Origin of the sequence: Neisseria sp. P0014.S009, assembly GCF_051958155.1 — a bacterium.
Classification (GTDB): domain Bacteria; phylum Pseudomonadota; class Gammaproteobacteria; order Burkholderiales; family Neisseriaceae; genus Neisseria; species Neisseria flavescens_C.
This window is the reverse complement of the sequence record NZ_JBQCVS010000009.1, coordinates 1-55,989: the sequence shown is the minus strand read 5'-3', so window position 1 is coordinate 55,989 and position 55,989 is coordinate 1. Positions and strand designations below refer to the sequence as shown.

The window sequence follows — 55,989 nt, the reverse complement described above, 5'->3', positions numbered from 1 at the left end:
TCAATACGGAGGCGGTTGCCGCCCAGCAGGGGCACCACAGTATCGGCAATACCCAACGCTATGATGCGCGTATGGAGGCGGTCAATTTTTCACTGAATCATGATGACGGCGTCAGCGATAAAAACCTGCAGGAAGCGGATGTGATTTTGATGGGCGTGTCCCGTTCGGGCAAAACGCCGACCTGTCTCTATCTGGCCCTGCAATACGGTATCCGTGCCGCAAACTATCCATTGATTCCCGATGATTTGGAATCGACCGATTTGCCGCGTATGGTCAAGCCTTATAAAGACAAGCTGTTCGGCTTGACCATTCAGCCTGAGCGTCTGCAGGCTATCCGTCATGAACGCCGTCCTAACTCGACCTATGCCAAAATCGATACTTGCCGCAGCGAGATTGCTGATGCGCAAAATATGTTCAAACGCCACGGAGTACCGTTTACCAATACAACGGATAAATCAGTGGAAGAACTCGCCGTTCATATCTTGCAGGCTTGCAAGCTGAAACGCCGTTTCTAAATTAAATGATAAAAGGCCGTCTGAAACTTCAGACGGCCTTTTTTTTATTTTGTATATTTAAGTCTTAGGCAGGGTAACACCGGTTTGTCCCATGTATTTGCCGTTACGGTCTTTGTATGAAGTTTCGCAGACTTCATCACTTTCAAAGAACAAGACTTGAGCCACGCCTTCGCCTGCATAAATTTTGGCAGGTAAGGGGGTGGTGTTGGAAAACTCAAGGGTAACGTAGCCTTCCCACTCAGGCTCGAACGGGGTAACGTTGACGATGATGCCGCAGCGTGCGTAGGTGGATTTGCCTAAGCAGACGGTCAGGACGTTGCGCGGGATGCGGAAATATTCGACTGTGCGCGCCAGTGCAAAGGAGTTGGGCGGAATGATGCAGCAGTCATCTTCGACTGTAACGAAGTTTTTCGGGTCGAAGTTTTTCGGGTCGACGATGGTGCTGTTGATATTGGTGAAGATTTTAAATTCATTGGCACAGCGGATGTCGTAGCCGTAGCTGGATGTGCCGTAGGAAATGATGCGTTGGCCGTTGGCCTCTTTGATTTGGTTGGGCTCGAACGGCTCAATCATGCCGTGTTCTTCGGCCATGCGGCGTATCCATTTGTCGGATTTAATGCTCATGGTGGTTGTCCTGGGGTAAGGGTTGTTTGGAAATTCTTTAAAATCAATACAACAGCCTTTAGGCAGGCTTGTTCATTGATGTTTCAGACGGCCTAAAAGCTGGATAAGGCCGTCTGAAAGGCTGTTTATTTGGTTTTGGAAGCAGATTTTTTAGGCAGTTTGACTTCTTTAATCATACCGTCTTCGCATTTCATGATGAAGACTGGTGTGCCGTTTTGAGAGGCGGTAAAGTTTCCGTGCGCCCTACCTTTTTTGAACACGCCCTCCAGCGTCATATTGCGTAATTTGGCGCTGTTGGAGGAGAAAGGTTCGATAAAGGTTTCACTGTTGCTGGAAACGGTATATACGCCTTTGCCGTCAAATTTGCCGTCTTTAAAGGCTCCGACATAGCTGCGGCCGTCTTGGCATTTCCATGTGCCTTTGCCGGATGGTTTGCCGTCTTTGCCGACATCGCCATCGTAAACGCAACCTTTTTCCTGATAAGGATTGATGGTTTCGGCAATGGCAGGCGTACCCAGCATGAAGGCGACGGGAAGTAGGGCGAGGTATTTCATCATTTATTCCTTTTTGCAGGCAGTTTCAGACGGCCTGATATTGGGATTCAAAAGTCAGCAGGGTTTCAGCAATACGGCGTGGCAATATGGCTAAAGCGTGTTCGCGTATAGACGTAGGGATACCATGGTAGGCTTCGGCAATACTGCCGGTAATGGCCGCCAAGGTATCGCTGTCTCCGCCCAGGGAAACTGCCAGTCGGATGGCGTGTTCAAAATCATCGCTTTCAAGAAAGGCGGTAATCGCTTGAGGTACGGTTTCCTGGCAGCTTTCGTTGAAATGATAATGCGAGCGGATTTGATCGCAACTTTGGCTCAAGTCGTAGCCGAATTGCCGTGTAATGTTTTCTTTGATTTGCGCTTTGCCTATACCGGTACGCGCCCAAAAGATGGTGGCAGCTACAGCTTGCGCGCCTTTAATGCCTTCCGGGTGGTTGTGCGTTACGATAGCGGATTGTTCGGCAAAATGTAGGGTTTCTTCCAATGTGGCAAATGCCCAACCAACGGCAGAAACACGCATGGCCGAGCCGTTGCCCCAGCTATTATAAGGTTCTGGATCTTTCCATTCTATCCATTGTGAGAAGCGGCCGCCATATGAGCCTTTAGGGCAGGGATATGCCCTGCACCAGCTTTGTAAGATTAAGGCTAAATCATCGTTGCAGCCTTGTAAAACCCAATCGGCGATGGCAACAGTGCAAATCGTGTCATCGGTAAAGTCGCTGTCGGGGCTGAAAATGTCAAAATCGGTGTGGCGGTAGTTGTCAAACTCGAATCGTGATCCGGCAATATCGCCAATGACTGCACCCAACATCATGACATCCTTTCTGATACTTCTATTTATATTTCAGACGGCCTTTGATATTTCCCAATCAAAAGGCCGTCTGAAAAATTACTCTTGCCAGCCGCCCAAATAAGAAACCAGTTCTTCTAACATGGTGCTGATGGCTTCGGTCATCAGGATTTGCGAGGCAAAGGCGAGGCTGGCGGCATCGTCGCCGTTGCTTTCGGCTTCTTCTTGCAAAACGTCCAGATACTGGATGCGTTTGAGCGTAAAGTCTTGGGTGAGGATGAACGCGATTTGTTCGCGCCATACCAAGCCCAGCTGGGTAACGGTTTTGCCATTTTTGACGTGTTGTACCACTTCATCGGTGGTCAGGTCTTGTTTGGAAACTTTGACGACCGGAACAACATCGCCTACGCCTTTGAGTTCGCAGTCGCTGTCTAATTCAAAACCGCCTTCGCAATGGCCTTGCAGCAGCCAGCTGGTCATCAGGGAGGAGGGCGATTGTTTGGTGTTGGGCAGGGCTGCTTCCAAACCGCCCAAGGCTTCGCGCAGTTTGGTCAGGATATTTTCCGCTTTGGCAGATGCGGCATTGTTGACCAAAAGATACCCGTGGCGCGTGTCGAAAATCGCCTGTGTGCGGCTGCTGCGCGTAAAGGCACGGGGCAGCAGGTCGTCAGTAATCTGTTCTTTCAGCTCTTGTTTTTCCTTACGGCCGACATTGCGCGCTTCGTTGTTTTGGATTTCCAAAACCTTTTCATCCAAAATATCGCGGATCACGCCGGCAGGCAGGACTTTTTCTTCTTTTTTCAGGGCAACGCGCCAAGTGTAATCGGCAGGGAAAACCAGCTCTGGCGAAAAGGAAACCGGCGTGGAAAAGCCTTCGCTAAACCAGTCCAAACCCTGACAATGGGCAAATTCGGATTGCGCCAATTTGTCGGCAAGGACTTCCAATTCGGGCAACTTGTCTTTGTTGAGCGGATAAAAACTGATTTGCTTAAACCACATGGCGAGTTTTCCTTTTTATTAAAACCGGCATTATACAGGGAAAATAACATACGGAAATCGGCAGCATCTTTAAAAATGCAGTAAAGGCGTTGACAGAAGAAAAGGCTTTCTGTATAGTTCGCGCTTCGGTTACGCGCCCATCGTCTAGAGGCCTAGGACACTGCCCTTTCACGGCGGCAACCGGGGTTCGAATCCCCGTGGGCGTGCCAAAATTCTTAAAAAACGCTCCTGCTTTTGCAGGGGCGTTTTTTGTTTTCAGACGGCCTGTCGCTGTGAAAATATCTTTAAATTGGTTTACAATAATGCCATTCTGAATCTTAACGAGAGAAAACAATGTTAGACATCCAATTGCTCCGCAGCAATACCGCCGCGGTTGCCGAACGTTTGGCCGCACGCGGTTACGAGTTTGATACCGCGCGTTTCAACGCTTTGGAAGAACAACGCAAAGCCGTTCAAGTGAAAACAGAAGAGTTGCAGGCTTCGCGCAACAGTATTTCTAAACAAATCGGTGCGTTGAAAGGCCAAGGCAAACACGAAGAGGCTCAAGCTGCAATGGATCAGGTTGCCCAAATCAAAGCGGATTTGGAGCAGACTGCCGCTGATTTGGATGCCGTTCAGAAAGAATTGGATGCTTGGTTGCTAAGTATTCCGAACCTGCCGCACGAAAGTGTGCCTGTCGGTAAAGACGAAACTGAAAACGTTGAGGTCCGCAAAGTCGGTACGCCGCGAGAATTTGACTTTGAAATCAAAGACCATGTTGATTTGGGCGAGCCTTTGGGCTTGGATTTCGAAGGCGGTGCGAAACTTTCCGGCGCGCGCTTTACCGTCATGAAAGGTCAAATCGCCCGCCTGCACCGCGCACTGGCACAATTCATGCTCGATACGCACACGCTGAAACACGGCTATACCGAACATTACACGCCTTACATTGTGGATGACCTGACCCTGCAAGGTACGGGTCAACTGCCTAAATTTGCAGAAGATTTGTTCCACGTTACCCGCGGCGGTGATGAGAGTAAGAAAACGCAATATCTGATTCCGACCGCCGAAGTAACGCTGACGAATACTGTTGCCGACAGTATCGTGGCCAGCAGCAATTTGCCGTTAAAATTGACTGCGCATTCCCCATGTTTCCGCTCCGAAGCGGGCGCATACGGTAAAGACGTGCGCGGTTTGATTCGCCAACACCAATTCGACAAAGTGGAAATGGTGCAAATCGTTCATCCGGAAAAATCATACGAAGCGCTGGAAGAAATGGTCGGCCACGCTGAAAATATTTTGAAAGCATTGGAACTGCCATACCGCGTGATCACTTTGTGTACCGGCGACATGGGTTTCGGCGCAACTAAAACCTACGACTTGGAAGTTTGGGTTCCGGCGCAAAATACTTATCGTGAGATTTCCAGCTGCTCCAACTGCGAAGATTTCCAAGCTCGCCGCATGAAAGCGCGTTTCAAAGATGAAAACGGTAAAAACCGTTTGGTGCATACTTTGAACGGCTCAGGCTTGGCAGTCGGCCGTACTTTGGTGGCGGTATTGGAAAACCATCAAAATGCTGACGGCAGCATTAATGTTCCTGCCGCGTTGCAACCGTATATGGGCGGCGTGACCAAATTGGAAGTAAAATAATCGCTGTTTAAAAGAAAAAGGCCGTCTGAAACTTGGGTTCAGACGGCCTTTTATATGGTTTAGCAATTATTTGTTGTGTTGACGGAAATATTCCCATTCTTCAACGACTTTACCGTCGGGCAAGTGGCACACGCCGTATTCATTGCCGTCTTTGTCTTTTTTGATTTCGGATTTTCCGCCTTGTTTGACGCAGAATTCAGAAGCTGGATTGGCCACGCCGACCTTAGGAGATTCTTGTTTTTCAGAAGCGGAGCAGGCGGCCAAAGCAGTTGCGGCAGCGAGGCTGAGGATAAGGGGTTTGATCATGGCGCGTCTTTCATTTGAAGGATAAAAACAAGCGGATTATAAGGGATGCTTACGTTTAATGGCGTTAACCAGATTAAAGGCCGTCTGAAAAGTTTTCAGACGGCCTTTAGTTTAGGAAGTCATACCGGATTATTTGGCTGCTTCGGTTTTTTCGCCTTCTTTAGCAAAGTATTTGGCGTAAATTTTGTCGTATTCGCCACTTTCGCGTACTTTTTTCAGCGCATCGTTCAACATTTTGATGGTTGCTTCGTCGCCTTTGCGTGCAGCGATACCGTAGTTTTCGATGGTGAAGTCAGGCAGGGAGATGAAATCCAAGCCTTTAGTCGGGTTGTTTTTCACATAGTTTGCAATGACCGCGCTGTCGCTGACGACGGAGTCCAAACCGCCGTTTTCCAATTCTTTGATAATCAGGGGAACGCTTTCAAAGCGGGCGATTTTCGGATTGTCGTTGCCCAAGAGTTTGGAAACGGAGAAGTCGCCGGTGTAGCCGGTTACCACGCCGACTTTGGCCATGTTTTTCAGGTCTTCGGAAGAAGCTACTTTTTTGCCTTTTGGAACGAGGACAACTTGGGTGATTTCAAAGTATGGATCGCTGAAGAGCATGCTTTGTTTGCGGTCGTCAGTGATGGTTACGCCGGACATAACGATGTCCACATCGCCGTTGTTCAGAGAAGGGAAGAGGCTTTCCCATGGCTGGTGTTTGAATTCGACTTTGAAGTTGCCGGCTTTGGCCATGGCATTCATCAAATCTACGTCAAAACCTTCTACTTTGCCGGCAGAATCCAAAGATTCAAATGGGGCAAACTCGGCGTTGGAGCCGACACGGTACACTTTATCGGCAGGAGCAGAGGCATTGTTGCTTTGACCGCCGCAGGCAGTCAGGGCAAGGGCGGAACAAGCGAGGGCAGTGGCCAGCCATTTTTTCATGTTCATGATATGTGCTTTCTTAATAAAATGTTAACGGATAAAATCTTAGTTTAGCATAATTTTGTGAACAAACTAGCCGAAATCAGTGGTCTTTTTCTCGGAAAAATGCGTAGGTTACGTCATGGAAGAGGTCGGTGTGCGGGCTGTCTTCGTAGCTCAATTCCGCCAACGCGTCTTCAAAGGCAAGTTGGATGGATTCTACGGCATCGTTGGCCATGTCGGAGGGCAGGGAGCGGATGAGGCCTTTGAGGGCGGTGGCGAGGACGTGGTTTTGCATACGCAAAGCGTCGTTGGCCTCTTCCAGATATTCGAGGCGTTGTTCGATGCTGCTCATGATGTATCCTTGAGGGTATATTAAATAAAATAGTGATTATATAGTGAATTAATATTAAAATGTGACGCTTGCGCCGGCTTGCCGGATATGTCCAACCATCGGCCGCAGTTCAAGTGTTTTTTGTTTGAATGCGGTTCACAATAAAAATGAAAAAACGAGATTATTATGGAAAACAACCGTCTTGACCCCTCAGCCCTCGAGGAAGAAGACCTGAATTGGGAAAAACGCCTGGAAAGATTGCGTCAGGCACGACAATTTAATACTGCGCCGACTCATGCGCCATTGGTCAAAAAATCGGACGAAGCTGTCGATGCTGCGTCCAAACCCGCGTCTAAAAAAGAATATAAACTGGATGCTGACAATCGTGAAAAAGTATTGGAAGAATATTTGTACCGTTGGCAGTTGGAACACAATACTGCCCTTGCAGACGATGGCGAAGCAGTGGAAACCGATGCGATGGTGGTTTTGCAGGACAACTGGTTGAGCGCGCAATCGGCATTGCAGGCTGCGGCTTCAGAGCGTCACATTGAATCGACCCGAACCGTCAGACTGAATCCGAAATCGGGTGCCGTAGATTTTGATGCGCCTGAAGTGGAAGAAACTGAAAAAACGGAAAATGATGATGCGGAAGCGGCTGAAGAGGCGGTTTCAGACGGCCTTGAACAAGAACCGGCCATTAATGTCCATATCAATGTATTGAACCCGCAAGCGATTGGCCGTCGGGAAGTATTCTGCGTTTCTGAAAAAGATTTGACCGAGCGTCTGATTAAGCGTTTACGTCCCCATGTGGCCGATGCGGTCAACGGCATGATTCGGATTGCCGTGCAAAAACAAATGGCCTTGTTCACTTACCAGTTGCAGCAAATGCTGAATGAGCAGGCGCCGGGCTTGGTGGAGGATGTATTGGAACACAACGTCAAACGTATCTTGGACGATATGAAGACTGAAATGAAATACCGCCGTTGAGTATCCGGGCCGTCTGAAAAGTTTCAGACGGCCTTTGGCGTAAAATTCCCTTAAAATTTTACGAAGCGTGTATAATAGCGGCTCACGTTTTCGTGATAAATATCCTTTCTAAATAGTTGATATGCCCGATGCAGAATCGGGCATTTTTTTTGAGATTGTTATGAATAAAAATAAAATCATTGTATTGCTGATTGCTTTGGTTGCCGTATTTGCCTATAACAAAATGCAAAACAAGCAGCCGGTACAATCGCAGAATCAGCAGAAAATAGAAGCCGTTCAAAAACAAAATAATGCGGGTAAAAAGAATGCCGATACAGTTCAGCAGCAAATCGGTTCGGACAAGGAATCAGCCGAAGCGGTTTTGAAACAGGCGTTTGAAAATGAGCAAAGCGATATTCAGGTTGAGGGCGAGGGCACGGTATGGAAAACCCTGCCGGATGACAACAAAGGCACGCGCCACCAACGTTTTATCTTGAAGCTCTCCAGCGGTCAGACGCTTTTGGTGGCACACAATATCGACCTTGCCGATAAGATTAAGGGTTTGAAAAAAGGCGATAAAGTAGCGTTTTACGGCGAATACGAATGGTCGGAGCAGGGCGGCGTTATCCATTGGACGCACCATGACCCATCAGGCCGGCATACTGACGGCTGGTTGAAACATGACGGCCGCCTTTATCAGTAAAAACGGTTTTCCTGTTTTTTTCAGACGGCCTGAAACACGGCCTTCGGCTTGAAAGATGGTAGAAATCGGCGCAAAATGTTAACAAGTTAAACAGACGGAAAATATTGTTCCGTCCATTGGAATACACAGTAGATTGGAGAATAAATGAACAAAAAACTTCATCCGCAAACGCTGGCCATCCGGGGCGGCAAAGAGCAGACCGAATATCGCGAACACAATCAGGCGCTGTTTTTGACCAGCAGCTTCATGTGGGAAAGCGCGCAACATGCGGCAGATTTGTTTTCCAAAAAAATTAAAGGCTTTACTTATACCCGTACAGCCAATCCGACTACTGCCGCTTTTGAAAAACGCATTGCCGCATTGGAAGGCGCAGAGCGCGCGGTAGCCACTTCGACCGGTATGTCTGCAATTCAGGCGGCATTTTTTACCTTCTTGCAAGCCGGTGATCATGTTATTTCCAGCCGCAGCCTGTTTGGTACAACTGTCGGTTTCATCAATAACATCGTTACCAAGTTCGGCATCGAAGTCAGCCATGTATCGCCAACCGATGTAAATGAGTGGAAAGCCGCGGTTAAAGACAATACCAAATTGCTGTTTTTAGAAACTCCGTCCAACCCATTGGGCGAAGTTGCCGACTTGGAAGCATTGGCCGAACTGGCGCACAGCATCGGCGCGCTTTTGGTGGTGGACAACAGCCTGTTGTCGCCCGTCGGTTCGCAGCCTTTGAAACACGGTGCGGATATTTCCGTGTCTTCCGCAACCAAAGCCATCGACGGCCACGGCCGCGTGATGGGCGGCGTATTGGCCGGTTCGGAAGAGCTGATGACGCAAGTTGCCATATATTGCAACTCTTGCGGTTTGGCAATGTCTCCGTTTAACGCATGGCAGTTGTTGAGCGGTGTAGAAACCTTGTCGCTGCGTATGGAAAAACAGTTTGACAATGCGTTAAAAATCGCCCAATGGCTGCAACAACAGCCGCAAGTCCAAGCCGTGTACTACACCGGTTTGCCCGACCATCCGCAGGCAGAGCTTATCCGCAAACAGCAAAATGGCGGCGGTATCGTCGTGGGTTTTGAAGTTGCAGACCAAGAAACGGCATGGAAAATCGTGGACGGCGTGGCGCTTTTCTCCCGTACTGCCAACCTCGGCGACGTGCGCTCGACCATCACCCATCCGTGGACAACGACCCACGGCCGTATGCAGCCTGAAGAAAAACTCGCCGCCAATATCCGCCCGGGCTTGATCCGCCTCTCTGTCGGTTTGGAACACATCGACGATTTGATTGATGATTTGCAACAAGCATTGAACAAATAATCTAAAAACAAATTTCAGACGGCCTTAAATTTTAATAGGCCGTCTGAAAGCAATTAAACACACATCTTAAGAATAAAAGGAAAAAATAATGTCTGAAGCAGAATTCGCCTCGTGGGCAATGAAAATCCTCCTCACCGGCCTGATTATCTTTTTGGGCTTTATCGTTTGGAACTTGGGTAAAGAATCCAAAGCCGGCAAATTCGGCATTGCCATGCTCTTCTTGGTTTTGGGCTTGGGTGTGTTTGGATTCGTATTTAAAGAGTTGCTGATTAGCTTTTTGGTATTGCCGAAGTAAGCAGAAAGTTTGTAGATAGAACAAGGCCGTCTGAAAAAATGTTCAGACGGCCTTTTGATTTGATGTTTTAAATGACGCCCAATTCTTGCAAGCCACACAATACGCCGTCTTCATCGACACTTGGGCAGACGAATTGTGCGGCCGCTTTGGCTGCTTCTTCGCCATTGCCCATGGCAACGCCAAAGCCGACGGTTGACAGCATTTCCAAGTCGTTGAAGCTGTCGCCGAATGCCATTACTTTGCTCATATCAATGCCCAATTTTTCCACTACGTGGGCGATGCCCCGTGCTTTTGAACCTTCTTTGCGCAGCAGGTCCACGGCATATTCATGCCAGCGGACGGATTTGAAGCCTTGTTGCTGGGTTAGTGGGTGCAGGATTTTTTCTTCTTCCTTATCCACAAAGACCAACATTTGATAAACAGGCTGTTTACGAAAATATTCTTTGTCCGTCAGGAAGTTGGGCAGGATATGCGATAAGCCTTCGATAACGCGCGGCGAATGGGAGGAAACGGCAATTTCTTGGTTGTTGACGAATGCGTAGTCTATTTTGTGTTGTTCAAGCAGGTTGATGGCGGTTTCTATGTCGGCAATGTCCAACGGGTAGCTTTGCAGGGGTTTGCCGCGAAAGGAAATATATTGGCCGTTGATGGTAACGAGCATGTCGATACCGCATTCTTGAATCAAGGTTTTGATTTTAGTGGGAAAGGCGACTTCCGGACGGCCGGTGGCAATGGCAGTCAAAATGCCTTTGGCTTTCAATGCGCGCATGGCTTGGGCAACCGAAGGGCGCAGGGTATCCGTGTATTTGCGGTAGAGGGTGTCGTCGATGTCAAAGAAGATGATTTCAGGATTGTTCATGGTTTACTCATTGGGCTGGGCATACACAGCTTTCATTGAAAATTGTGTGAACAGCTTGTGTATAAATTGGTTTAGTATTTGATTGCTATTGTAAAAATAAGTTCTGATTAAAAATTAGGCAGTTTTTTATTTTGAGAATAAAGCGGAAAGTTATTCACAATAGGCCGTCTGAAAATTTGGTTTTCAGACGGCCTTGTTTTAAGCAATCAAACGGATATTTTCCTTGTCTTGCCTGAATTTGTTTTTAATCACGAGAGGCAGGCTGCTGTCGAAATACCAGCTGCCGTCAGGCAAAGCCAACGCGCCGCCGGCGCAGAGCAGGGTAATGCTGTTTCCGGTCAAGGGGTCGGTTTCGGTAATTTCAATTTCGTGCGCTTTGCCCCAATCGGTTACGGGGAGTAGGGCGGCAAGCTCGGTAATGCGTTGGTTTTGATGTTTGATGCCGTTTGGCTGGCGGCAGTCGCCGTTGCATTTTCCGACGGCCTCGACAGGGCAGGGTTCGCCTTTTGCGTAGCTGGTCGGCAAAATATTGAGCGAGTCCGGGCAGAGCCTGTGTTCTTGCGACCATTGGGTCAAAGCGCGTTTGGCTGCTTTTTTGTGGGCAAACAAACCGTAAGGGCGCCAGTTTCTGGTGCCGCTGTTTAACAAGACAATGCGTGCTTGAAGGCTGCCGTGTTCGTCAGCAATAAAGCGGACGGTAGAAAACGATGTGGACTTTTCAGACGGCATCAGTTGGTATTCCTGCATGGTCTGGGCTTTGAGCCATAATGTATGGAGCTGCCCGACTGCCGGAATAAAACGGATGGAGGCCGCGGCTTTGATGTACGGCGGCAGTTTCTTGCTGTGCAGCAGGGTGGCGGTTTCACTGTATGCGCGTTCATGTGCTTCAATGGCTTGGGCTTTGCCGAAATGATCAAACCAAACCAATACGCCGTAACTGTCGGGTAGGGCATAGAGTTGCTGGGCAAGCGAATCAGGCAGCCAAGTGGGCAACATTTTCGGATTCATCAATACACGGACGTGTTCGTCCCATTGTTGATGATTTTTTTCTGCCAGACTTAATTCGAGATAATCACACAATGCGGCAACATCGGTCATGGCGCGGTGGCGGTTGGCCGTCTGAATGCCAGTGCGTTCGATAATGCTGTCGAGGCTGTGTTTGTAAAACTCAGGATACAGGCGGCGCGACAGTTGAACCGTACAGAGCGAGGGTGCGGCAAAGTCAGTATGGATACGGGCAAACTCGTGGCGCAGGAAGGTATAGTCAAAGCGGCTGTTGTGCGCAACAACTACAGCCCCTTGCAATAGCGGCAGCAAATCGCCTGCAATATCGGCAAAGACAGGCGCGTTTTTCACCGTTTCATCATGAATTCCGGTCAGTCTGGCAACAAATTCGGGAATGCTGCGGCAAGGATTGACCAATTGCTCGTAATGTGTGGCGCGTCCTTGCTCAAAACGAACAAGGGCGACTTCCGTTATCCTGTCTTGATAGAAATTTCCACCGGTCGTCTCCAAATCCACCACGACCACAGGCCGTCCCAAATGGGAAAATGCTTCGGATAAGAGCGGCCAGCGTGTGAAATCTGACATTTTATTCTCTGTAAATTCAATAGCAAATGCGCATTTTACACGCTGTCTGCAAGTTTTCCAAATAAAACGCTTGACAGTAAACAGCCCTCTCTTTATAATTCAAATCTTTCTTGATGCACCCGTAGCTCAGTTGGATAGAGTATCTGGCTACGAACCAGAGGGTCGGGCGTTCGAATCGCTCCGGGTGCGCCACAAGATTTATCCGCGCCCATCGTCTAGCGGTTAGGACATCGCCCTTTCACGGCGGTAACCGGGGTTCGATTCCCCGTGGGCGTGCCAGTTTATAAAAAAGCGCAATCTGTTTCAGATTGCGCTTTTTTGCATTTATCGGTTTTGAAATGATTTGAACCTCTCTTTTTATCTGCTAATGCAGGTTGGCGTTTGTCATAATCTACTAAAAGCATTTATTATTACGCATCTAATAATCATAATTTAAGGGAAACGTTCATGGCGTGGCGGTTTGTGTTGCCTGCTTGGGTGGTTGGGGTAGTGCTTTCGTTTGCGTTGCCGTTTGTGCTGCCATGGTGGGTTTGGTTGTCTGTAATCATTGGCACGCTTGCGTTGTGTCGAAAATTTGCTGTGGCTTGGTTGGTGCTGGCTGTTTGTATGGGCATGGCGTTTGGGGTGTGGCGGACAGGGCTGGTGTTGGCCGGTCAATGGCCTGTAGGGGAGGTGACGGCTAAAGTTTTGACGGTTGAAGTGGCGGATATGCCGCGTGATGATGGTCGGCGCGTGCAGTTTGCGGCAAGGGCTTGGGATGAGCGTGGGCAGGCTTTTGATTTGATGTTGTCGGATTATCAGCGGCGCGATTGGGCGGTGGGCAGCAGGTGGTCTGTATCGGCGCGGGTAAGGCCGGTGATCGGTGAAGTGAATGTGCGCGGTTTGAACCGTGAAACATGGGCTTTGGCCAATGGTATCGACGGCATGGGTACTTTGGGGCGCGACAGGAAACTTGTGCGGCAAGGCGGCGGTTTCGGTTTGGCTAATATGCGTGATACGGTAAGCAAAAGTTGGCAGAGAACGGCGAATAAGTATCCTGAGTTTTCAGACGGCATAGGGCTGATGCGTGCTTTGAGTATTGGCGAGCAATCGGCGTTACGGCCGCCTTTGTGGCAGACATTCCGCCCTTTGGGGCTGACACACTTGGTCAGTATTTCGGGCTTGCATGTGACGATGGTGGCGGTTTTGTTTGCCTGGCTGATTAAGCGAATTTTCCGTTATTTGCCGTGGATTCCGGCGAAACCGCGTGTATGGATATTGGCTGGTGGTGTTGCAGGGGCTTTGTTTTATGCGCTTTTGGCCGGTTTTTCCGTACCGACGCAACGCAGTGTGTTGATGTTGGCTGCGTTTGCGTGGGCATGGTGGCGCGGCAGTGGCGGCTCAGGCTGGACGGCATGGTGGCAGGCTTTGGCCGTTGTTTTGTTGTTGGACCCGTTGGCTGTATTGGGCGTGGGAACTTGGTTGTCTTTCGGCTTGGTTGCTGCTTTGATTTGGGCTTCATCAGGCCGTCTGAAAGAGTTGGGTTGGTGTTTGGCTGTACGGGGGCAATGGGCGGCGACTGTATTGTCGGTGGTATTGCTGGGCTATTTGTTTGCTTCGTTACCTTTGCTCAGTCCGTTGGTTAATGCGCTGGCTATTCCTTGGTTTTCTTGGGTGTTGACGCCGTTGGCTTTGCTGGGTTCGGTTTTTCCGTTTGAACTTGTTCAGTTGGTAGCGGTATTTTTGGCGGAATATACTTTGCGTGGTTTGGTATGGCTGGCTACGGTATCGCCTGAATTTGCCGTCGCAGCGGCGCCCGTGCCTTTGCTGGTGTTGGCGATGATGGCGGCTTTGCTGTTATTGCTGCCTAAAGGCATAGGCTTGAAACCTTGGGCATGTCTGGTTTTATTGGGTTTTGTGTTTTACCGTCCTGCCAAGTTGGAGGAGGGGGTGGCAAGAGTTACGGTGATGGATGCAGGGCAAGGTTTGTCGGTGTTGGTGCAAACGCGTAACCGCAATCTTTTGTTTGATACAGGAACGGAGCAAGTGGCGCAAACAGGTATTGTGCCGAGTTTGAATGCTATGGGTGTGCGCCGTTTGGACAGCCTGATTTTGTCGCACCATGATATTGATCATGACGGTGGTTTTCAAAGTGTAGCGGCTGTCGGTACCGATAAATTGCTTGCCGGACAACCTGAGTTTTATCCGAATGCGGAGTTTTGCCAAGAAGACAAATGGCAATGGGACGGCGTAGATTTCGAGTTGCTCAGGCCGTCTGAAAATGCGGGCAAGGAAGATAACGACCAAAGCTGCGTATTGCGTGTTGTGGCAAACGGCAAAGCCTTGTTGATAACCGGCGATTTGGGCGTGAAGGGCGAGGCCGGTTTGATTGAGAAATACGGCAATGCGCTGTATAGTCAAGTGTTGGTATTGGGACATCACGGCAGCAGCACGGCTTCGTCAGGCAGCTTTCTGCATACGGTTTCGCCACAATATGCCGTGGCATCCAGCGGCTATGCCAATGCCTACAAACATCCGACCGTTGCCGTACAAAATCGTGTCCGCGCGCATGGTATTACTTTGTTGAGAACGGATTTGTCAGGCGCGTTGGTGTTTGCTTTGGGACAGGGCGATATATTTCAAGGCCGTCTGAAAAAGGATAAGTTTTATTGGCAGAAGAAACCGTTTGAGTAAAAAGGCTAAAAGGCCGTCTGAAAGACTTTTTCAGACGGCCTTAATATTTTTTATTGATGGGCATTATCCAAATTTTGTGTGAATCCAATTGTGGATAGTTTGGTTTGATATTTGATAATAAAGAATAAATTAATTGTGATGAAAAAATAGGCAGTTTAAAGATAGGGTAATAATTACAAAGTCATTTTATAACTGTTGTTAATTTGATAAGCATTTTGAATCTGTTCGGCTGAATAAATTCACTTGTTTTTAGCTTGCTTATATAATCTAAACGCATTATTGCACATTCAAATTAAATTTAACAAAGGGAAAAGAAATGACTGAAACTCAAAACCAACCTAATAACGAAGAGTCCGTAGTTATTATCGGTACGCGTCGTGATGATGTGCTGTATGGCAGCTTGGGACACAATATTTTTTACGGCGGTTTAGGAAACGATACCTTTATTGTGAACAACAGGAATGACCAAATCGTTGAAAGGTACGGCGAGGGTACGGATACGGTTTATACCCATACGACTTATACGTTGCCGAATTATGTTGAAAACCTGACGATGACCGGCCACGATAATATTTTTGGTTTCGGCAACAATTCCGACAACGTCCTTATCGGCAACAGCGGCAACAACCGTTTGAGCGCCGGACGTGGCAAGGATGTGCTTTACGGCGGGGCGGGTAATGACTTGCTGCTGGCAGGCGGTGATGACGATAAACTTTATGGTGGCGACGGCAACGATATTTTGCGTGGCGATCATGGCAACGATTATTTGGAAGGAAACGAAGGCGACGATGTTTTAGACGGCGGAATCGGTGCAGATATCATGCGCGGCGGCAATGGCAACGACACATATTATGTAGACAGTCAAAACGATGTCGTTATCGAAGAAGCCAATGGCGGCATCGATACGGTCTACACAGGTATGACTTATCGTTTGCCGACTCATGTCGAAAACCTGACCTTGACCGGCAGCGGCAATTATTTCGGCTTCGGCAACCATTCCGATAACGTCTTAATCGGCAACATCGGCAACAACCGTTTGATCGGAGGCCGAGGTAATGATGTGCTTCGCGGAGAGGCAGGCTATGACTTGCTGTTGGCGGGCGATGGCGACGACAAACTTTACGGTGGTACCGGCAACGATATTTTACGCGGCGATGCCGGTAATGATTATTTAGATGGCGGCGAAGGAAATGATACGCTTGAAGGCGGTAGCGGAGACGATACTTATGTATTCCGCCGTGGCAGTGGCCATGATGTCATTTCAGACAATCTGGGTCATAACAGCATTCATTTTGAAGGTTTGAGTATGAAGGATATCAGTCTTACTACTCGTCCAAGCGCTAGTAATCCTGCCCTTAAAGATTGGGTATTTACGATTCGTGAAACAGGCGAAACGTTGACCCTTAAAGAGCAACACAAGACCTATTCATCTGTATCTAAGTATAAATTCGCGGATAAGGAAATGGATGTTGCTGAAATCTTCAAATATCCCGAGCACGATGCCAGCGAAGACAGCGTAACCATGCGTGTGCTTTATAAAGATGGTCACGCCGTCACACATGCCGCCGTACAAGGGCAGCATCTTCAGACGGCCTCTTTGCAGTATTGGGAGAATATTGCCATTCAAAAAAGAGCCAATGATATTGTCCGACCCAGTGCTAAACAGGCGCAGCATTCTATCTTTACCAAAGACAGTGATGGCGACGGTTTGGTTGATGCCATTGACCGCCATCCGCAGGAGTGGAATGTTTCCGAGCGTGATTTGCGGATGTTCTCTTCATTGGCGTATCACTCTCCATCTGAACTGCATACTTTATTTAAAGGCGATTATTGGTGGAATACGCAATATGCTTCTATTGCTGAGAAGATTAACAGTAAATATTTTAGCAATCAGGCCAATGTATCTGAGCTGGTTGGGAAATGGCAATTGCTTAAGGCAGGTAGTCCGGGAGGCGGTTTGGATTATGCGATTTTCGGCAATTCGAACAAGAAGGGCGGTTGGGAAAATGTCGTGGTAGCGTTTAGAGGTACGCAGGCTACCAGCATTAAAGATGTTTTGGCTGATTTGAACATTATGACTGGTAATTTGCCGGCTCAAACCAAATATCTGAATGACATTGCCCGTTATATTGATACGCTTCATGCCAAAAATGTGTATTCGACCGGACATTCGTTGGGCGGCTATCTTGCAGAATACTTTGCCGCACATACCATGCAACAGCGTAATGATTGGGCAAGTGATTTCAAACGCAGCAGTCTGTTTAATCCGGCTGTTTTGAATGTGGACAAGGCCTCGCCTGAAGCCTTAAAACAAGCACGGGATATGGCCGATAAAATGGCGGAAACACAGATTGCAGACGACTCCGATACAACACAGGCACGCCATCTGTATGAAACCAATTCGTATGTAATCAAAGGCGAATGGGTTGGAGATGGTTTTTCTGGTAAAACAGGTGCGGGTATTGGTGCGTTAATCGGTGGGCTTTTTGGGGGACCATTTGGCGCTGCTCTAGGTGCAGCTGCTGGAGCTGCTGCGTCCCAAGTTCATAAAGGATTAGGCAGATACCCGAATGCCAAGGTTTTGGATTTTAAAAGCGATGATGTATGGGGCAAACACAATATGACCAGCTTTTATGAGTCTGATACCAAACTTGAACAATACTTCTCCCAAGGTAAACGTATTGACAAGCATTACGACAATCCTTATTTGAAGGATTCTGACCAAGACGGTTTTTCAGACGGCATTGAAAAGAAATGGGGTAGCAGCAGTAATGATGCCCAAGAAACGCCATACGCAACCGGTACCTCTGCCATTTATACGGATGACCGACCTATGCTGGCGGTGGTTCAAACTGAGGATGCGGCCGGTAACGTCCTGTCACTCAAAGGCGTGGAAATGACGGCACACCAGCAGGGCGATAAGATGGCATATGCGGCAAATGGTAACGAAATCGACTTAGGTAAAAACGGCTTTGATTGGTCTGTCAGTATCAGTGGAGACAACAAAGGCGTAGCGGCCTTGCATGGCAGCGCGGCTGACGATGTCTTGAAAGGCAGCGATGGCAATGATTATCTGGCAGGCGGGCTGGGTAGCGATACCATTGTTACCGGCGAGGGTAGAGATACGGTGGCATTTACTGCATGGGATGTCCGCGAGGGCAAACTGGATCACTTGCTGGATTTCAATCCGGTCAAAGACAAGTTGGATTTGAGCGCCATGCGTCCGCTGCTCAATGAGAAAGAAAGCCAGGTCGGCTGGGCGGATTTGTTTGTCCGCGATGTGGATACATTCAGCCCCGACCGCTCGTATCTTGTGTTCAACAGCGCTCAAAAAACCTTGGCGTATCGGGGCGCAGGAGCTGAAAGCAGCACAGAGTTTGCACGTTTCTATAACGAAGATGCTGAGCAGCTGACAGCCACCAATATTATCGGCTGATGGTTGTTTTAAAGTTTAAGGCCGTCTGAACCTGATATTTCATGTTCAGACGGCCTTAAACTTATATAATATCCGACCCATCTGTTTAAAAAGGCAATCTCCATGAATACCATACGCACCAAAATTTGCGGTATTACCCGATCTGAAGATGCGCTGGCCGCGGCCGAATTGGGCGCAGATGCCATCGGGTTGGTGTTTTACGCCAAGAGTAAACGGGCAGTGAGTATTGAGCAGGCGCAGGCGGTTGTGAAAAACCTGCCGCCGTTTGTATCGGTGGTGGCCTTGTTTGTGAATGAAAACGAGCAAACCATCCGCGAGATTTTGCGTCAGGTGCCGATAGATGTGATTCAGTTTCACGGCGATGAAGACGATGATTTTTGCCGTTGGTTTGACCGCCCGTATTTGAAGGCCGTGCGTGTACAGTCCGCTGCCGATATTCAGACGGCCTGTGCCAAATTTCCGAATGCTCGTGCCTTGTTGTTTGATGCCTATCATCCGACCGAATACGGCGGTACGGGACAAAGTTTCGACTGGAGCATGTTGCACGGCAATATCGGCAAACCGTGGATACTTGCCGGTGGATTGACTGCGGAAAACGTTGCCGAAGCGGTAAAAATCAGCGGCGCTGCAGCGGTGGATGTGTCCGGTGGCGTGGAAATCTCCGGCGGAATTAAGAGCAGGGAGAAAATGGCGGCGTTTATTCAGGCAGTAAAGGCCGTCTGAAATTTTGTTTGAATTCAAAGAAACCGGAATACATATATGCAAGAGCCAATCGTTGAATCCCATCCCTTCGCAGCCTTGTTGCCGCCGCAGGCAACGGTCATGATGATGGGGACGTTTCCGCCTAAAGAAGAAAAACACGCGATGCAGTTTCATTATCCGAATTTTCAAAACGATATGTGGCGCGTGTACGGGCTGGTGTTTTTCGGCGATGCGGCGCATTTTCAAAAGCAGGGCGAAAAGGCGTTTGATGCCGATAAAATCAAAGCGTTTTTAAGTGAGAAGGGCATTGCATCCTGTCCGACCGTGTTGAAGGCAATACGCGAACATGGCAATGCTTCGGATAAGTTTTTAAAAGTGATAGAAACCGTCGATTTGGCGGCAGTATTGGCGCAAATGCCCGAGTGCCGCCATCTTTGCACCACCGGCGGTAAGGCAACCGAAGTTTTGTTAGAGATTCAAGGCAGCGGCATGAAAATGCCGAAGACCGGCGAAACAGTGCCGTTTCCCTATGCGGGGCGTGAGTTGACCCTGACGCGCCTGCCTTCGACTTCGCGCGCCTATCCTTTGAGTTTGGCGAAAAAAGCGGCAGCGTATCGGGCTTTTTTTGAAACGGCTGGATTGACTGTTTTTCAGGAGTAGGGCGATGGACCGTTATGAAATCTCTTTAATGACGTTTATGGCGTTGTGGTGGCTTTTTAATGTCGTCTCAGTGTGGCTGAAGGCCAAAAAATGGCAGATCAAGATATTATTGGGCGGAACGCTTTTGTATGTGATACAAATATCTGCAGTCATTATGTCTGTTAACGGCCTTAATTGGATATTTTTGAACACAAGTACCATAAATACCGATTCGTTGATCATTGCTTTGCTTGCGCTTAACTTTCTGGGTTGTTGGTTGCTGGCACTGTGGCTGGGAATGTTGGCACTAAAAATATGCCTGAGAAACAAAAACGAAGAAAAATATATTGCGCCGCCGTTGGGTGCGGCATTGCTTGCAACATCGAGCAGTACGCTGTTGTTCCTATTTTGTCTGCTGATATTATTATTCAATTAGTTGCCGACAAGATGAATGGAAAACGGCTATAATTGCTGACAATTTTTACTTTCAGACGACCCTTTACTGAATCAGGCCGTCTGAAACCAGAAAACGAACAAGGAAAAATTCCATGAAAAACTATCACGCTCCCGACGAGAAAGGCTTTTTCGGCGAACACGGCGGTCTGTATGTTTCCGAAACCCTGATTCCAGCTTTGCAAGAATTGGCAGAAGCCTATAAAGCGGCGAAAGAAGATCCTTCATTTTGGGAAGAGTTCCGCCATGATTTGAAACACTATGTCGGCCGTCCCAGCCCTGTTTACCATGCCGCGCGATTGTCCGAGCATTTGGGCGGCGCACAAATCTGGCTGAAGCGTGAAGATTTGAACCACACCGGCGCGCACAAAGTCAACAACACCATCGGTCAGGCATTGCTCGCCCGCCGCATGGGCAAAAAACGCGTGATTGCCGAGACCGGCGCGGGTCAGCACGGCGTGGCTTCTGCCACCGTTGCCGCACGCTTCGGCATGACTTGCGACGTGTATATGGGTGCGGACGATATCCAACGTCAAATGCCCAACGTGTTCCGTATGAAGCTGCTTGGCGCGAATGTCGTCGGCGTCGACAGTGGCAGCCGCACTTTGAAAGACGCGATGAACGAAGCCATGCGCGAATGGGTTGCCCGCGTGGACGATACGTTCTACATCATCGGTACTGCCGCAGGCCCTGCGCCGTATCCGGAAATGGTACGCGATTTCCAATGCGTGATCGGCAATGAAGCCAAAGAACAAATGTTGGAAGCCATCGGCCGCCAACCTGATGTTGCCGTTGCCTGCGTGGGCGGCGGCTCGAACGCCATCGGTTTGTTCCATCCCTATATCGAAGAAGAAAACGTGCGCTTGGTCGGCGTAGAAGCCGGCGGTTTGGGTGTGGATACGCCCGATCACGCCGCACCGATTACCAGCAAAGCCCCTATCGGCGTATTGCACGGTTTCCGCAGCTATTTGATGCAGGATGAAAACGGTCAAATCTTGGGTACGCACTCCGTTTCCGCAGGCTTGGACTACCCAGGCATCGGCCCGGAACACAGCCATTTGAACGACATCAACCGCGTGGAATATACCGTTGCCAAAGACGACGAAGCACTTGAAGCCTTTGATTTGCTTTGCCGTTTTGAGGGCATTATTCCTGCGCTGGAATCCAGCCATGCCGTTGCTTGGGCGGTGAAAAACGCGCCGAAAATGGGCAAAGACCAAGTGATTTTGGTCAACCTCTCCGGTCGAGGCGATAAAGACATTAATACCGTGGCAAAACTCAAAGGCATTGAGTTGTAAGTCTTATTGATTGAGCAGCAAAGGCCGTCTGAAAAAGCTGGATTTCAGTCTTTCAGACGGCCTTTGTTTCCGTAATGATTAGCGTAGTATTTTATCCGCGCAAACTCTATTAAGTATCGGCGGCTAAGGAAATTTATCCTTCCAAACCGAGCTTGTACGCTTTCTAAACCGATTATTCAAGTTATCCATCACCATGAAACATTTAGCAATCCATCTAAAACTATTGGGCATGGCGGCGTTTTGGGGCGCATCTTGGCCGATGGGGCGGATGCTGGGACAGGCGCTGCCGCCTTTAACGGGCGGTATGCTGCGCTTTTTGATGGCGGCAATCTTGCTTTTGGGCTGGCTGTTTGCACGGTATCGGTTGCGTACTTTGGCGGTTTTGTCGCGCAAACAATGGCTTGGGTTGGCACTGGCGGCGGCATTCGGCGTATTTGGTTTTACTGTGTTGTCTATGCTGGGTTTGCAGCGGCTTCCTGCTTCAAGGGCGACGGTGTTGGTCACGTTCAATCCTGTGCTGACGATGTTTTTTGCAGCTTTGCTGTTTGGCGAGAAGCTCAACGGCAAGATTGTGTCGGGTATGTTGTTGGCAGTGGCAGGCTCGATATGGGCGGTTACGCATGGCGAGATTGCGGCATTTTTATCGGGCGGCGGCATAGGGTGGGGCGAAGTGCTGGTGTTTTTCAGCCTTTGCTGCTTGGTTACTTATACGATGATAGGCAGGGCGGTGTTGCAGGGGATTGATGCGCTGACGGTCACTGTAGCCACCGCTTGGCTGGGTGCAATGATGTTGCTGCCGCCTGCGTTGATTTCAGACGGCCTGCCGTTTGGTATGCTTGCCGAAATGGACGGCAGGGGTTGGTTTGCTTTGATTGGCCTGTCTGTCGGGGCAACGGTCTTTAGCTATGCGTGGTATTTTGAAGGCGTGAAGACTTTGGGCGCGGGCAGTGCTGCGGCGTACATCACTTTGGTGCCGGTATTCGGTATTCTGTGTTCCGCTTGGTTTTTGGGCGAGGCATTGCATATTTCCTTGGTTGCCGGCTGTTTGGCGGCGGTGGGCGGATTGGCGTTGATGCAGTACGGAAGACGTGCCGTCTGAAAAAGTAAATATGTTATATAATAATGAAACTGATTAAACCATTGTTTTCAACATGTCTGAACATTCCTCCCTGCTCGATTTCGACCGCGACCATCTACTCCATCCCTATACTTCCATGACCGACCCGTTGCCTGTTTATCCGGTGCGCCGTGCGGAGGGCGTGCACATCGAATTGGCGGACGGCACGCGGCTGATTGACGGGATGTCGTCTTGGTGGTGTGCGATACACGGCTACAATCATCCCGTTTTGAATCAGGCAGTTGAGGCGCAGATTAAGCAAATGTCGCATGTGATGTTCGGCGGTTTGACGCACGAGCCGGCGGTGGAGCTGGGCAAGTTGTTGGTCGGGATTTTGCCGCAGGGACTAGACCGTATTTTTTATGCGGACTCGGGGTCGGTTTCGGTGGAAGTCGCGCTGAAAATGGCGGTGCAATACCAGCAGGCACGGGGTTTGACGGCGAAACAGAATATTGCGACGGTGCGGCGCGGGTATCACGGCGATACTTGGAACGCGATGTCCGTCTGCGATCCGGAAACGGGAATGCACCATATTTTCGGCAGCGCTCTGCCGCAGCGTTATTTTGTCGATAATCCGAAAAGCCGTTTCGACGATGAATGGGACGAGGCGGATTTGCAGCCTGTCCGCGTCTTGTTTGAAGCGCATCATGCGGATATTGCCGCCTTTATTTTGGAACCGGTCGTGCAGGGCGCGGGCGGCATGTATTTTTATCATCCGCAGTATCTTCGCGGATTGCGCGATTTGTGCGACGAATTTGATATCGTGTTGATTTTTGACGAAATTGCCACCGGATTCGGGCGCACGGGTAAGATGTTTGCCTGCGAACACGCGGAGGTCGTGCCGGATATTATGTGTATCGGCAAAGGTTTGAGCGGCGGCTATATGACGCTGGCGGCGGCAATCACTTCGCAAAAAGTCACCGAAACGATTTCGCACGGCGAAGCGGGCGTATTTATGCACGGCCCGACATTTATGGCGAACCCGCTGGCGTGTGCCGTAGCCTGCGCTTCGGTCAAACTGCTTTTGTCCCAAGATTGGCAGGCAAATATCCGCCGCATCGAAAGCATCTTAAAAGGCCGTCTGAAAGCTGCGTGGGACATTCGCGGCGTGAAAGACGTGCGCGTTTTGGGTGCTATCGGGGTGATCGAGCTGGAAAAAGGTGTGGATATGGCGCGTTTTCAAGCAGATTGCGTGGCGCAGGGCATTTGGGTGCGTCCATTCGGCAGGCTGGTGTACCTCATGCCGCCTTACGTCATTTCAGACGACCTCTTGACCGAACTTGCCGACAAAACCGTACAAATTTTGAAGGAACACAGCAAATGAAAGGCGTTTACTTCGTCAGCGGCATTGATACGGACATCGGCAAAACCGTCGCCACCGGCGTGTTGGCAAAACAATTATTGCAGCAGGGCAGAAGCGTGATCACGCAAAAGCCCGTGCAAACCGGTTGCCAAAACATCGCCGAGGACATCGCCGTCCACCGCAAAATCATGGGCATACCCATGCAGGAAGCCGACAAACAAGGGCTGACCATGCCCGAAATCTTCAGCTATCCCGCCTCGCCCCACCTTGCCGCCCGTCTGGACGGCAGGGCTTTGGACTTGGACAAAATCCGCACTGCCACGCAAGAATTGGCGGCGCAATATGAAATCGTGTTGGTCGAAGGCGCGGGCGGATTGATGGTTCCGCTGACGGAAGATTTGTTGACTATTGATTATATTCAGCAACAGGCTTATCCCGTCATTCTCGTTACCAGCGGACGGCTCGGCAGCATCAATCACACCCTGCTCAGTTTCGCCGCGCTTAAACAATACGGCATCCGGTTGCACAGCCTGATTTTCAACCATATTCACGACAGTAAAGATGAAACCGTTGCCGGCGATACCTTGGAATATCTTAAAGGCCGTCTGAAAGATGAATTTCCCGAAGCCAAATGGCAGGAGTTGGCCAAAACAGAGGTGGTAAATGGCGTTTGATATACCGCGTGGCACACTTTGTTCATATGCCGAAGCTTCAAGTCTTCTGCCGTCTAAGGCCGGACATTTGCTGACCGTTTCTTCGCTAACCGCTGCGTTGCGCGCTTCCGGTAAGGATTTTTCAGTCAAGCCGGTGTATTTGGGTTTGACGAAGGGTGCAGAAAACGGAGACGAAATCTTTGTGCGCGATGTTTTGCTCAAACTGGACGGCGAAACAGTAATACAAGCCAGAAGCGCGTGCCGACCAGATAGCCGTCTATGGACAGAATTATTGGATTGTGGAACGCAGCCTTTGGGTGAGCGCCTGTTTGACGGTACATTGCCGTTGAAGCGTTCGGATTTTGAGTTTCTTCGTTTTGAAGATTTCGACCATCCATCTTTCAGACGGCCTGTTACCGCGCGCCGTTCGTATTTCGATTGGAACGGCGAAACATTGGAATTAACAGAATATTTCTTATTGAAATTAATAGATTTATACCGCTAAGGCTGTCTGAAAATAAAACCGTTTACCGATGTTTGTCATAATTCTGATATAATACAATAAATTAAATTGTTAAGATCTGTTTGATTTCAGACGGCAATAAATTATAATAAGAGCTAAGGCTCTAAAAAGCCTTTCCTTCCGAATCGACACATAAACAACGACACATTACATCAATGAACATAAGGCGCTTTTTTCTACAATTTCTACCGCGTTACGCTGTCGGACGGATGGTGATATACGCCAAACTGATGCGCGTCGACAAACCCATTGGCACACTGCTTTTGCTGTGGCCGACTTATTGGGCATTGTGGATTGCGTCTAAAGGCGTTCCTGACGCGGATATTTTTCTTGCCTTTAGCGCAGGCACATTTTTGATGCGCAGCGCAGGTTGCGTGGTAAATGACTTTGCCGACCGCAATTTTGACGGTGCAGTAGAGCGCACTAAAAACCGCCCGTTTGCCAAAGGTTTGGTTTCTAAAATCGAAGCGCTGCTTTTGACCGTCATGTTGTGTCTGATGGCAGCTTTATGCTTGGTGCAGCTCAACCGCTTTACTTGGCTGATGAGCCTTCCGGCCTTGTTCCTGGCCATCACATATCCCTTTACCAAACGCTTTTTCCCGTTGCCGCAGTTTTATTTAGGACTGGCATTTTCGTTCGGCATTCCCATGGCCTTTGCCGCCGTGCAAGGCCGAGTGCCTTCCGAAGCGTGGCTGATGTTTACCGCCAATGCCTTATGGACGTTGGCTTACGACACGATTTATGCCATGGCGGACAAAGAAGACGATTTGAAAATTGGCATTAAAACTTCGGCAATCACATTTGGCCATCACGACATTACTGCCTCTATGCTTTGCCATTTTTGGTTTACGGTATTGATGGCGGTGTTGGGTATCAAAATCGGTGCAACTTGGCCGTATTGGTTGATATTGCCGATAACTGTTTATTGGCAGTATCAGCAATATGTTGTCATCCGTACGCGCAATCGCCAGTTGTGCTTCCAAACGTTTTTGGCCAATAACCGCATCGGTTTGGCGTGGTTTTGCGGATTGGTCTGCCATTATTTCTGGGTATTTTTGGTTTCCAAACTGTTTTAAAAAAAGAAGTTGGGGCCGTCTGAAAAGAAGGGGAAAAGGGGTATGCCGGGCATACCCCTTTTCATTTGAATCATAGTTTGGCTATTGATAGCATTTTTACTTTAAATTCAATATAAGCAAGCAGTTGGATTATTTTTAGCTCGTTAAAAAATATCAAGAACAACATGGAAAATGTTAGCAGGGCGAGTGTAAATTACGCCTTCAGGATTGAGATTTGCACCGACAATCGGTACAATCCTATTGTTTTGCGACATTTAAAAGAGATACACATGAGCCTGATTGGCGAAATTTTACCTTTGTCCCATATCGTTTTGGATTTGGAAGTCAGCAGCAAAAAGCGTCTGTTTGAAGAGGCCGCCCAGCTGCTGGAGAATGAAGCAGAATTACCGAATACCAACGTGTTCGACTGCCTGTTTGCCCGTGAAAAGCTTGGTTCGACCGGTTTGGGGCAGGGGGTGGCGATTCCTCACGGCCGTCACGCATGCGTGAAAAAAGCCACCGGTGCGTTTATCCGCACCAAAGAGCCGGTTGCCTTTGATGCGCCCGACGGCAAACCCGTTTCCTTGATTTTCATCCTGCTTGTGCCTGAAAACGCTACCGGCGAACATTTGGAAGTCTTGTCCAAACTGGCCGGCAGATTCTCTCAAAAAGCCATCCGTGAAGCATTAATGGCCGCAACTTCTGCCGAAGAAGTACGCACACTTCTGACCGAAGAGTAATTCATGCCCAGCATATCCGTCCGCCGCCTGTTTTCCGACAATCAGCACAAACTCGAACTTGCTTGGGCTGCCGGCAATTCTGGCGCGGACAACCGTATCGGTGTCGAAGCCGATAAACCCGTCTTGGCCTTGGTCGGCCACTTAAACTTTATCCATCCCAACCAAATTCAAGTTGTCGGCGTAGCTGAAGCCGAATATTTGCGCCGCTTGGAGTCGGGCGAGCTCAACTACGATTTCGGAGAGCTTTTCGACATCCCCATGTCTTTGGTCATTGTCGCCAACGGCTTGCCGGTATCGCCCAAATTGCGCGATTATTGCCATACCAACAGTATCCCCTTGCTGACTTCCAAACAGGAAAGCCCGCACCTGATGGACGTTTTGCGGATTTATCTGCAACGGACATTGGCAACTTCCACCATCAAGCACGGCGTATTTTTGGATGTATTTGAAGTGGGCGTACTCATTACCGGACAATCCGGCTTGGGTAAGAGCGAATTGGCATTGGAGCTGATTTCGCGCGGCCACAGCCTGATTGCCGATGATGCGGTCGAACTTTTCCGTACCGGCCCGGAAATGCTGGAAGGCCGTTGCCCGCCTATGCTGCGTGATTTCCTCGAAGTACGCGGTTTGGGCATACTTAATATCCGCCATATTTTTGGCGAAACCTCTATCCGTCCGAAAAAAATCCTCCAGCTGATTATCAATTTGGTTCCGGCCGACGACGGATATATGAAACAACTTGATCGATTGAGCATCCGTACCGAAACAGAATCTATCCTCAACGTCAGCGTCCGTTCCGTTACCCTGCCTGTTGCAATCGGTCGAAACTTAGCAGTATTGGTTGAAGCTGCAGTACGCAATTACATCCTTCAATTGCGTGGTAAAGACAGCACCAAAGAATTTCTCGAACGTCACCAAACACAACTCAAAGAAAACGAACAAAATCATGAAAATCGTCCTGATTAGCGGCTTATCCGGCTCGGGAAAGTCCGTAGCTCTTAAGCAGCTCGAAGATTTGGGCTATTACTGTGTCGATAATCTTCCCTTGGAAATGCTTCCATCATTGGTTTCACTCCATATCGAACGGGCCGATGAAACCAAACTCGGTGTCAGCGTTGATATCCGTTCCCGTATTAATATCCAAGAAGCGCAAGAGCAAATCCAATATTTGCGTGACGAAGGACATCAGGTTGAAGTCCTGTTTGTTGAAGCAGAAGAGGGTGTTTTGGTTCGCCGCTTCTCAGAAACCCGACGTGGACACCCTTTGTCTGGTCAAAACCTGACTTTGTTGGAAAGCCTGCAAAAAGAACGCGAGTGGCTCTTTCCGCTTAGAGACATCGCATATTGCATCGATACGTCCAAAATGAATGCTCAGCAGCTGCGTTATGCTGTGCAACAATGGCTCAATATTGAACGTGTCGGTTTGCTGGTCATTCTTGAATCCTTTGGTTTCAAATATGGCGCTCCCAATAATGCCGACTTTATGTTTGATATGCGCAGCCTGCCCAATCCGTATTACGATCCGGAATTACGCCCCTTTACTGGCATGGACAAACCTATTCAAGATTATTTGGGCCAGCAGCCGTTGGTTCAAGAAATGGTTGATGACATCGACCATTTTATTAGCCGCTGGTTGCCGCGCCTGCAACAAGAGAGCCGCAGTTATGTGACGATTGCCATCGGTTGTACCGGCGGTCAGCACCGCTCCGTTTATGTTGTGGAAAAACTGGCCGAGCGCCTCAAAGGCCGTTATGAACTCCTTGTCCGCCACCGTCAGGCTCAAAGCTTGGCAGGACGCTAACTTGCCGTTTCAGACGGCCTCAAAGGAAGAAACCATGAAAAAAATCAGTCTGACCGCATTATCCTTGCTTATCTTGACCGCCTGCGCGACAGAGCCTGTCACTGCTTACCGTTGGCATCGTACCGGCGCGAGCGAAGCTGAAGTTTCCCGCCAAATCAATACTTGCAAATCGCAAGTCCAAAATAGAAATACATACAAGACGTTCGAGCAATGTATGGATGAAGCAGGTTATTACAGCTATGAACATGGCAATCTCTAAATCCGGATTGACCGATTATCCAAATACCGAGGCCGTCTGAAAAAAAATGATTGTTCAGACGGCCTCAGATACGAATAGAAAGAATAAAAAGACATGGCTATCCAATGGTTTCCCGGCCACATGAACAAGGCAAAAAAAGCCATTGCCGAACGCATTAAAAGCGTTGATATGGTGATTGAGATGTTGGACGCGCGTATGCCTGCTTCCAGCGAAAACCCTTTGCTTGCCCAGTTGTCCAAAGGCAAGCCCAAACTCAAAATCTTAAACAAGCAAGACCTTGCCGATCCCGAGCGTACCAAAGTTTGGCTCGAACACTACAACAGTCGTCAAGATACCCGCGCCATTGCGCTTGATTCTTCCGAAACCGGCGCACATGGCAAAATTACCCAAGCCTGCCGCGCCATGATTCCGCACCGCCAAGGTATTGAGAAGCCGCTGCGTGTTCTGATTTGCGGTATCCCCAACGTCGGCAAATCCACCTTGATTAACGGTATGATCGGCAAAAAATCTGCCAAAACCGGTAATGAACCCGGTATTACCAAAGCCGAACAGCGCCTTTTCCTTGCCGACGATTTCTGGCTTTACGATACCCCCGGTATGTTGTGGCCAAAAATTATCGTCGAAGAAGGCGGCTATAACCTTGCGGCCGGCGGTGCAGTTGGACGCAACGCGCTGGATGAAGAAGAAGTGGCACTTGAGCTTTTGGATTACCTCCGCCGCCATTATCTGGCTCTGTTGCAAGAGCGCTATCAAGCCGACAAAGATCCAAGCAGCCATTGGGACGATACTTCTTGGCTGGAGTGGATTGCCAAAAAACGCGGTGCGGTTTTGAGCGGCGGACGGGTCAATTACCAAAAAGCCGCTGAAAATATCCTGACTGATTTCCGCGAAGGCAAAATCGGCAGAATCACGTTGGAAACGCCAAATCAATGGGAGGCTTGGCTGAAAAAAGCCAGACAGAAAGAGGCCGAACTCAAAGCCATTCGTGAAGCCAGAAAGGCGGAAAGAAAAGGGCAGCAGCCTTCAGCCGATTAATATAAAAGGCCGTCTGAAATCTATTTTCAGACGGCCTTTTGTTGGAATAGACAATTTAGAGGGCGGTACGGCTGAAGCTGTCCAGAGCTTTATCGGTTTGGATTTGGTTGAACTGCATGATGGTTTTGTCGCCTTGTTTTTCGTCCAATTCGATTTTTCGTACCAGCGTATCGCCGTTGATTTCGATACGGTTGAAGATTTGGCGGGTAATGGCGGTTTTCGGAGTCAGGGTCAACGTCCATTTTTTCTCGTTGCCGTTTAATTTCAAATCAAATTGTTTTTCCAAACCTTGGGTATTGCCGCCCAAAAGGTCGAGGAAGAGTTTGATTTGGCGGCTTTGGCCGTTGAGTTTGCTGGCGTTTGGGTTGACCCATTGGTTGCCGTTCCATTGCATGATGCCGTCTGAACGCACGCGCAGGGTGGTTTCAAATGGTTTTTGCATTTTCCAGAGCAGGCCTTTTTGTGGGACAAGGGTAAAGCTGCCGCTGGTGGTCATGGGTTTGCTGAGGGATTTGAGCTGGCGTTGTTGGACAAAATTGCCTTGCACGGTTTGCGGTTTTTGCAGGGTTTGTGCCAATTCGGCAGGGGAAAATGCCCACAAAGCCGGAGCGCTGATGAGGAGAGTAAGAGAAAGAATGGTTTTTTTCATTGTGCTTCCATAAGGTTTGAGGCCGTCTGAAAGTTCAGACGGCCTTTTATTGCTTTAATTATAAGGCTGACAAGGCCTGATTAAAGGTTGCGCTTGGACGCATCGCTTGTGCAGCTTTTTCAGGATTGGCTGCGTAGTAGCCGCCGATGTCGACCGCTTTGCCTTGTACGGCAGAGAGTTCTTCAACGATTTTGGCTTCGTCAGCAGTCAAAGCGACTGCCAATGGCGCAAATGCGGCTTTCAGTTCGGCATCTTTGTCTTGCGCCGCCAATTCTTGCGCCCAGTAGAGGGTGAGGTAGAAATGGCTGCCGCGGTTGTCGAGTTCGCCAGCTTTGCGTTTAGGCGATTTGTCGTTCAACAGCAGTTTTTCGGTGGCTGCATCCAAAGTGTCGGCGAGGACTTGGGCTTTAGAGTTGCCGGTTTTTTGCGCCAGATGTTCAAACGATACGGCAAGTGCGAGGAATTCGCCCAAAGAGTCCCAACGCAAGTGGTTTTCTTCGAGGAATTGTTGAACATGTTTCGGTGCGGAGCCGCCAGCGCCGGTTTCAAACATACCGCCGCCGTTCATCAATGGAACGATGGACAGCATTTTTGCGCTGGTACCCAGTTCCAAAATTGGGAACAAGTCGGTCAGGTAGTCGCGCAGGACGTTGCCGGTTACGGAAATGGTGTCTTCACCGTTTTTCAGACGGCCCAGGCTGAATTTAGCGGCTTCTTCGGGCGCGAGGACGCGGATGTCGAGGCCGTCGGTATCCAGTTCGGCAAGGTAGGCTTTAACCTTGGCGAGCAGGCTCTTGTCGTGCGGACGGTTTTCGTCGAGCCAGAACACGGCTGGCGTATTGCTCAGACGGGCGCGGTTGACGGCGAGTTGTACCCAGTCTTTAACCGGAGCGTCTTTGGTTTGGCACATACGCCAGATGTCGCCGGCTTCAACGTCGTGTTGCATCAGGACATTACCTGCTGCATCGATGACTTGAACTTGGCCGTCGGCTTCGATTTCGAAAGTTTTGTTGTGTGAACCATATTCTTCGGCTGCTTGCGCCATCAGACCGACGTTAGGAACGGTACCCATGGTTGTCGGATCGAATGCGCCGTGTTCGCGGCAGAAGTCGATGGTTGCTTGGTAAACGCCGGCGTAGCTGCTGTCAGGAATCACGGCTTTGGTGTCTTGCGCTTTGCCGTCTTTATCCCACATACGGCCGGAGTTGCGAATCATCGCAGGCATAGAAGCATCGACGATGACATCGCTAGGAACGTGCAGGTTGGTAATGCCTTTGTCGGAATCAACCATGGCCAAATCAGGGTTGGCAGCGTAAACGGCAGCGATTTCAGCTTCAACGGCGGCGCGGGTGTCCGCATCCAGTTTGTCCAGATTGGCAAGCAGGTTGCCGAAGCCGTTGTTGACGTTGACGCCTGCGGCAGCCAGTTTGTCGCCAAATTTTTCAAAAACAGGCGCGAAGAATACTTTGACGGCGTGTCCGAAGATAATCGGGTCGGACACTTTCATCATGGTGGCTTTCATGTGCAGCGAGAACAATACGCCTTTAGCTTTTGCGTCTTTCACTTGTTCGGCAAGGAAGGCGAGCAGGGCTTTTTTGCTCATTACGGTCGCGTCGATGATTTCGCCGGCTTTCAGGGCAACAGGCTCGCGCAGCTCTTTTTTGTTGCCTTGTTTGTCGGTGAACACGATGGATACGGAAGTCGCATCGGGTACGGTAACGGATTGTTCGTTATGGAAAAAGTCGCCGCTTTGCATGGTGGCAACATGGGTTTTGGAATCTTTGGTCCATGCGCCCATGCTGTGCGGATGTTTTTTCGCAAAGTTTTTCACTGCTTTAGGAGCACGACGGTCAGAGTTGCCTTCACGCAGGACAGGGTTTACCGCGCTGCCTTTGATGCGGTCGTAGCGTTCGCGTACGGCTTTTTCTTCATCGGTTTGAGGGTCGGCAGGATAGTCGGGAACGGCAAAGCCTTTAGACTGCAATTCTTTAATCGCGGCCGTCAGTTGAGGTACGGATGCGCTGATGTTCGGCAGTTTGATTACGTTTGCATCGGGTTGTTTAACCAGTTCGCCCAATTCGGCAAGCGCATCAGGTACGCGTTGCGCTTCGGTCAGGTATTCTGGAAAAGCCGCCAAAATACGGCCGGAGAGAGAAATGTCGCTGGTTTTGACATCAATATCGGCGTGGCGGGTAAACGCCTGCACGATTGGCAACAGGGATTGAGTGGCCAATGCAGGAGCTTCGTCGGTGTAGGTATAGATAATGGTGGATTTAGTCATGGGATTATTCTCTATGTAGGTTAAGTTTTTCTTTTCGGGCACATCGCGAGAAGAAACGTGCTAAGCCTATTATGGCATATTTCGGCGGATTTGGTTGTTGTTTTGATGCTATTGTTTTTTAAGTTGCGGAAAAGAAAAAGGCCGTCTGAAAAGACAGCCTAAATATAAGGACTTATCCGATAATCAAAACAGCATTGCTGCCGCCGAAAGCGAATGATGAGCTGGCGGCAATGCGTTTTTCAGACGGCCAGCGGCTGTTACCGTCGGTCAAAGCGATGTTGGGCAGCTCGGAATCGGGTACGTTGTCCCATTGTTGCGGCGGCAGTTTGCCTTCCGGATTGTATTGGCAGTTGGCCATCAACCAGGCAAATGCGGCTTCAATCGCACCGGCTGCACCCAAGGTATGACCGGTGGACGGCTTGGTGGAGGTGCAAAGGGTATGGCAACCAAACACTTCGGCAACGGCCCGGCTTTCCATGCTGTCGTTGTGCTGCGTGCCGGTGCCGTGCAGATTGATCCAGCCGATGTCTTCTGCTTTCAAACTGGCTTTATCCAAAGCAGCCTGAAAGGATTGGGCTGCACCCAAACCGTCGGGGCGGGGCGAAGACATATGGTAGGCATCACTGCTTGCACCATAGCCCAACAATTGCATTTCGCCGTCAAAATCTTCATCGCGCGTCATCACGAAAAATGCGGCCGCTTCGCCGATATTGATGCCGTTGCGGTTGGCAGAAAAAGGCTTGGCGATGCCGTCTGAAAGCACTTCCAAAGAGGCAAAACCATTAATCGTCAGCGGAGAAAGCGTATCCGCTCCGCCGCAAATCACGGCATCACACAATCCGGCACGAAGCAGTCGGGCTGCGCTGATGAGGGCGCGTGCGCCGGAAGTGCAGGCAGTGGAGACGGTATAGCGCAAGCCGTCCAAACCGTAAACTTGGGCGATAAATTCGGAGGGCGAAGCCATGGTGTGTTGCAACTGTTTGAACGGAACATCCGTCCATTCACCGCCTTCGACAACGTGTTGGAACAAAGGGATATTTTCATCTGCGCCACTGGTTGACGTACCGGTAACGACAGCAACCCTTTCTTTGCCGTAACGTGCAATGGCCGTCTGAATCAGTCCATCTATTTGCGAAAGCGCGTGCAGGATAAGCTGGTTGTTGCGGCTGCGATGCGCTTCGGGAATGCTGTCGGGCAGAGGCATCAGGGTTTCTTTGACCGCACCGAAAGCATGCGTTTTGCCTTTTACCCATTGGTCTGAAAAAGTCAGGGGTGTGTTTTCAGACGGCGTGAGTAAGGCATCGGCATGAACTTGCAAGCCGCTGCCCAATGCGCTGGTCAGTGCCGGACGGCTGAGATAAACAGGAGTATTCATGAATTAGTCTTCTGCAATCGGGCTGACCGTCCAGAAAGTTTGGTCGGGGAAGCCGATGAGGAATTGTTCGGAATGGTGGGCGACACACCACAAATCACGCTCGCGGTAGCTGAACACCGCGCCTTTGCCGTCAGGGCAGAAGCCTTGATGGGTGGCGTTTTGTTGGCGGGCTTCAGGGTAAAGCGTAGCGGCTTGTTCGGCGGCCAAAAGCGGCAACAGGGCTGCAAACAATCGGCGCGAACTGGCATTGGGCATCACAAAGCCGTCGTTTTTCCAGCCTTTGGTGCTGACCGATTGGCGCGATACCGGCGTACCCAGTGCATCGGTTTGGACAAAGCGGATGCCGTCTGAATGAGGCTCGACTGCCAAGAGATTGGTTTGAACGGTTTGCCCCGCCGCATTGGTCTGCTCAAGTTTGAACCATTGGCCTTCTTTGGAAAGCGGTGGCAGCGTTTGCGGATGGGGGAGCGAGGTCGTACATGCGGAAAGCAGCAGTGCGGCAAGCAAAGGGATAAATCGCATAAGGTTTTATCTATCGGTCAAAATATTTAATGATGAGGGTAGATTTTCAGACGGCCTGTTCTGTTTTCAGTCTAGGCCGTCTGAAAGGCATTCGTCCTTATTCTACCTTCAAATCGCCCACCAATGCGGCAAGTGTGGACAAGCGTTGCTCGGATTTTTCCACGAATGGATTATCCGTGTCCCAAGCGTAGCCTGCCAGAATAGATGAAATCATGCGGCTGATTTCAGGACTGCGGTTAGGCGCGTAGATAGCATTTTGGAAGCGGAAATCGTACCAACCGTTTACATAAGTGCGGAATGCGTTCACGCCGATCATCAGTTGGTCGGCAAATTCGGTTTGCCAATCGACGGCTTCGCCTTTGAGCTGTTTGCCCAACAAATCGGCAGCCAGTTTGGCAGAGTGCAGGGCAATGGTCACGCCGGAGGAGAAGACTGGGTCGAGGAATTCGGCGGCGTTGCCCAAAAGGGCGAAATGTTTGCCGTATAAGGTTTTTACGTTGGCAGAGTAGCCTTGGATAGAGCGGAACGGGAAGTCGTTTTCCCAAACGGCTTTATCCAAAATTTCCGCCAGCATCGGGCATTCGTACACAAATTTTTTCAACACGGCTTCTGATTCGCCAGCCAGTTTGTCGGGCATGCCGACAACGCCGATGGAGCAGCGGTTGTCGCCGAAAGGAATCAGCCAAATCCAGACATCGCGATGTTCAGGATGCGTGTTGATCAGGATTTTGTTGCGATCGAATTTCGGGCTGGTGATGTTGTCGTCGATATGCGTGAAATGGGCTTGGCGCGGAGGCAGCTCGGACGGGCTTTCCAAGTCCAAAAGGCGGGGCAGGACGCGACCGTAACCGCTGGCATCCAAAACGAATTTGGCAGTCAGTTCATAGTTTTCGCCTGTATCGGACTCAACGCTCAAACGTGCTACATCGCCGCTGTTGTCAAACGCGGTTACGCCGTGTCCGAAGCGGACATCGACGCCTTGTTTTGCCGCTTCATCAATCAGGATTTTGTCGAAGATGCCGCGGCGCACTTGATAAATGGTGCCGGGGCCGTCTGAAAATTTTTCAGTAAAGTTGAAATCTGTGTAACGGCTGCCCCATGAAAACGCTGCGCCGTCTTTAAATTGAAAGCTGGGCTCGGCATGCACTGCATCGGCAAAACCGGCTTCTTCCAACATTTCCATGCAATGCGGCAACAGGCTTTCGCCGATGACAAAGCGCGGGAAATGTTGTTTTTCCAATACGCAAACTTTAAAGCCTTGTTTGTTCAGCAAAGCAGAAGCAACCGAACCTGAAGGGCCTGCGCCGATAACGGCAACGTCAAATTCTACGGACATTTGAAAATACCTTTGATTTTAATGATAAATAATGTTTAATCTATCGCCTGAAATTTTTCAGACGGCCTTTTGCAACTTGGCGATAGAAGTTGAAACAAAATATCGCCTTAATTTCAATCGTCTTCATCTTTTGTCTAATTTTTCAACAATGTGCCTGCCAGCCAAATATTGAATGCCACACCGATGGTAACCGTCATGCCGAACGCGGCAACAGCGGGCGTGCTGCTGATGGCGAGCAGGGCAAAGGAAATGGCTGTTGTCGCGGCGGCAAGCAGCATACCGCCTAATTTTGCCGGCGCGCTGTGGTGTGCGGTGGCGGCATAGACGGCATAGTCCACGCCGATGGCGGATACTAAAAGCAGGCCGAACATGGCAAACAGGCTGACGGGAATGCCGGCCAAACCGAGTACGGCAACGGTGCAGATGGCGGCGGCCAGCGGCACGGCAAGGATTTTGCTGCCGCGTTTGAAACCAAACATTTTCCACAAAAGCAGCCATGCCAACGCATAGGAAGCCAGTTTTAACCATGCGGCCTGATTGCGCGTGTGGTGGAAAAGCTCGTTTAAGTGGGCGCGCTTGTCTGCCCAATGTACGCCGGAGACATGTTGCGCCACAGCGCGTACGGCGGCTTCATCGGTCATGCCGTTCAAACGCATGACGGCAGCAAAACGGCCTGGCTCCACTTCGCCCAAATACAAGGAACGCCAAGCTTCTGCCAAATCGGTATTCAGGCCGTCTGAAAGCGACAATGGTTGCGTATCGGCGGCTTGAAGCAGGGCATCGCGCACAGTTTTGCGCGGAATACCGATTTCTGTGAGCGGTTTCCAGCTATCAGGCAACTTGGTCAATTCGCGCAGGCGGTTTTGCAGTTTTTGCTGCTCCGTTGTCGGCAGGATGAATTGGTCGGGCGATTGGATGCCGGACAGTTTGCCTTGCGCAATTAAGGGCTGCAGGGCGCGGCCGAGTTCGGCGGTTTTCTTCAACAGGGCATCTTCGCTTTGTGCTTCGGTCACCAAATATTTGCCGCCAAAATCTGTGCCGCTCAACCGGCCGATTTGTTGTACCTCAGCCAACATCGCGGTCGGCATATTGACCCATTGACGGATGTCGTCACGCCAGTCGCTGCGCCACAGTCCGACTGCCAGCAAAATTCCGCCCACGATTAACCAGCCGCGTTTGTGCAGGCGATTTTTCAGACGGTCTGACAAGGAATAGAGCTTTTCGGTTAATGCGGCAAAAGGCACGGTTTTGGCACGGTAGCGGCGAAACAGCGGCGGCAGCCATAAAACGGTGGCACCAAACGCGCCAAATAAGGCAAAGCCTGAAAATACGGCGGTTTGGCGCAGTACAGGCAAAGGGGTGAACCACAGCAGCGCGTAGCCCAAGACGGTAATTGTCAGGCTGACGGCAAAACTTGGCAAGACATGTTTCATTGCCGATTCAGCCTGCCAAACGGTCTTTTCAGACGGCCCGAATACCGACGGAGCAAGCCAGTGCAACGGGAAATCCACCAACATACCCACCAAGCTGGTGCCGATGACGATGGTCAGGATATGCACTTCGCCGAAGGTTAATAACGCAACCGCCAATCCGGTCAACATACCGGCTGCCAGAGGCAAGGACAGCAAAAATACTCGGCCGCTGCGGAAGACCCACAACAGCAGCGCAAAGGTCAGCCCAAGTCCGACCATGCTCATCAGTCGGCTTTCTTTTTCTGCGGCTGCTTTGGATACGGCAGCAAACAATGCGCCACCTGCGCTTAAGGTTTCCGCGCCGTTTTCCGAAGCGATTTGACGGCTTTGCGCCATCAGCGGTAAGAGGGCATCGTTGCCGGAAAATTGATCGCCACCGGCGAGCCGTCCGCGCAAGAATACCCAAGTTTTGCCTTTGTCTTCGGCAAACAACATGCCGTTGTCCATGTCCCACTGTAAACGGCTTTGCGGATTGGCCTTGTCGGCAACAAAGCGTCCGAAGCCCAGCCAGTCTTGTTCTAAAGACAAAGGCGAGGGGGCGGCAAACGGATTGGCCGCGGCTTCTGCACGCGCTTGAAAATAGGCTTGCGGCTGCTCAAACAGCAGGCGTATTTCGTCTTGTGGCAAAACTGCCAAACTCAGCTTCTGCATATCCGCCCGCACTTTGTCTAAATTCGGCGTCATGCTACTGTCGACTTGTTCAAATACGCCACTTTTGCGCCATGCGTCGGCAATTTGTGAGGCCGTCTGAAAAGCGGTTTCGGCATCGGTACTGCCTGCAAGCAAAATAACTTGCGAATTGAGCTGCGCTTCTGCGGCTTTATCTGCAGCCGTCAGTAAAGCATCGGGTTGCTGCTCGCTTGGCAACAACGCGGTCAAATCGGTTTGGATGCGCGCTTGTGAAGCAAAGGCATAAACCAAAAACAGGGTAAGAAACAGAATAAGGGCAGTATAGAGGCGGTTTAGGAGGCGAAGATTCATCGTTCAGACGGCCTTTTGCAAATGCTGCTGTTGGTGTGTGGAATAAGTAAAAGTGCAGTAAATTAAATCAGATTATTATTAGTTTGTCAGTTGTTAGATAGTTTGCCGGTCGGTTAAATCATTGGGTTTGAGCGAGCCGAAAAACTGCCATTGCAGAGCGACGGCTTTTCCCTTCCAAACGCAGGCAAGTGCCATCGTATTCGCTAAAATCGCGCTTGTGCCGTGCCAATCGGTTTGCTTTCCTGCGCGTAAACCGACGGGTTGCCCTGAATCGAAAACATAGCCGACCGATTTCATATCCGACGGAAAATCCAAATTTGCCGCTTTAATCAATGCTTCTTTGAAACACCACAATCGGTAAAACGTTTCAGACGACCAGTTTGCCGTTTCCAAATAGTCTTGTTCTTCCTGCGTGCAGACTAAAGCTGACAGCGCTTTGAAATCGCGCGGTCGGATAAATTCGATATCGACTCCGGCTGTTAAGGGATGAAGCGCACACAATAAAGCAGCAAAGCCTTTGCTGTGGCTCAGTGATACAGTCGCTAAATCGGTTTGCTGTTTTAACGCTCGGCTGACTTGCCAGTCTTGACGCTGTGCCAGTTGCGGCGTGGCAGCCAAACGTTGTGAATCGGCTGCGTTTAGAGATGCATGGTCGTAGCAGGCGGCAAAAGACGGATCGGCCAACAGGCAGTGAAGGGTTGTCGTATCCATAAAATAGAAAAATGCCAAACTTCATGTTGAAGTCCGGCATTTTTGACATTGCTTAGTGGAAGCTGCCTTTCAAAACCACACGGCTGTTGAATGTAGCGATGTGGCATTCGTACTCGTTACCGCCTTTGGTTACTTTGTCAAAGTAGCTAACCAGGTGAACGGATTTGGCTTTTTTGCGATGTGCAGTGCTTTGGAAGCGTTTAACCGCGCTCAGGAATGCGCGTTGGCAGGTTTCATCAGGGGTTTTGCCGACTGAGTTGGAGATTTGACGGGAAGTCAAAGTTGCGCCGGATGTGCTGCCGTAGTGAACGCGGATGCTAGGATCCAAAGCGGATTTGGCTTCGGCAGAGTTCAAAGCTACATCGACTTTACACATATAAATATCGTTTTGACCTTTGCCATTGACTTTATGGCCTTCACCCATGCTGCGGCAGGCAGAACCGGCGGCAGTTGTTTTTGGAGTAGAAGTTTGAGAGGAGGAAGTGGATGGTTGGGAATTGCCGGATTGTGAGCACGCGGCAAGCATCAGGGCGGATACGGCAACCAAAGCAGAAAAACGTAACATACGAACTCCTTTGTAATAATGGGCGTAGAAAAAGTTTACAGAAAGCAGAATCATTTTAACATATATGAAAGAAGTATAAAAACAGAATGGTGCAAAAAATATTATATTTTTATTTAAATGATTTCATGGCGTTAAGAAAGTTTGAGGCGGTAATGCTTGACGAAGGAGGGCAGGAAGCGTATATTGCGGACTTCCTTAGGAGTAATGGCTGAGAGGCTGAAGGCACTTCCCTGCTAAGGAAGCATGTGGGGTCAACCTGCATCGAGGGTTCGAATCCCTCTTACTCCGCCAAATATGAAAGACACCGTTTATACGGTGTCTTTTTTATTATCCGGAATTTCTTGGAATCTAAGGCCGTCTGAAAGTGTGAAATGAACGATTTGATTATTCTAAACAAGCCTTATGGCGTGATTTGTCAGTTTTCTGCACATGAAAAACATCAGTGCCTGAAGGATTTTGTCGAGAAACCGGGATTTTATCCGGCCGGCCGTTTGGATACGGACAGCGAGGGTTTGCTGCTGCTGACCAATAATGGCCGTTTGCAGGCGCAGATTGCCGACCCGAAATTCAAGCAGGTTAAAACTTATTGGGCGCAGGTGGAGGGTTCTCCAGATGAAGCCAAATTGGATTTGTTGCGCCGTGGCGTAGATTTGGGCGATTTTGTCACCTGTCCGGCCGAGGTCAGGGTATTGGAAGAGGGTGAAGCGGATGTTTTATGGCCGCGCGTGCCGCCGATTCGCGTGCGCAAGTCTGTGCCTGATTTTTGGGTAGAAATCAAAATTTCGGAAGGGAAAAACCGCCAAGTGCGAAGGATGACGGCGAAAGCAGGCTTTCCGTGTTTACGCTTGGTTCGCGTGGCAATAGGCTGTCTGAATCTGTTTGATTTGAATTTGGAATTGGGACAATGGCAGTTTGCGCCGCATCGTCCTTAAATAGGATGAATAAAGGCCGTCTGAAATATTCAGACGGCCTTTTGTTATGGAGAAATCAATGATGTGAATGACCGATTTGGAAAGTCAAAGTAGTGTAGTTCGCCTGTTTTTGGCACACACTTTGATCGGGGAAATCGGCTTTGTGTTCTACGCTGGCTTTCCAGAAACCTTGGCGCAATGGAATGATGCTGACTTCGCCTTTGTCATCGGTAGTATCGGAGAAAGCTTGGGCTTCGGTTTTATGGATTTTGCTGCGGTCGCTGGTGTCGAAGCCGTCAAATGTGGCGGTAACGGTGGCGTTAGGTAGCGGCTCGCCATTGAAGAGGACGCGGACTTTGAAGCGTTCTCCGACGTGGACGTTGGCGGGGTTGTCCAGCGGAACGATTTCCAGATGTTGGCCGACTTGCTTGGTGATGATGGCGATATCTGCGCTTTCGTGGCCGACATTGACGATGTTTTTACCGAACATACGGGTTTGTTCGCAATAGCTTGCATCAGGCATTTCTTTGATGCTTGCCTGCTTCCAGCCCGCGCTGTTTTTTGACCAGAAAGTCGGTTGGTATTCGGCGGTTACCAAGTAGCTGCCGTCTTTGACCGGCAGTTTGCTACGGTATTGGTAATTGTATGTGCCTTTTTGAATCATGTTTTCTTTGCCTTTTTCAGTCACCAGTTGCATGGGTTTGCTAAAAATGTGCAGGCGGTCTTTTGCGATGGGTTCAAGCTCCGGGAATTCGCCATAGCCTAATTCGGCTTCAAGGTATTCGCCGCCATGTGTGTGGGCGGTTTCAACCCAAACGCGATGGGCGTGTGCGGCAGTGCTGAACAGGAAGGCAGATGCGATAAGCAAAGCGGTTTTTTTCATGATTTCTCTCCGATTTTCGATGTGTAGAAAAGATAGAATAAAGTAGAAAAGATAGAATAAAGTCGTTCGTTATAATATAACAAAATTATTTAAATTTAAAGAGAGGCCGTCTGAAAGTTTTCAGACGGCCTTTTAGCTGATTGTTTTTTTAGGCGGATTATCGAAACGGTTTAGTCCCCGTCACGACAAACATCAATCGCTTCCTGCAAACTGCTGACGCCGTAGATTTTCAGGTTCGGAAACTCTTTGGCGTTGCGCGGCATATTGGCTTTTGGGACGATGGCGCGTTTGAAGCCGAGTTTTTCCGCTTCTTTGAGCCGCTCTTGCCCGCGTGCAACAGGGCGGACTTCGCCACTTAAGCCGATTTCGCCGAAAACCACGGTTTTTTCAGGCATGGGGCGGTTGCGGAAGCTGGAGAGCATGGCGAGGATGACAGCGAGGTCGGCGGCGGGTTCGCCGATTTTGACGCCGCCGACGGCGTTGAGGAACACGTCTTGGTCGAAGCAGGCAATGCCGCCGTGGCGGTTGAGGACGGCGAGCAGCATGGCGAGGCGGTTTTGTTCAAGGCCGACGGTGAGGCGTTTGGGGGTGAAGCCGTGAGCGTCATCGACCAATGCCTGAATTTCGACCAAAAGCGGGCGGCTGCCTTCTTGAGTGACCAAAACACATGAGCCGGGCGTGTCGTCGCGGTAGCTGGCGAGGAAGATGGCGGACGGGTTGGACACGCCTTTCAAACCGTTTTCGGTCATGGCGAATACGCCCAATTCGTTTGCCGCGCCGAAGCGGTTTTTAATGGCGCGTATCATGCGGTAGTTGGAATGTTGGTCGCCCTCGAAATACAGTACGGTATCGACCATATGCTCCAGCACGCGCGGGCCGGCAATCGCGCCGTCTTTGGTAACGTGTCCGACCAGTATCATGGCGATGCCCATCTGTTTCGCGATACGCGTCAGTTGGGAGGCACACTCGCGCACCTGCGACACGGAGCCGGGGGCGGAAGTGATTTGGTCGGAATACATGGTTTGGATGGAGTCGATGACGACGACTTCGGGCTGATGCTGTTTCAACGCCGTCTGAATCGCTTCCATGCGGATTTCGGCAAGCAGGTTCACGCCTTCGGTCGGTAGTTCCAAACGTTGCGCGCGCAGGGCGACTTGTTGGGCGGATTCTTCGCCGGAAACGTACAGCACTTTGCGGCTTTGCGCCATTTTGGCGATGGTTTGCAACAACAGCGTGGATTTGCCGATGCCGGGGTCGCCGCCGAGCAGGATGACCGCGCCATCTACCAAACCGCCGCCCAATACGCGGTCGAGTTCGCCCATGCCGGTCGGATTGCGCGGCACTTCGGTGGCGGTGACGGCGGAGAGGGATTGGACGGTCGAGGTGTCCGCCGCCCAAGATTGGAAGCGGGCGTTTTTCGGTTCGGGCGCGGCAAGGCTTTCCTGAAGCGTGTTCCACTCGCCGCAATGCGGGCATTTACCCTGCCATTTCGGGGAAGTGCCGCCGCATTCGGAACATTGGTAGATGGTTTTGGGGGCTTTTGCCATGGTGTTTTGTTTCCGCAGTATTTTAGTGGGAAGGCCGTCTGAAAAGTGAGGGAGGTTTTCAGACGGCCTTGAGATTATGGGCGTGTTTTTTTGCTGTTTTCAAGATGGTTGAGTATTTTATCCGGATCTTGTTTAAAGTAGCTGGTTTGGTTGCCACTGGCTTTGCCAGTCAATTCCAACATGCCGGGCAGGCCTTTGATGATGAGGATTCTGGCTTTTATGGTACTTTCTTCACCTATTTTTTGTTTGTTTTGTTCTTCTTTGCCGTTGATGGAGGTTTTATAGTCAGTTACGGTTTGGTGGATTTCTTGTTTTTTCTCGTCAAATGTCCAATTAAAGTCCTGTCTGATGGTGAAGATTTTGTTGGTGGCTTTGAAACTCATTATGGCGATGTCTGTGCCAGTGTTGTCGGGGTTAAAGATGGTTGTGTTGATAAGAGCGCCTTCTTCGTTTTCGACTGCATTGCCCCAGAAACCGTGTAGGTTTTCACCGGTAATTTTGTTGGCAATGTACATTTCAGAGGCTTGTTCGGGTTTGGCTGCCGATGATACTGGGGAGTTTAAGAGGAATAGGCCGGTCAGGACGGGGAGGATGAGTTTGGAAATGTTCATGTTTGTTTTTGCCTTGGAGTAGGAAAGTGTTTATAGGCCGTCTGAAAATGGGAAAGTTTTCAGACGGCCTTTTATTGGATAAAGATGGGTTTATTTTTTGCTGTCTTTATCCTCATCTTTTTTCGGTGCAGGTTTTTTCGCTGCCAAACCCAAAGATTTTTGCCATTCGGCTGGATTTTTTACCAAGTCCAAGGCTTTGCGGAGCTGATCGTCTTTGGCCGGATTTGGAATGCGGCGGCTGGAGATGTCTTCATCTTTGTCTTTTTTGGACTTGTCTTTATCGGCTTTGGTTTCGGCGTTGGCAGGCGTTTCAGTGCTGCTGTTGACGTCTTGGCCGCCCAACGGATTGCCGATATGACCGACCAAATCGGCTTCGCGGCTTTCAAAGGCGCGGTCTTTATCTTTGACTTCAACGTCAGGAACAATGCCTTGTGCTTGAATCGAGCGGTCGTTTGGCGTGTAGTAGAGGGCGGTGGTCAGTTTAACTGCGCTGCCGCCGGAAAGCGGAATCAGGGTTTGCACTGAGCCTTTGCCGAAACTTTGTGTGCCGACGACGACGGCGCGTTTGTGGTCTTGCAATGCACCGGCAACGATTTCGGAAGCGGAGGCCGAGCCTGCGTTAATCAGGACGGTCATAGGAATGGTTTTCAGCTCGGCAGGCAATCCGGCCAACGGGTCTTTGCCGCTGGTGGTGATGTAGTCTTCAGCAGTTGCTTTGAGAACCATGCCTTCTTTTTTGTTGCGGCCTTTGGTGCTGACAACGGTTACGTCAGGTTGCAGGAAGGCTGCGGATACGCCGACTGCGCCGTTGAGCAGGCCGCCCGGGTCGTCGCGCAAGTCGAGGATGATACCTTTGAGCGGGCCTTTGTTTTCTTTGACGAGGGCTTGTGCGGCTTCGTTGAGTGCGGCAACGGTGCGCTCTTGGAATTGGGAGACGCGGATGTAGCCGTAGTCTTTTTCAAGCAGGTGATGGCGCACGCTTTTGACTTTGATGATGGCGCGGGTCAGGTTGACGACGATGGGTTTGTCGGCATTTTTGCGTGAAAGGGTCAGGGTGATTTTGGTACCCGGTTTGCCGCGCATTTTTTTGACGGCTTCGCTGACAGTCAGGCCGCGGGTAGAGGTATTGTCGATTTTGACGATGAAATCGCCGCTTTTCACGCCGGCGCGTTCTGCCGGAGTGTCTTCAATCGGGGCAACGACTTTGACGAAGCCGTCTTCTTGTCCGATTTCCATGCCCAGGCCGCCGAATTCTCCGCTGGTGGATTCTTTCATTTCGGCATAGCCTTTTTTGTCCATATACTCGGAATGCGGATCGAGATCGGACACCATGCCTTTCATTGCGCCTTCAAAAAGCTCGGCATCGGGTTTATCTTGGTAATAGTTGGCTTTGATTTGGCCGTACACTTCTGCCATGGTGCGGATGGTCTGCACGGGCAGGGCCTCGTTATCTTTTTTGTCTTTTTCGGCGGCAAAACTTTGTACACTCAGGCTGAGGGCGATGCCGCTAAATGCGCCGAGAGTGTAGATTGCAACTTTTTTCAAAGTGGATTTTGTTGACATTCGTTTGACTTTCTTTTTGTGTACGGTAAGCAAAGTGGTTTTTGTTTTCTCTGAACCCGTTGACTTTATGTGATTTAAACGCTTGGAACAATAAGTTTAAGGTAAAAGTTTGTTGTTTAATGTGCTGAACAGGCGTGAAAATCGTGTTTTATTGTAGTTTATGATGAAAATTCAGACGGCCTGAAGGGGAAAATTCACTCAGGCCGTCTGAAACATCAGTTAATCCATGAAAGCGGATTCATGACTTGTCCGTTGTAGCGGACTTCAAGGTAAAGGCCGGTTTCGCCCGACGGCAAAGTGCCGCTGGTGCCAATCTTGCTGCCGGCATTGACGGCGTAGTTTTGGGCGATGTCGATTTCGTTCAGGCCGGAGTAAATGCTGACATAGCCGTCACCGTGGTCGAGGACGACTACTTTGCCGTAGCCTTCAAGTTCGCCGGCAAAAGTAACCGTGCCTGAGGCAATGCTGCTGACCGGAGCAGGAACGGTATTGTAGAACACGCCTTTCCAAACTTCGCCATCGCCGCGGTCTTGACCAAACAGGCCTGCCAGTGTGCCGTTGACCGGTTTTTTCAGACGGCCTTGCATACGGCTGAAGCTGTTGGCGTTGCTGACGGTCAAGCCTTGGGTGTTCGGGGCTTGCAGTTTCATGTCTTCGTCAGTCAGCGTAGACATGGCGGCGCGTTCGGCTTCGGCTTTTTGTTGGGCGGCAGCCTGCTCTTTGCGGGCTTTTTCAGCGGCGGCCAAACGGGCTTCGGCGGCTTTTTTACGCGCTTCGGCTTCGGCTTTGCGTTGATCAGCCTTGCGTTTTTCCAAATCTTTCAAGAGATTGTTGAGGCGTTGCTCGTTTTCTCTGTGGTTGATTTTCTTTTGCGCTTCTTTGGCCATTTGCGCGTTTTGACGGCGGCTTTCGGCTTGTTCGGCGGTATTGGTTACGCCTTGTTGACGCAAGGAAGCTTGGATATTGGCTTGCAGTTTTTTCAGGTAGGCCAATTCATTGTTGATTTTTTGCTCTTGCGCTGCCAGCTCTTTCTGTTGTTTTTCCAAGTCTCTCATGACTTGGTCGTTGGCGTTGTTGATATAACGCGTGTAACGCAGGAAGCGGGTTTTTTGACCGGCATCGGCGTTTTTCAGGAAGAGGGCAACCGCATTGGGCTGGCTGTTTTTATAGTTGCCGGACACAAAGCGCGAAATTTGGGCGCGCGTGTTGGAAACTTCGGCTTTTAACTGGTTGGCATCGGCATTGAGTTTTTGGAATTTTTCCCAAGCGTCGCGTTGTTTGCGGTTGATGCCGGAGAGGTTGTTGCGTGTTTGTTGCAGCTGTTTGAGCGTGGCATTAACATGGATAATGAAACCCTCGTTGCGTTTGGCAAAGGATTTCTTGGTTTCCATATCGTTGGCGGCGGCAGTTACGGCTGCTTTGAAATCGTTTTCGGCTGAAGAAGCGGCTTTTGGCTCAACTTTAGGCTCGGCTTTTTTGTTGTGCTCTTTGGCTTTTGTGTCTTTTTTAGCGTCTTTTTTGTCGTCAACCGCTTTTTTTGCAGGCTCTTTGGCTTTGGTTTCCTTAGGATCTGCTTTTTTTACGGGTTCTTTGGCTTTGCTGTCTTTTTTATCTTCAACAGGTTTCTTGTCTTGTTCTTTGGCTTTGCCGGATTTTGCGGCTGAGTTTTTTTTGTCTTTTGCCGTTTCTTTAGGCTCTTCGGCTTTGCGGTTGGCCTTTTTATTGTCGGCAGCAGCTTCGGCGGCTTTAGCCGTTTTGTTTTTGGCTGAAGCGCGTTCGTTTTTGTCGGCAGTTTCCTTCTTTTTGGCAGCTTTGGCTTTAACCGCTTTTTTGTCTTCCTCTTTTTCTTTTACCGCTTGTTTTTTTGAGGTTTCTTTTTTTACATCTGCCTTGGCGGCTTCTTTCTCTTTTTTCACGGGCGCAGCTTTTTTGACGGCGGCCGCTTTTTCTTTCGGCGCGTCTTTGGCAGCATAGGTTGGCAGGGAGAAACTGAGCAACAGGGCGAGAATGAGGGGTTTGTAACGCATGGTTCGATCTTGCTATCAAAGTAGGAACAATAGGACGGATTATACTGTCTGTCAGGCCGTCTGAAAATAATATCGGGTTGCAATATGGACGAACGGTCTTATATAGTAACGATAGAGTAGGCGGACGGGGTTTAGTCTGCCTGGAAACTGACAGTCTGCATCGACAGGATATTATGAAAAAATATTTATTAGTAGTGTTGGGTGCCATGGTTTTGGCGGCTTGCGGTGACAATACCGATAAAATCGGACGCGCCAGTACGGTGTTTCATATGCTGGGTAAAAACGACCGTATTGAAGTGGAAGGTTTTGACGATCCTGATGTGCAAGGGGTTGCCTGTTATATTTCGTACGCGAAAAAAGGCGGTTTGAAAGAAACGGTCAATCTGGAAGAAGATGCCAGCGACGCATCGGTTTCCTGCGTACAAAGTGCGGAAGTCATCCGTTATAACGAGGCTGCGGTTTTGAAACCGCGACAAGTGTTCAAACGCAGTGCCAGCATAGCATTTAAGAGCCAGCAGATTATCCGCTACTACGATCCGAAACGTAAGTCTTTTGCTTATTTGGTATACAGCGATAAAATCGTTCAAGGTTCGCCGAAGAACTCTTTGAGCGCGGTATCGTGTTTTGCCCATGCGAAAACCGATACGCCGGTACCGGCAGGCGGCGCGGTTTACGGTGCGTGCGTGGTGGACGCGCCGGTTGCCGATGGACAAAAATAATAAAATCAGCTTAATAGATTAAAAGAATATGAATTTAGCCAACCATTTCCTGATTGCCATGCCTCATATGGATGATCCGTTTTTTACGGATACGGTCATTTATGTGTGCGAACACGATGAAGAAGGTGCGCTGGGCATCATCATCAACAAACCTTCGCCGATTACCATGGACATGATTTTCGCCGCCGCCGACCGCAATATCCCGTTGCGTCTGCAACATGAAAACGTGATGATGGGCGGGCCGGTTCAGATTGAGCGCGGCTATGTCGTGCATACGCCGATCGGCCGCTGGCAAAACAGCATGGTGGTAACCGATAACGTGGCACTGACTTCTTCGCGCGATGTAATTGAAAACTTGTCTAAAGAAGGTGCGGTGGACAAGGCTTTGATCAGTATTGGTTATTCCAAATGGGGCAAAGGGCAGTTGGAGCGCGAGCTGGCAGAAAATATTTGGCTGACCGTCCCTGCGGATGAGCATATTCTTTTTGATGTGCCTTACGAGCTTCGTTATGCCGCCGCTTTTGAAAAATTGGGCGTCAATCCGAACGCCTTGGTTTCAGGAGTCGGCCATGCCTGATGCACCAAAAGGTACGGTTTTGGCCTTTGACTTCGGCGAGGCGCGTATTGGCGTGGCGCAGGGGGATGCCGAGTTGGGCATGACCCATCCGCTGGCGACGGTAACCGGCAACAGCAATGATGAAAAATTCGAGGCTATTGCCAAGCTAGTCAAAGAATGGCAACCCAAGTATTTTGTGGTCGGCCTGCCGACGCATACCGATGGCACGGAGCATGAGCTGACCCGTTTGAGCCGCAAGTTTGGCCGCCGTTTGCACGGACGTTTTAATTTGCCGGTTTATTGGGTGGACGAAAGGATGTCTTCCTTATACGCGGAAAGCCTACTTGCGGAAGCCCAAGTATTTGGCCGAAAACAAAAATCCGTGCTTGACCAAGTAGCGGCGCAGGCGATTTTGCAAGGCTTTTTTGAAGGTGGCGCGGCCGAGTATTTTAATGGCCGCGAAGAATAAGCATCAAAATTAAAGGCTAAAACCATTGTGAAATAACTCTCTTTATCTTTTCACTCGATAGCGGAACTTAAACACAGGGTTCTGTTTTTTTTGTTCCAAATACGCCTTTTATTTCCCTCGGATACACGATTATTAAGTATCCGAGGGAAATAAATAGAATGAGGAATAGCCAAAACTTTGTGTTTAACTTCTGGTTATTAAGTAAAGAAGATTATTTTGTAAATATATTATCAGACTTAATAAAAAGTATGTTGAATAGAGTAAGTAAAAATTCAAAAATATTATAGTTTTAACTCAATTTACTCTTTTTATATCATGTGAAGTATAATATTTTAGAGTTACAAATTTTGGAGAAGATCATATGGTGAAAGAAACAAAAAATTCTGCATTGACAACCGCACAAGCTTTTTATCATCAAAGTATAGTAGCTCTTGATAAATGTTTTGATATGGGCAAAGGGGATTGTATTTACCTTGAAAAAGATGGTGATATTAGCCTTATTACTGAGGGAGAAAATACAGGAAGCCAAATTGAAATAAAAGATGTTGCAGCGGCACTTACTGATTATCATGAAAGTTTTTGGAAAACACTCAAAAACTGGTTAGCACCCGAATTTAATCATGGACAATATAACCATTTGATCTTACATACTACTCAGCTTTTTGGAAAAACAACAAAACTGGCTCAATGGAATGATAGTAGTCCTCAAGAGCGACTAAAAATACTTAAAGACATTCATTCTTCTAATTCATCTACTTCTGAAATAGCAAAAATGCAAGAAGATATTATGAATAAAGTTGATAATTTTCTTTTACCAGTTATTGGAAAAGTAACGTTATTTACTGCATCGGAAAGCAAAGAACAGATACTAGATAGGATTAAAAAAAGAAATCTTTCAGGAATTCCATACAATAATCAAGATGCTTTTCTACAAGGCTTGATTGGTTTTATTTACAATCTAGGAAATAAAGAGAGTTGGCGTATTTCTTATGGAGAATTCAAAGCAAAATGTGAAGACTTAACATCTAATTTACGTAGAAAGGAATTTACGTTTCCTGATTTTCAAGGATTGATAGCAACAGAACAAGAAGTGGCAAAAAACGCAACTAAGAAATTTGTTTCAAAAATACAAGATATTAATTATCAAGAGGTAATTTCTGAAGCTGTAGGTAATTGGTTAGAGTTTACAAAATCACTTAGTGAAGACTTAGATAATAGCCCTGTTTATAGAGAAAAAACAAAGGGTTACCAGGCGGAGCTTATTTCTATTTATAAGACAAAATATCGGAAAGCTAGGAGGAATTCTACGAATTCTTGTGACTTGTATGATGATATTATTGGTTCTGAACCACTCCTTATAGGTAGCGATAGACCACATATAGCCTATAGAAACGGTGTTATGCATGATGCTATGGATAATAATGATGATTTGAAGTGGGATACTACAAAATGAATACTATTGATGCATTGTACTTAGCTAAATATAACCCTTTCAAGTATGGTAAATATTTAGCTGATTTTTATTCTGAATTAACGGGAGTAGAGAAAAACTCATTACTTTTACCTATTCTTATTCCCTTATTTACCCACCCATTTTTCAAAACCCAAATAGAAAATTCAAATATCCGGAGTTCTATGCATACTGTGTTCTTTAAACATTTCAAAGAATTATATGATTTACAGGATAGGATAAACTCATTAAAGATATTGACATCAGACAGTATCCAATATTGTTTAGTCAATGAATGGTTAGAAACTGATATAAATTCCTTATCATTTATTCCTATCCAAAAAAAGAATAGTAAAAAAAGAATTAGAGTTGCTAAAAATCTTGCTAAATTATTTAGTAATCGTTCTATTTATGAAATTTATATATCGTTAGGAATCAAACCATAAAAACAGTTATCCATGAAATAGGTGTACTAGATCAATTAGGAAAAATTCACAAAATTGAATTGCAAGAAGGCTTAAATATTATCACTGGTAAATCTTCAACAGGAAAAAGTGCTTTAATTGAAATTTTTGATTATTGCTTTGGTGGAGGCTACACCGTTCCAAAGGGGGTAATAACTCAACATGCAGAAATCTATTATTTGTACTTACAAATCCAAGAGCAATATTTTGTTCTTGGTAGGAAAAAAGATAATGGACGTGGATTTTTTAGGAGAGAAGATGCTTACCAATTTAACTTAATTTCTTCAGATTATTTTTTAGAAGAATATTTTCTTACCAATGAGAACTATAAAAAACAGTTAACTAAGCTATTTATAGATATTGTTGATATTAATGAATCTCAGGAAACAACCGAATTTAGAGGTCGTTCTTTACCTAGCCCCTCGGTAAGAAGTTTTATGTCCTTTATTTTACAGCATCAAAATTTAGTCGCAAATAAACATGCTCTATTCTATCGATTTGACGAAAGAGAAAAAAGGGAACAGGCTATTGCCCATACTAAAATCTTCCTTGGTTTTGTCGATCAGAAATATTATTTACTTTCTCAAGAGGAAGCCCAGTTAAAATCCGAAATTAAGGCACTCGAAAAGGAACAAAAAATTATCGAAAAATACATCAACGAAAATAATATTAGTATAGAGAATCAACTTAATGTTCTTTATTCTTTGATGGGAATGGAAAGTCATCCTGTTAAGATGGAGGATATTAGGAGAAACGCTCAAGACTCAAAGCAAACTTTAAATAAAGTTGTTACAGATGAAAACATCATCTACGATTCCAATAGGGAAGCGGTTTTCTTTAAAGGTTTATTAGATAAAATAAATAATGATGACAATAAAAGAAGAAAGTTATCTTTTAAATTAGAGTCTATTCGTAAACACTTAGATACTGAAAAATAAGTCTCTAATATGCTGTCTTCGATGGAATCATTAAATCAAGTTCAAGTTGGTGTTTGTGTATGCCCTTTCTGCTTATCAGAAAATAATTCACTCACAAGACAGGCAGATCTTCTCGGTCAAGCTATGAAAAAATTATCACAAGATATTGCTCTGAATCATTCACTAAGGTCTCAGTTAGAAGTTGAAGAACGAGAGATCAGCCAAGAAATTCGCGATCTTGATAATAAAATTAAGGAAACAAGACAACAAAAAAGAGAGCTAGAACAAAAAAACGAAGATGTTAAAAAAATTAAGAGTCGTTATGAGCAAATTTTGCAGATCAAAGCGAGTCTATTTTCCATGCTTGATATTCTTGTGCAAAAACAGAGTGGCTTAGGGAATGGTGATGAAATAAATCAATTGAAACAAAGATTAAGCAGCGTTGAAGCAAGTTTAAGTAAGTATAGTTTCAAAAATGATTTAAGCAAAGCTGAAGAGAGAATTAATCAGATCATGTCGGAAATTGGAAAATATTTTGATTTTGAAGATTCTTATAAGCCAATTAATTTGAAATTTTCTTTAAATAGCTTTGATTTGTATCATGATGGTGAAAAAGAGAGATTTATTTACGTTCAATGGGAAGTGGTGCAAATTGGCTTTATTGCCATATTACTTTATTTTTAGCCTTGCACCAATATTTTATTGAATTAGAACATAATGGTTTTAATGTGGCTATACCTTCTATTCTATTTTTAGACCAACCCACGCAGGTGTATTTTCCTAATTTTCAGCATGATAATGCTGAGATATTTGATACTAAAGATATTGCAAATCTGGAGCATAAAGAAAACATTGATGGCGACATTAAAGCTGTAACCCACTTATTTATAAGGTTAGCTAAATATTGTCATGACTTAAAAGAGCAATATGGATATGCACCACAAATTATCATTACCGATCATGCGGATAACTTGGACTTAGGCGATTATGAATTTGAATCGTTTGTGAAAAGTAGATGGAGAACTCGAGGCCTAATTGACATTGATGAATGATACTAATATAACCGATTTTCTTTCCCAATACGCACAAAAGTCTTGGCCTTTGTTTTGTTACGGCTTTGGGATAAAAGAAGTTTAGTTTGGTTAAGCCTGATTTTTTCCGGCATAAATTTTGCTACACTCCGCTTTCTTTTTTTAGACATAAACACACACAAGGAAAAAGTCATGGCACTCATGGACAATCTTTTGAATGCGGCTACCCAAATGTTGGGTGGCAACAGCGGAAACGGCGCACAAGGTTCTCTGACCGATATGGCGATGGATTTGGTGAAACAGCAAGGCGGCGTAGGCAACCTGATCAACCAACTGCAACAAGGCGGTTTGGGCGATGCCCTGAGCAGCTGGATTTCCAACCAATCCAGCAACCTGCCTGTGTCCGGCAGCGACCTGCAAAATGCTTTGGGTAGCGATACGGTAAACCAAATCGCGCAAAAATTCGGCGTGGATGCCGGTCAAGCAGGCGATTTGTTGGCAAAAGTATTGCCTGACTTGGTCGATAAAGCCACTCCTAACGGCACGGCTCAAGATGCGGATGGCTTCGGCTTGGATGACATCGCTTCTATGCTGCTGAAAAACTTTATAAAATAATGAGTTGAATCGTTATGATAAGGCCGTCTGAATCCGTTCAGACGGCCTTATAACTTTTGGTTTACGGTAAATAACCAATTAATCTTTTTCTAACAAAAACGAATGGCTTATCATGCCCACTTCGTTTTATTACAAAAAAGGTCATAAAAATGTCACGTTTAACCATACACACAGTTGAAACCGCTCCTGAAGCTGCTAAACCACGCATTGAAGCCGTATTGAAAAACAACGGCTTTATTCCTAACCTGATCGGCGTTTTGGCCAATGCGCCGGAGGCTTTGGCGTTTTATCAAGAAGTCGGCAAAATGAATGGTGCCAACAGCCTGACTGCCGGCGAAGTCGAAGTCATTCAAATCATTGCCGCGCGTACCAATGAATGCGGCTTCTGCGTTGCCGGCCACACTAAACTGGCAACCTTGAAAAAACTGCTTTCCGAACAATCCATCAAAGCTGCGCGCGCGTTGGCTGCAGGCGAGTTTGACGATGCCAAACTGAGTGCTTTGGCGACATTCACCCAAGCCGTTATGGCGAAAAAAGGCGCGGTATCCGACGACGAGCTGAAAGCATTCTTCGATGCCGGTTACAACCAACAGCAAGCCGTTGAAGTCGTTATGGGCGTTGCTTTGGCAACCTTGTGCAACTACGTCAACAACCTTGCCAAAACTGAAATCAACCCTGAATTGCAGGCATTTGCCTAATCTCATCAAAGGCCGTCTGAAAATTCAGACGGCCTTTTAGTAAAAAGCAAGGATATCCTTGTTGCCAAGAATAATTCATGAGTAGAACCATCTACGCTTCAAACCTTATTCAGAGGAAAAAATCATGACACGCGAAGCTTTACTGAACAATGTTGCCGAACTCGTTAAAAGCAAATTAAAACCATTGGTAGACGACATCGACCGCAAAGGCCTGTACCCGAAAGAATTTATGCTGGAATTGGGCAAAATCGGCGGTTTTGCCGCGACCGGTACGGTTGAAGAAGGCGGTAACGGTTTGGGTTTGGCAACGCAAATCGCCGTATTGCGCGAAATCGGTAAAGAATGCGGCGCGACTTCGTTCAGCGCATGGTGTCAGGCAGCTTGCGCGTGGTATCTGCATCAATCCCCCAACCAAGCGGTTAAAGCCAAATATTTGGCCGATATTCTGCAGGGCAAAGTTTTGGCCGGTACGGGCATGTCCAATACCGTCAAACACCTTGCCGGTATCGAAAAACACAATCTGCAAGCCGAACGTGTCGAAGGCGGCTACAAAATCAACGGTGCTTTGCCTTGGGTATCTAATATCGGCGAAGACCACATTTGGGCAAATACCGCCCAAATCGGCGACAGCTATGTGATGTTTATCACCGGCGGTCAATGGGAAGGCGTTACCCTGCAAGATTGCCCTGAGTTTTGCGGTTTGGAAGGCACGCGCACTTACAGCCTGAATTTTAAAGACGTGTTTATTCCCGATGAAGATGTGATTGCTGCGCCTGAGCAGTTCCAGTCTTATATCCCGACCATTAAAGCCGGTTTTATCTTGCTGCAAATGGGTATCGGCGCCGGTGTGATTGACGGTGCGCTCGGTATTATCCGTATGGCCAATGTAGTGAACGCGGAAGTGAACGCTTACCTTGACCACAGCTACGATGAGTTGAAAGCTGCGTTGGACGGCGCATGGGCGGAAACCGAACGCCTTGCCGATGATGCGTGGAACAATAAACCTGACACGCTGGCAACCTTGAAACTGCGTGAAGCGGCTGCCGTATTGGCATTGAACGCCACTCAATCTGCCGCATTGCATGCAGGCGCGAAAGGCTATCTGATGCGCAGCCCGGCACAACGCCGCGTCCGCGAGGCCATGTTTGTCGCCATCGTAACACCGGCCATCAAACATCTGCGTAAAGAAATCGCCGCTTTGGAAGCAGCTCAATAAATTCAAAATATCAACAATAAAACACACGAAAGGCCGTCTGAAAATACGGTTTCAGACGGCCTTTTAAAATAGAAGGAACACCAAATGGCTCAATATATGTGCGGCCCTTGCGGCTGGATTTACGATGAAGATGTCGGCGACCCCGAACACGGCCTGCCGGCAGGTACCAAGTTCGAAGACATCCCCGACGACTGGAAATGCCCTGAATGCGGCGTAGGCAAAGAAGATTTCTACCTTCTGGACTTTACCATATAAATTATCCGATTATTTAATAAAAAGGCCGAGACCTTTGCAAAAAAGCCCTTCCTTCGACAGCTGAAACTCCAAAACAGGTTTTCGTCTATTTCCGCTC

Annotated in this window: 55 protein-coding genes, 4 tRNA genes and 1 pseudogene (1 of these 60 only partly in view); 38 read left to right on the top strand and 22 right to left on the bottom strand. The window is 48.5% G+C overall.

What is annotated here, in order from left to right; translation table 11 throughout:
* Positions 1–515 carry the 3' portion of a posphoenolpyruvate synthetase regulatory kinase/phosphorylase PpsR gene (gene ppsR, locus ACTHS4_RS08065; RefSeq protein WP_003684897.1) on the top strand. It extends 307 nt beyond the left edge of the window, so the window shows 515 of its 822 coding nt (coding positions 308–822); its start codon lies off the left edge, out of view; it ends in the stop codon at positions 513–515.
* A 57-nt stretch (positions 516–572) separates the two neighbouring features.
* On the opposite strand, the gene dcd is transcribed toward ppsR, so the two are convergent.
* From dcd to ACTHS4_RS08045, 4 genes are all read right to left on the bottom strand, one after another.
* Entirely contained in the window at positions 573–1,139 is a 567-nt protein-coding gene (dcd, locus tag ACTHS4_RS08060; RefSeq protein ID WP_003680541.1) for a dCTP deaminase, read from the bottom strand.
* 125 nt (positions 1,140–1,264) lie between these two features.
* On the bottom strand, positions 1,265–1,696 hold the full coding sequence (locus ACTHS4_RS08055; RefSeq protein ID WP_070826017.1) for a hypothetical protein: 432 nt from the start codon (positions 1,694–1,696) through the stop codon (positions 1,265–1,267).
* A 22-nt stretch (positions 1,697–1,718) separates the two neighbouring features.
* Positions 1,719–2,501, bottom strand: coding sequence for an ADP-ribosylglycohydrolase family protein (locus ACTHS4_RS08050; RefSeq protein ID WP_371460371.1), 783 nt, complete (start codon positions 2,499–2,501; stop codon positions 1,719–1,721).
* A 78-nt stretch (positions 2,502–2,579) separates the two neighbouring features.
* Positions 2,580–3,479, bottom strand: a complete 900-nt coding sequence (locus ACTHS4_RS08045) for a recombination-associated protein RdgC (protein WP_070826015.1) — start codon at positions 3,477–3,479, stop codon at positions 2,580–2,582.
* Positions 3,480–3,612: 133 nt separating this feature from the next.
* Between ACTHS4_RS08045 and ACTHS4_RS08040 the strand changes: the two genes are divergently transcribed.
* Together ACTHS4_RS08040 and serS are read left to right on the top strand one after the other, a co-directional pair.
* A tRNA-Glu gene (locus ACTHS4_RS08040) sits at positions 3,613–3,688 on the top strand.
* Between the two features lie 124 nt (positions 3,689–3,812).
* Positions 3,813–5,108 (top strand): serine--tRNA ligase, encoded by a 1,296-nt coding sequence (serS, locus tag ACTHS4_RS08035; protein ID WP_070826014.1) that lies wholly within the window; start codon positions 3,813–3,815, stop codon positions 5,106–5,108.
* Positions 5,109–5,174: 66 nt separating this feature from the next.
* On the opposite strand, the gene ACTHS4_RS08030 is transcribed toward serS, so the two are convergent.
* The 3 genes from ACTHS4_RS08030 to ACTHS4_RS08020 form a co-directional block, all read right to left on the bottom strand.
* A complete protein-coding gene (locus ACTHS4_RS08030) occupies positions 5,175–5,414 on the bottom strand; it encodes a putative hemolysin (RefSeq protein WP_070826013.1) in 240 nt (79 codons plus the stop codon).
* Positions 5,415–5,543: 129 nt separating this feature from the next.
* On the bottom strand, positions 5,544–6,347 hold the full coding sequence (locus ACTHS4_RS08025) for a basic amino acid ABC transporter substrate-binding protein (RefSeq protein WP_049347925.1): 804 nt from the start codon (positions 6,345–6,347) through the stop codon (positions 5,544–5,546).
* Between the two features lie 76 nt (positions 6,348–6,423).
* Positions 6,424–6,675, bottom strand: coding sequence for an NGO1151 family protein (locus ACTHS4_RS08020; protein WP_003680526.1), 252 nt, complete (start codon positions 6,673–6,675; stop codon positions 6,424–6,426).
* 165 nt (positions 6,676–6,840) lie between these two features.
* Between ACTHS4_RS08020 and ACTHS4_RS08015 the strand changes: the two genes are divergently transcribed.
* The 4 genes from ACTHS4_RS08015 to ACTHS4_RS08000 all read left to right on the top strand — a co-directional run bounded on the left by ACTHS4_RS08015 (position 6,841) and on the right by ACTHS4_RS08000 (position 9,932).
* The gene (locus ACTHS4_RS08015) at positions 6,841–7,641 is read left to right on the top strand and encodes a hypothetical protein (protein WP_070826012.1); all 801 of its coding nucleotides are present in this window, start codon (positions 6,841–6,843) and stop codon (positions 7,639–7,641) included.
* 121 nt (positions 7,642–7,762) lie between these two features.
* The gene (locus tag ACTHS4_RS08010) at positions 7,763–8,323 is read left to right on the top strand and encodes a DUF3465 domain-containing protein (RefSeq protein WP_440365689.1); all 561 of its coding nucleotides are present in this window, start codon (positions 7,763–7,765) and stop codon (positions 8,321–8,323) included.
* Positions 8,324–8,467: 144 nt separating this feature from the next.
* Positions 8,468–9,637: an O-succinylhomoserine sulfhydrylase gene (gene metZ / locus ACTHS4_RS08005; RefSeq protein WP_440365688.1), complete on the top strand. Its 1,170-nt coding sequence runs from the start codon at positions 8,468–8,470 to the stop codon at positions 9,635–9,637.
* Between the two features lie 88 nt (positions 9,638–9,725).
* Positions 9,726–9,932, top strand: coding sequence for a DUF2788 domain-containing protein (locus ACTHS4_RS08000; RefSeq protein ID WP_003747401.1), 207 nt, complete (start codon positions 9,726–9,728; stop codon positions 9,930–9,932).
* A 67-nt stretch (positions 9,933–9,999) separates the two neighbouring features.
* Here the strand turns inward: ACTHS4_RS08000 and ACTHS4_RS07995 are convergent, their stop codons facing one another.
* Together ACTHS4_RS07995 and ACTHS4_RS07990 are read right to left on the bottom strand one after the other, a co-directional pair.
* Entirely contained in the window at positions 10,000–10,791 is a 792-nt protein-coding gene (locus ACTHS4_RS07995; protein ID WP_440365687.1) for a Cof-type HAD-IIB family hydrolase, read from the bottom strand.
* Positions 10,792–10,989: 198 nt separating this feature from the next.
* Positions 10,990–12,381 carry an exonuclease domain-containing protein gene (locus ACTHS4_RS07990; RefSeq protein ID WP_440365686.1) on the bottom strand — a complete coding sequence of 464 codons (1,392 nt, stop codon included), beginning with the start codon at positions 12,379–12,381 and terminating at the stop codon, positions 10,990–10,992.
* Between the two features lie 115 nt (positions 12,382–12,496).
* Here ACTHS4_RS07990 and ACTHS4_RS07985 point away from each other — a divergent pair.
* The 18 genes from ACTHS4_RS07985 to ylqF all read left to right on the top strand — a co-directional run bounded on the left by ACTHS4_RS07985 (position 12,497) and on the right by ylqF (position 30,068).
* Positions 12,497–12,573, top strand: a tRNA-Arg gene (locus ACTHS4_RS07985).
* 12 nt (positions 12,574–12,585) lie between these two features.
* Positions 12,586–12,660, top strand: a tRNA-Glu gene (locus tag ACTHS4_RS07980).
* Between the two features lie 168 nt (positions 12,661–12,828).
* Positions 12,829–15,054 carry a DNA internalization-related competence protein ComEC/Rec2 gene (locus tag ACTHS4_RS07975; protein WP_440365685.1) on the top strand — a complete coding sequence of 742 codons (2,226 nt, stop codon included), beginning with the start codon at positions 12,829–12,831 and terminating at the stop codon, positions 15,052–15,054.
* A gap of 316 nt (positions 15,055–15,370) precedes the next feature.
* Positions 15,371–18,490 carry an Mbeg1-like protein gene (locus ACTHS4_RS07970; RefSeq protein ID WP_440365684.1) on the top strand — a complete coding sequence of 1,040 codons (3,120 nt, stop codon included), beginning with the start codon at positions 15,371–15,373 and terminating at the stop codon, positions 18,488–18,490.
* A gap of 102 nt (positions 18,491–18,592) precedes the next feature.
* Positions 18,593–19,213 (top strand): phosphoribosylanthranilate isomerase, encoded by a 621-nt coding sequence (locus ACTHS4_RS07965; protein WP_440365683.1) that lies wholly within the window; start codon positions 18,593–18,595, stop codon positions 19,211–19,213.
* 36 nt (positions 19,214–19,249) lie between these two features.
* Positions 19,250–19,852, top strand: a complete 603-nt coding sequence (locus ACTHS4_RS07960; protein ID WP_070813819.1) for a DNA glycosylase — start codon at positions 19,250–19,252, stop codon at positions 19,850–19,852.
* A 4-nt stretch (positions 19,853–19,856) separates the two neighbouring features.
* The gene (locus ACTHS4_RS07955; protein ID WP_440365682.1) at positions 19,857–20,267 is read left to right on the top strand and encodes a hypothetical protein; all 411 of its coding nucleotides are present in this window, start codon (positions 19,857–19,859) and stop codon (positions 20,265–20,267) included.
* Between the two features lie 112 nt (positions 20,268–20,379).
* Positions 20,380–21,582 carry a tryptophan synthase subunit beta gene (trpB, locus tag ACTHS4_RS07950; RefSeq protein WP_440365681.1) on the top strand — a complete coding sequence of 401 codons (1,203 nt, stop codon included), beginning with the start codon at positions 20,380–20,382 and terminating at the stop codon, positions 21,580–21,582.
* 193 nt (positions 21,583–21,775) lie between these two features.
* Positions 21,776–22,681: a DMT family transporter gene (locus ACTHS4_RS07945; protein ID WP_440365680.1), complete on the top strand. Its 906-nt coding sequence runs from the start codon at positions 21,776–21,778 to the stop codon at positions 22,679–22,681.
* A 52-nt stretch (positions 22,682–22,733) separates the two neighbouring features.
* A complete protein-coding gene (gene bioA, locus ACTHS4_RS07940; RefSeq protein ID WP_070826000.1) occupies positions 22,734–24,023 on the top strand; it encodes an adenosylmethionine--8-amino-7-oxononanoate transaminase in 1,290 nt (429 codons plus the stop codon).
* Positions 24,020–24,676 carry a dethiobiotin synthase gene (gene bioD / locus ACTHS4_RS07935; RefSeq protein ID WP_107791960.1) on the top strand — a complete coding sequence of 219 codons (657 nt, stop codon included), beginning with the start codon at positions 24,020–24,022 and terminating at the stop codon, positions 24,674–24,676. The genes bioA and bioD overlap by 4 nt, the downstream gene beginning before the upstream one ends.
* Positions 24,666–25,160, top strand: coding sequence for a chorismate--pyruvate lyase family protein (locus ACTHS4_RS07930; RefSeq protein ID WP_107791959.1), 495 nt, complete (start codon positions 24,666–24,668; stop codon positions 25,158–25,160). The genes bioD and ACTHS4_RS07930 overlap by 11 nt, the downstream gene beginning before the upstream one ends.
* 173 nt (positions 25,161–25,333) lie before the next feature.
* A complete protein-coding gene (ubiA, locus tag ACTHS4_RS07925) occupies positions 25,334–26,254 on the top strand; it encodes a 4-hydroxybenzoate octaprenyltransferase (protein ID WP_070843283.1) in 921 nt (306 codons plus the stop codon).
* A 269-nt stretch (positions 26,255–26,523) separates the two neighbouring features.
* A complete protein-coding gene (ptsN, locus tag ACTHS4_RS07920) occupies positions 26,524–26,973 on the top strand; it encodes a PTS IIA-like nitrogen regulatory protein PtsN (protein WP_039862228.1) in 450 nt (149 codons plus the stop codon).
* Positions 26,974–26,976: 3 nt separating this feature from the next.
* On the top strand, positions 26,977–27,939 hold the full coding sequence (gene hprK, locus ACTHS4_RS07915) for an HPr(Ser) kinase/phosphatase (RefSeq protein WP_003747372.1): 963 nt from the start codon (positions 26,977–26,979) through the stop codon (positions 27,937–27,939).
* The gene (rapZ, locus tag ACTHS4_RS07910; RefSeq protein ID WP_070461625.1) at positions 27,920–28,774 is read left to right on the top strand and encodes an RNase adapter RapZ; all 855 of its coding nucleotides are present in this window, start codon (positions 27,920–27,922) and stop codon (positions 28,772–28,774) included. Before hprK ends, rapZ begins: the two co-directional genes overlap by 20 nt.
* Positions 28,775–28,808: 34 nt before the next feature.
* Entirely contained in the window at positions 28,809–29,033 is a 225-nt protein-coding gene (locus ACTHS4_RS07905; protein WP_070461624.1) for a protocatechuate 3,4-dioxygenase, read from the top strand.
* Between the two features lie 93 nt (positions 29,034–29,126).
* Entirely contained in the window at positions 29,127–30,068 is a 942-nt protein-coding gene (gene ylqF / locus ACTHS4_RS07900) for a ribosome biogenesis GTPase YlqF (RefSeq protein ID WP_070461623.1), read from the top strand.
* Between the two features lie 55 nt (positions 30,069–30,123).
* Here ylqF and ACTHS4_RS07895 read toward each other — a convergent pair whose 3' ends face one another.
* The 8 genes from ACTHS4_RS07895 to ACTHS4_RS07860 all read right to left on the bottom strand — a co-directional run bounded on the left by ACTHS4_RS07895 (position 30,124) and on the right by ACTHS4_RS07860 (position 39,960).
* A complete protein-coding gene (locus tag ACTHS4_RS07895) occupies positions 30,124–30,717 on the bottom strand; it encodes a LolA family protein (RefSeq protein WP_371460477.1) in 594 nt (197 codons plus the stop codon).
* Positions 30,718–30,775: 58 nt separating this feature from the next.
* The gene (locus tag ACTHS4_RS07890; RefSeq protein ID WP_440365679.1) at positions 30,776–32,998 is read right to left on the bottom strand and encodes an NADP-dependent isocitrate dehydrogenase; all 2,223 of its coding nucleotides are present in this window, start codon (positions 32,996–32,998) and stop codon (positions 30,776–30,778) included.
* A 172-nt stretch (positions 32,999–33,170) separates the two neighbouring features.
* Positions 33,171–34,373: a beta-ketoacyl-ACP synthase gene (locus tag ACTHS4_RS07885; protein WP_070825994.1), complete on the bottom strand. Its 1,203-nt coding sequence runs from the start codon at positions 34,371–34,373 to the stop codon at positions 33,171–33,173.
* Between the two features lie 3 nt (positions 34,374–34,376).
* Positions 34,377–34,895 (bottom strand): hypothetical protein, encoded by a 519-nt coding sequence (locus ACTHS4_RS07880; RefSeq protein WP_070825993.1) that lies wholly within the window; start codon positions 34,893–34,895, stop codon positions 34,377–34,379.
* 97 nt (positions 34,896–34,992) lie between these two features.
* The gene (locus ACTHS4_RS07875; RefSeq protein ID WP_070825992.1) at positions 34,993–36,231 is read right to left on the bottom strand and encodes an NAD(P)/FAD-dependent oxidoreductase; all 1,239 of its coding nucleotides are present in this window, start codon (positions 36,229–36,231) and stop codon (positions 34,993–34,995) included.
* Between the two features lie 134 nt (positions 36,232–36,365).
* Entirely contained in the window at positions 36,366–38,684 is a 2,319-nt protein-coding gene (locus ACTHS4_RS07870; protein ID WP_070825991.1) for an MMPL family transporter, read from the bottom strand.
* Between the two features lie 93 nt (positions 38,685–38,777).
* Positions 38,778–39,395: a 4'-phosphopantetheinyl transferase family protein gene (locus ACTHS4_RS07865; RefSeq protein ID WP_070825990.1), complete on the bottom strand. Its 618-nt coding sequence runs from the start codon at positions 39,393–39,395 to the stop codon at positions 38,778–38,780.
* Positions 39,396–39,447: 52 nt separating this feature from the next.
* Positions 39,448–39,960, bottom strand: a complete 513-nt coding sequence (locus tag ACTHS4_RS07860) for a hypothetical protein (protein WP_234395987.1) — start codon at positions 39,958–39,960, stop codon at positions 39,448–39,450.
* 198 nt (positions 39,961–40,158) lie between these two features.
* Here ACTHS4_RS07860 and ACTHS4_RS07855 point away from each other — a divergent pair.
* Both ACTHS4_RS07855 and ACTHS4_RS07850 read left to right on the top strand, forming a co-directional pair.
* Positions 40,159–40,251: transfer RNA gene (locus tag ACTHS4_RS07855), tRNA-Ser, on the top strand.
* A gap of 80 nt (positions 40,252–40,331) precedes the next feature.
* On the top strand, positions 40,332–40,892 hold the full coding sequence (locus ACTHS4_RS07850) for a pseudouridine synthase (protein ID WP_070825989.1): 561 nt from the start codon (positions 40,332–40,334) through the stop codon (positions 40,890–40,892).
* A gap of 55 nt (positions 40,893–40,947) precedes the next feature.
* Here the strand turns inward: ACTHS4_RS07850 and ACTHS4_RS07845 are convergent, their stop codons facing one another.
* From ACTHS4_RS07845 to ACTHS4_RS07825, 5 genes are all read right to left on the bottom strand, one after another.
* Positions 40,948–41,754, bottom strand: coding sequence for a DUF4198 domain-containing protein (locus ACTHS4_RS07845; RefSeq protein WP_070825988.1), 807 nt, complete (start codon positions 41,752–41,754; stop codon positions 40,948–40,950).
* 170 nt (positions 41,755–41,924) lie between these two features.
* Positions 41,925–43,301 carry a DNA repair protein RadA gene (gene radA, locus ACTHS4_RS07840; RefSeq protein WP_070825987.1) on the bottom strand — a complete coding sequence of 459 codons (1,377 nt, stop codon included), beginning with the start codon at positions 43,299–43,301 and terminating at the stop codon, positions 41,925–41,927.
* Positions 43,302–43,375: 74 nt separating this feature from the next.
* Entirely contained in the window at positions 43,376–43,912 is a 537-nt protein-coding gene (locus ACTHS4_RS07835) for a hypothetical protein (protein ID WP_440365678.1), read from the bottom strand.
* Positions 43,913–44,002: 90 nt separating this feature from the next.
* Positions 44,003–45,475, bottom strand: a complete 1,473-nt coding sequence (locus ACTHS4_RS07830) for a S41 family peptidase (RefSeq protein WP_371460475.1) — start codon at positions 45,473–45,475, stop codon at positions 44,003–44,005.
* 215 nt (positions 45,476–45,690) lie between these two features.
* The gene (locus tag ACTHS4_RS07825) at positions 45,691–47,502 is read right to left on the bottom strand and encodes a murein hydrolase activator EnvC family protein (protein WP_070825984.1); all 1,812 of its coding nucleotides are present in this window, start codon (positions 47,500–47,502) and stop codon (positions 45,691–45,693) included.
* A gap of 173 nt (positions 47,503–47,675) precedes the next feature.
* Here ACTHS4_RS07825 and ACTHS4_RS07820 point away from each other — a divergent pair, with 173 nt between their 5' ends.
* The 11 genes and pseudogenes from ACTHS4_RS07820 to ACTHS4_RS07770 all read left to right on the top strand — a co-directional run bounded on the left by ACTHS4_RS07820 (position 47,676) and on the right by ACTHS4_RS07770 (position 55,892).
* Positions 47,676–48,221, top strand: coding sequence for a CreA family protein (locus tag ACTHS4_RS07820; RefSeq protein ID WP_049328632.1), 546 nt, complete (start codon positions 47,676–47,678; stop codon positions 48,219–48,221).
* 28 nt (positions 48,222–48,249) lie between these two features.
* Positions 48,250–48,798, top strand: coding sequence for a YqgE/AlgH family protein (locus ACTHS4_RS07815; RefSeq protein WP_070825983.1), 549 nt, complete (start codon positions 48,250–48,252; stop codon positions 48,796–48,798).
* Entirely contained in the window at positions 48,791–49,246 is a 456-nt protein-coding gene (ruvX, locus tag ACTHS4_RS07810) for a Holliday junction resolvase RuvX (RefSeq protein WP_003680463.1), read from the top strand. Before ACTHS4_RS07815 ends, ruvX begins: the two co-directional genes overlap by 8 nt.
* 361 nt (positions 49,247–49,607) lie before the next feature.
* Positions 49,608–50,699, top strand: coding sequence for a hypothetical protein (locus ACTHS4_RS07805; protein ID WP_070825982.1), 1,092 nt, complete (start codon positions 49,608–49,610; stop codon positions 50,697–50,699).
* On the top strand, positions 50,696–51,142 hold the full coding sequence (locus ACTHS4_RS07800; RefSeq protein WP_070825981.1) for a three component ABC system middle component: 447 nt from the start codon (positions 50,696–50,698) through the stop codon (positions 51,140–51,142). The genes ACTHS4_RS07805 and ACTHS4_RS07800 overlap by 4 nt, the downstream gene beginning before the upstream one ends.
* Positions 51,143–51,201: 59 nt before the next feature.
* Positions 51,202–52,098, top strand: a complete 897-nt coding sequence (locus ACTHS4_RS07795) for an AAA family ATPase (RefSeq protein WP_440365677.1) — start codon at positions 51,202–51,204, stop codon at positions 52,096–52,098.
* A gap of 9 nt (positions 52,099–52,107) precedes the next feature.
* Positions 52,108–53,129: pseudogene (locus tag ACTHS4_RS07790) on the top strand (DUF3732 domain-containing protein).
* Between the two features lie 171 nt (positions 53,130–53,300).
* Positions 53,301–53,723 (top strand): YidB family protein, encoded by a 423-nt coding sequence (locus ACTHS4_RS07785; RefSeq protein ID WP_070825980.1) that lies wholly within the window; start codon positions 53,301–53,303, stop codon positions 53,721–53,723.
* A 149-nt stretch (positions 53,724–53,872) separates the two neighbouring features.
* Positions 53,873–54,421 carry a carboxymuconolactone decarboxylase family protein gene (locus ACTHS4_RS07780; protein WP_063068843.1) on the top strand — a complete coding sequence of 183 codons (549 nt, stop codon included), beginning with the start codon at positions 53,873–53,875 and terminating at the stop codon, positions 54,419–54,421.
* A gap of 124 nt (positions 54,422–54,545) precedes the next feature.
* Complete coding sequence (locus ACTHS4_RS07775) at positions 54,546–55,637, top strand: acyl-CoA dehydrogenase family protein (protein ID WP_070825979.1); 1,092 nt, start codon at positions 54,546–54,548, stop codon at positions 55,635–55,637.
* Between the two features lie 84 nt (positions 55,638–55,721).
* Complete coding sequence (locus ACTHS4_RS07770) at positions 55,722–55,892, top strand: rubredoxin (protein WP_003747315.1); 171 nt, start codon at positions 55,722–55,724, stop codon at positions 55,890–55,892.
* The last annotated feature ends 97 nt before the right edge of the window (positions 55,893–55,989 follow it).

Excerpts from the sequence above, each read along its gene's own strand:
- dcd (WP_003680541.1), bottom strand. The coding sequence starts at position 1,139 with ATGAGCATTAAATCCGACAAATGGATACGCCGCATGGCCGAAGAACAC.
- ACTHS4_RS08055 (WP_070826017.1), bottom strand. The coding sequence starts at position 1,696 with ATGATGAAATACCTCGCCCTACTTCCCGTCGCCTTCATGCTGGGTACG.
- ACTHS4_RS08050 (WP_371460371.1), bottom strand. The coding sequence starts at position 2,501 with ATGTTGGGTGCAGTCATTGGCGATATTGCCGGATCACGATTCGAGTTT.
- ACTHS4_RS08045 (WP_070826015.1), bottom strand. The coding sequence starts at position 3,479 with ATGTGGTTTAAGCAAATCAGTTTTTATCCGCTCAACAAAGACAAGTTG.
- serS (WP_070826014.1), top strand. The coding sequence starts at position 3,813 with ATGTTAGACATCCAATTGCTCCGCAGCAATACCGCCGCGGTTGCCGAA.
- ACTHS4_RS08030 (WP_070826013.1), bottom strand. The coding sequence starts at position 5,414 with ATGATCAAACCCCTTATCCTCAGCCTCGCTGCCGCAACTGCTTTGGCC.
- ACTHS4_RS08025 (WP_049347925.1), bottom strand. The coding sequence starts at position 6,347 with ATGAACATGAAAAAATGGCTGGCCACTGCCCTCGCTTGTTCCGCCCTT.
- ACTHS4_RS08020 (WP_003680526.1), bottom strand. The coding sequence starts at position 6,675 with ATGAGCAGCATCGAACAACGCCTCGAATATCTGGAAGAGGCCAACGAC.
- ACTHS4_RS08015 (WP_070826012.1), top strand. The coding sequence starts at position 6,841 with ATGGAAAACAACCGTCTTGACCCCTCAGCCCTCGAGGAAGAAGACCTG.
- ACTHS4_RS08010 (WP_440365689.1), top strand. The coding sequence starts at position 7,763 with ATGCCCGATGCAGAATCGGGCATTTTTTTTGAGATTGTTATGAATAAA.
- metZ (WP_440365688.1), top strand. The coding sequence starts at position 8,468 with ATGAACAAAAAACTTCATCCGCAAACGCTGGCCATCCGGGGCGGCAAA.
- ACTHS4_RS08000 (WP_003747401.1), top strand. The coding sequence starts at position 9,726 with ATGTCTGAAGCAGAATTCGCCTCGTGGGCAATGAAAATCCTCCTCACC.
- ACTHS4_RS07995 (WP_440365687.1), bottom strand. The coding sequence starts at position 10,791 with ATGAACAATCCTGAAATCATCTTCTTTGACATCGACGACACCCTCTAC.
- ACTHS4_RS07990 (WP_440365686.1), bottom strand. The coding sequence starts at position 12,381 with ATGTCAGATTTCACACGCTGGCCGCTCTTATCCGAAGCATTTTCCCAT.
- ACTHS4_RS07975 (WP_440365685.1), top strand. The coding sequence starts at position 12,829 with ATGGCGTGGCGGTTTGTGTTGCCTGCTTGGGTGGTTGGGGTAGTGCTT.
- ACTHS4_RS07970 (WP_440365684.1), top strand. The coding sequence starts at position 15,371 with ATGACTGAAACTCAAAACCAACCTAATAACGAAGAGTCCGTAGTTATT.
- ACTHS4_RS07965 (WP_440365683.1), top strand. The coding sequence starts at position 18,593 with ATGAATACCATACGCACCAAAATTTGCGGTATTACCCGATCTGAAGAT.
- ACTHS4_RS07960 (WP_070813819.1), top strand. The coding sequence starts at position 19,250 with ATGCAAGAGCCAATCGTTGAATCCCATCCCTTCGCAGCCTTGTTGCCG.
- ACTHS4_RS07955 (WP_440365682.1), top strand. The coding sequence starts at position 19,857 with ATGGACCGTTATGAAATCTCTTTAATGACGTTTATGGCGTTGTGGTGG.
- trpB (WP_440365681.1), top strand. The coding sequence starts at position 20,380 with ATGAAAAACTATCACGCTCCCGACGAGAAAGGCTTTTTCGGCGAACAC.
- ACTHS4_RS07945 (WP_440365680.1), top strand. The coding sequence starts at position 21,776 with ATGAAACATTTAGCAATCCATCTAAAACTATTGGGCATGGCGGCGTTT.
- bioA (WP_070826000.1), top strand. The coding sequence starts at position 22,734 with ATGTCTGAACATTCCTCCCTGCTCGATTTCGACCGCGACCATCTACTC.
- bioD (WP_107791960.1), top strand. The coding sequence starts at position 24,020 with ATGAAAGGCGTTTACTTCGTCAGCGGCATTGATACGGACATCGGCAAA.
- ACTHS4_RS07930 (WP_107791959.1), top strand. The coding sequence starts at position 24,666 with ATGGCGTTTGATATACCGCGTGGCACACTTTGTTCATATGCCGAAGCT.
- ubiA (WP_070843283.1), top strand. The coding sequence starts at position 25,334 with ATGAACATAAGGCGCTTTTTTCTACAATTTCTACCGCGTTACGCTGTC.
- ptsN (WP_039862228.1), top strand. The coding sequence starts at position 26,524 with ATGAGCCTGATTGGCGAAATTTTACCTTTGTCCCATATCGTTTTGGAT.
- hprK (WP_003747372.1), top strand. The coding sequence starts at position 26,977 with ATGCCCAGCATATCCGTCCGCCGCCTGTTTTCCGACAATCAGCACAAA.
- rapZ (WP_070461625.1), top strand. The coding sequence starts at position 27,920 with ATGAAAATCGTCCTGATTAGCGGCTTATCCGGCTCGGGAAAGTCCGTA.
- ACTHS4_RS07905 (WP_070461624.1), top strand. The coding sequence starts at position 28,809 with ATGAAAAAAATCAGTCTGACCGCATTATCCTTGCTTATCTTGACCGCC.
- ylqF (WP_070461623.1), top strand. The coding sequence starts at position 29,127 with ATGGCTATCCAATGGTTTCCCGGCCACATGAACAAGGCAAAAAAAGCC.
- ACTHS4_RS07895 (WP_371460477.1), bottom strand. The coding sequence starts at position 30,717 with ATGAAAAAAACCATTCTTTCTCTTACTCTCCTCATCAGCGCTCCGGCT.
- ACTHS4_RS07890 (WP_440365679.1), bottom strand. The coding sequence starts at position 32,998 with ATGACTAAATCCACCATTATCTATACCTACACCGACGAAGCTCCTGCA.
- ACTHS4_RS07885 (WP_070825994.1), bottom strand. The coding sequence starts at position 34,373 with ATGAATACTCCTGTTTATCTCAGCCGTCCGGCACTGACCAGCGCATTG.
- ACTHS4_RS07880 (WP_070825993.1), bottom strand. The coding sequence starts at position 34,895 with ATGCGATTTATCCCTTTGCTTGCCGCACTGCTGCTTTCCGCATGTACG.
- ACTHS4_RS07875 (WP_070825992.1), bottom strand. The coding sequence starts at position 36,231 with ATGTCCGTAGAATTTGACGTTGCCGTTATCGGCGCAGGCCCTTCAGGT.
- ACTHS4_RS07870 (WP_070825991.1), bottom strand. The coding sequence starts at position 38,684 with ATGAATCTTCGCCTCCTAAACCGCCTCTATACTGCCCTTATTCTGTTT.
- ACTHS4_RS07865 (WP_070825990.1), bottom strand. The coding sequence starts at position 39,395 with ATGGATACGACAACCCTTCACTGCCTGTTGGCCGATCCGTCTTTTGCC.
- ACTHS4_RS07860 (WP_234395987.1), bottom strand. The coding sequence starts at position 39,960 with ATGTTACGTTTTTCTGCTTTGGTTGCCGTATCCGCCCTGATGCTTGCC.
- ACTHS4_RS07850 (WP_070825989.1), top strand. The coding sequence starts at position 40,332 with ATGAACGATTTGATTATTCTAAACAAGCCTTATGGCGTGATTTGTCAG.
- ACTHS4_RS07845 (WP_070825988.1), bottom strand. The coding sequence starts at position 41,754 with ATGAAAAAAACCGCTTTGCTTATCGCATCTGCCTTCCTGTTCAGCACT.
- radA (WP_070825987.1), bottom strand. The coding sequence starts at position 43,301 with ATGGCAAAAGCCCCCAAAACCATCTACCAATGTTCCGAATGCGGCGGC.
- ACTHS4_RS07835 (WP_440365678.1), bottom strand. The coding sequence starts at position 43,912 with ATGAACATTTCCAAACTCATCCTCCCCGTCCTGACCGGCCTATTCCTC.
- ACTHS4_RS07830 (WP_371460475.1), bottom strand. The coding sequence starts at position 45,475 with ATGTCAACAAAATCCACTTTGAAAAAAGTTGCAATCTACACTCTCGGC.
- ACTHS4_RS07825 (WP_070825984.1), bottom strand. The coding sequence starts at position 47,502 with ATGCGTTACAAACCCCTCATTCTCGCCCTGTTGCTCAGTTTCTCCCTG.
- ACTHS4_RS07820 (WP_049328632.1), top strand. The coding sequence starts at position 47,676 with ATGAAAAAATATTTATTAGTAGTGTTGGGTGCCATGGTTTTGGCGGCT.
- ACTHS4_RS07815 (WP_070825983.1), top strand. The coding sequence starts at position 48,250 with ATGAATTTAGCCAACCATTTCCTGATTGCCATGCCTCATATGGATGAT.
- ruvX (WP_003680463.1), top strand. The coding sequence starts at position 48,791 with ATGCCTGATGCACCAAAAGGTACGGTTTTGGCCTTTGACTTCGGCGAG.
- ACTHS4_RS07805 (WP_070825982.1), top strand. The coding sequence starts at position 49,608 with ATGGTGAAAGAAACAAAAAATTCTGCATTGACAACCGCACAAGCTTTT.
- ACTHS4_RS07800 (WP_070825981.1), top strand. The coding sequence starts at position 50,696 with ATGAATACTATTGATGCATTGTACTTAGCTAAATATAACCCTTTCAAG.
- ACTHS4_RS07785 (WP_070825980.1), top strand. The coding sequence starts at position 53,301 with ATGGCACTCATGGACAATCTTTTGAATGCGGCTACCCAAATGTTGGGT.
- ACTHS4_RS07780 (WP_063068843.1), top strand. The coding sequence starts at position 53,873 with ATGTCACGTTTAACCATACACACAGTTGAAACCGCTCCTGAAGCTGCT.
- ACTHS4_RS07775 (WP_070825979.1), top strand. The coding sequence starts at position 54,546 with ATGACACGCGAAGCTTTACTGAACAATGTTGCCGAACTCGTTAAAAGC.
- ACTHS4_RS07770 (WP_003747315.1), top strand. The coding sequence starts at position 55,722 with ATGGCTCAATATATGTGCGGCCCTTGCGGCTGGATTTACGATGAAGAT.